This window comes from Agromyces sp. Y575, from assembly GCF_059445445.1.
In genome coordinates this window covers 738,292-795,725 of sequence record NZ_JCAIUI010000002.1, presented here as the reverse complement: position 1 = coordinate 795,725, position 57,434 = coordinate 738,292, and the positions used below count along the sequence as shown (strand labels likewise).

Here is a 57,434-nt window from a genome sequence, read left to right as displayed (position 1 = left end):
GGGCGCGCCACCGAGTGGTTGTGTGGTTGTAGTGCTCATTGCCATTCCATCCGGTAGCGCACCGCGGTGTGCGTGAAGCAGGCGGTTACTCGTTGCCGAGGACCTGGTCCTGCGCGTCGTTCCATCTGGTGTTGAGATCTGCGAAGAAGGAGTCCTTGTCGCCGTCGGCGGCACCACGCGCCACGTCGACGAGCTTCTGGCGGTAGATCTGCCCGGCGAGATCGATCTCGGAGGTCTTGATGATCTCGTCCTCGACGCCGGAGTTGCCCGTGGCCGGCGGGATCTCGAGCAGTTCGACGCCGGTGTCGGCGAAGTCCTGGATCGCCTGCGGCAGCTCGCTGTCGATGGGGGTCGGGATGGCGCCCTGGTCCTGCGCGAAGCCCGACTCGTTCACGAACCAATCGAGCCACGCGTTCGCGGTCGCCTTGTTGGAGGAGTTGATGCTGACGCCCGCCTTGTAGTCACCCTCCACGCGAGCGTGGAACGTGTCGTCGACCTGGTAGGGGAACGGCCAGAATGCGATGTCGTCGGGGTCGGCGCCGGCGTCTTCGGCCGCGGCCTTCATCTGCGGGGTCGCCCAGGAGCCGAGGAGCATGGACGCGACCTCGCCGGTGCCGAGCATGACCTTCGAGGCCTCCCAGTTCGTGGTCAGGGGATCCTCCTCGGAGAGGCCCTCGTGCACGATGTCGAACAACAGTCCGTCGGTGATGTACTGGAGCTTGCCCTCCTCCCACGGTGAGGGCTCGACCGGGAAGTCCTCGTTGATGGTGAGTTCGTTCAGGATGGCGCGCTGCTGGTTCCAGGTGCTGAGCGGCCAGCCGTCCTTGTAGTTCGTGTAGAACGGTGTCGCGCCTTCGGCCTTGACGGCCTTCAGCCCCTCGAGGAAGTCCTCGGGGGTCGCGGGCGGCTCGGTGATGCCGGCTTTCTCCCACACGCGCTGGTTGACGACGAATCCGTTGGCCACCCCGCCCAGCGATAGGCCGTAGACCTGGTCGTCGAAGGCCTTCTCGCCGACGAAGCGGTACGTCTCGCCGAGCTCGTCGACGGTGCCGAGCGGCTCGAAGAACTGCGACAACTGGTCGAGCTGCACGGTGTTCGGGATGAGCAGCACGTCGCCGTAGTCGCCGGAGCTGAGTCGCGTCGTGACGTCGCCCTCGTAGTCGGTGACGGCCTCGAACGCCACCTTGGTTCCGGGGTACTTCTTCTCGAACTCGGCCGCGTACTCGGGGAACACGTCCTGCGCGAGGTCGGTGCGGTTCGTGAGAACGGTGATCTCACCCGAGATCTCACCGTCCTCCGCGGCGTTGCCGGCTGAACATCCAGCCAGGAGGCCGACGACGGCCGTTGCCGCCAGAATGTGCTTCATTTCCATGGTGTGGATACTCCTCAGTGTCGTCTTCGACAGGTGCGGGGGATCGTCCGTCGATCCGCAGTGACCAGAGTGAACTGTGGCCACCGCCGATGTCAAGGCTTAGATTACTAATTTATGTAAATGAAACCAAGACATGATCGAGAATGGATCTCGGCGACGATCACCGCGTGACGAGCGGTCCGTGACCCGGTGCGAGCGAGCCTTGCAGCATCAGCGCCGCAGCCCCGACCGCTGCCGTGTCGCGGGGGTTGCTCGACAGGTCCACCGCGATCGGGTGTGCGGCGCGGGCGAACGCGCGCTCTTCGAGCGTCGATCGAATGGCCTTCGCGTAGATCGAGCCGGCGATCGCGAAACCCCAGCCGGCGAGCGTCACCCGATCGAAATCCAGCAGGTTCGCGAAGGTCAGAGTCGCCACCGCGACATGGCGAGCGGATGTCTCGATGAGCGCCTCGGCTGCTGGATGCCCCTGAACTGCCGCGCGGGCCAGCATGTCGAACGCCCGCTCGACGTCGTCGGTGTCGAGCCCGAGCGACTCGCTGAGCTCCCGATCGCGGCGCGCTTCGGCGACGACGGCCGGTGGCGCGGCGTACCGCTCGACGCAGCCGACGTTGCCGCAGAAGCACGGTCGGCCCGACGGATTGATCGAGATGTGACCGAGCTCCGCCGCATTCGAACTCGCTCCGCGGAACAGGGAGCCGTCGACGACCACGCCGGCGCCGATGCCGGCACCCATGTAGATGCAGGCGTACGTGGTCTCGCGTGAGATCTGCCGGCTCCAGAACTCGCCGAGTGCGGATGCCGCGGAGTCATTGTCGACCAGTACGGGCACGGCGACGAGCTCGGCGAGTGCGTCGCGGAGCGGGAACTGGCGCCACCGTTGAAGGTTCGGTGGCCCGAGCACGAGCCCTCGACCGACATCGATCGGGCCAGGGGCGACGATCGCGAGCCCGGCGACCCTGGCTTCGTCGAGCCCGAGCCCGATGAGGAATTCGTGGTAGTTGCGGGCGAGGCGCTGCACGACGCGCTCGGGCTCGTCGGAGCCCGCTCCGTCGAATCGTTGCCTGCCGAAGACGCCGCCGGTGGTGTCTGCGGCGATGAACACCGCGCTCTCGACGCTCAGCTGGATGCCGATTCCGAGCGCCGCCCGCGAGTTGATCACGAGCAGCGAACGCGGCTTTCCGCCGGTCGAGACGGTCGTGCCGGTCTCGCGCACGACCCCGTCTTCGATGAGCTTCCGGACGATGTTGGAGATCGCGGGCTGAGTCAGGCCGGTCGCCTCCGTCAGCTCGACGCGGCTGATCGGACCCGCCGAACGAACGAGGTCGACGACGAGGGATCGACTCCCGGGGCCGGCCGAGGATTCACGTCGTGCCATCGAACTCCACTCCGCTCTCACCTGCCGCTCCACGGCTGCGGGCGTGCAAGTAGGTTAGTTGACAACCGGTGGCGGACGACTGCATCGCGCGGCAGCAGGACAGGAGCAGTGATGGACGAAGTCGGCGTTGCGAACATCGAACGGCCGATCGGGCTCGTGCTTGCGAGACCGTCCCAGATCCTCGGCGACGAGCCGTACTTCCACGAGTTCGTGGCGGGTGCCGAACGGGTGCTGCGGCCGCTCGGCACCTCGGTGCTGCTCCATGTGCTGCCGACCCGTGCCGAGGAGATCGAGTGCTATCGACGCTGGGCTCGTGACGGGCACGTCGCCGCTGTTCTCCTGGTCGACCTGTCTCCCGATGATCCGCGAGCCGAGATCGTGCGTGAGCTCGGGCTCCCCGCGGTCGCGATCGGCGACCCCGAATCCGCCCAGGGTCTCAGTGCAGTCTGGACGCAGGACGACGTGGCGATGGCCGACGCGGTGCGATACCTCGCCAGGCTCGGGCACGAGCAGATCGCGCACGTGAGCGGTCCGAGCCGCATGGCGCACACGATCATTCGCAATACGACGTTCGACGAGACGTGCGCCGAGCTCGGCATCGCGCACTCGCGCATCGAGGCCGACTACACCGAGCAGGCCGGTCGCGCGTCACTCGAGCAACTGATGGGTTCGGATGCCGCGCCGACGGCGGTCGTCTTCGACAACGACCTGATGGCACTCGGCGCATTGCAGGCGGCGGCCGATCGCGGCATCGACGTGCCGGGTGACATGTCGCTGCTGGCGTGGGACGATTCCTCGCTCTGCCAGCTGTCCGCCCCAGAGCTCTCAGCGATGAGCCATGACGTGCAGTCGGTCGGCGAGATGGCAGCGAAGGCGGTGCTCGACGTGCTCACCCGTCGATCCCCGACCGTTCGCCGGGCGGCTCCCGCCGAGGTGGTGCAGCGTCAGACCACCGCCGCGCCACGAAAACATAAATTAATCATGTAAGTATTGACACCTGCGTCCGGCGAAGGCATTCTGTTCGGAGGAACAATCACTCTCCGAGCCCCGGCCGCGGCTGCATCGATGCAGCGCCATGAGCGGCGAGGCACTCGGCGGAGACCGTCTGGAGCCACTGCATGACCCTCATCGACCGCGCGAGCGCGCCCGCCACCGCCGTCCACATCGTCGACCTGAACGGCGAATGGTCGCTGCGCTGGCTGGACGGACCGGCTGACGCCCCCGCGGAGGTTCGCAATCGCGAGCTGCCCGCCATCGTGCCGGGCCAGGTGCACACCGACCTCATGCGTTCGGGCGGCCTCTCCGACCCCGACGTCGGGTTCGGAGAGCTGCGGCAGACGTGGATCGGCCGTTCGCGCTGGAGCTACACCCGCACGTTCGACTGGCAGCCCGCGACATCCCACGCCGTCGAGCTCGTCGCCGAAGGGCTCGACACAGTGGCCGAGGTCATCCTCAACGGCACCACCGTGGCCGAGACGCGCGACCAGCACCTCACCTACCGGTGGGATGTGCGCGAGCTGCTCGAAGTCGGCGCGAACACGCTCGAGGTGCGCTTCGACTCGGCATGGGATGCCGCCGCAGCGCGGGAACGCGAGTTCGGCCCGCTGCCGAGTCCGTACGACGAGCCCTACCCGTACCTGCGGAAATCGGCCTGCAACTTCGGCTGGGACTGGGGCCCCCACTACGTGACGGCGGGCATCTGGCAGCCGGTCCGCCTCGAGGCGTGGACGGCGCGCATCGATCACGTGCGCCCGCTCGTCGAGCTCAGCGACGACCACCGGCAGGCGGTCGTCGACGCGGTCGTGCGAGTGCAGCGCGTGCAGCCGGCGGCGACGACGGTGCACGCCCTCCTCTCCGGCCCCGACGGCACAGTCGTCGCCGACGCCGAGACGCTCGTGCACCAGTCGGGCGACTCGTCGCTGCGGCTCGCCGTCGCCGACCCGCAGTTGTGGTGGCCTGCCGGGTACGGCGAGCAGCCGCTCTACCGGCTCGACATCGTCATCACCGACGAATCGGGGGCTGAACTCGATCGCACCACCCGCAACGTCGGGCTCCGCACGGTCGCCATCGAGACGAGCCCCGACGAACTCGGCGAGCGGTGGGCGATCGCGATCAACGGTCGCCGTGTGCGCGTGCGCGGCTACAACTGGATCCCCGATGACCCGTTCATCGCCGAGGTGACCGACCGCCGTCTCTCCGACCGGCTCGACCAGGCGAAGGACGGCTCGGCGAACCTCATCAGGGTGTGGGGCGGCGGGTACTTCGTCACCGAGGAGTTCCTCGACGGCTGCGACCGCCGTGGGCTGCTCGTCTGGCACGACTTCCTCTTCGCGTGCGCGGGTTACGACGAGACGGGCGGCATGGAAGAGCTCGTGCGGGCAGAGGCCGAGCAGGCGGTCGCGCGGATGTCGAGTCATCCGTCGCTCGCCGTCTGGTGCGGTGGCAACGAGTGCGTCTGGGGCTTCCAGGAGTGGGACTGGCCCGACATCCTCGGCGGCCGCACCTGGGGAGAAGGCTTCTACACCGGGGTGTTGCCGGCCGTCGTCGCCGAACTCGATCCCACGCGTCCGTATGTGCCGAACAGCCCGTGGTCGACGATCCCGGGCGCGCTCACGAGCGACGCGGCCTCGGGCCCGACGCACCTCTGGGACGAGTGGAACGACCTCGACTACTCGCACTACCGCGACTCCGAGCCGGCGTTCGTGTCGGAGATGGGGTGGTGCGCCCCACCGGCAGCGACGACGCTCCGCCGGGTCGTCACCGAGGGCGACCTGCTGCCGCAGAACCCGGAAGTCGTGCACCACATGCGCGCGAGCGACGGCATGCACAAGCTCGCACGGGGCCTGCAACCGTACTTCCCCGCCGCCGAGCGTGAAGAGGACTGGATCTTCCACACCCAGCTCGTGCAGGCTCGCGCGCAGGCCGCGGGCACCGAGTGGCTCCGCAGCCGCGACCGTTGCGCGGGCGTCGTGGTCTGGCAGCTGAACGACTGCTGGCCGGTGCTCAGCTGGTCGGCCGTCGACGGCGACGGCATCGAGAAGCCGCTCTGGCACGCCCTGCAGCGTTCGTTCGCGCCCACCCTCGTCACGTTGCAGCCGCTCGAGCCCGGGGGAGCGCAGGATCCGACCGGAGGCGGCGGACTCGAGGTCGTCGCCATCAACGACGGCAACTCGACGTGGGCGACGGCTGTCACCGTACGACGGGTGAACTCCGCCGGCATCGAACTCGGCCGCGCCGAGATCGAGCTCGAGGCCGTTGCGGACTCGAACGCGCACGTCGCGCTCCCGACGGAGCTGACCTCGCCGACCGACCCAGCTGACGAGTTCCTCGTGGCCGACTGGGACGGCGGCCGGGCGACGTGGCACTTCCGGCCCGACCGTCGCCGGACGACGCCCCGTGCCGACTGGACCGTCGAGACCGCCGAGACCGCCGCGGGTGTCACCGTCACCGTCACGGCCCGATCCGTGCTCGTCGACCTGTGCCTCTTCCCCGATCGCATCGCGGATGCCGCGGGGTTGCCCGGCCGGGCGCTGCGCAGCGATTCGCAGCTCATCACCCTGCTGCCGGGCGAACGGCATTCCTTCCTCGTCAGCGACCGCGACGGCGGGGGGGCGCCGTCGATCGACGGCGACTGGTTCCCCGTGGGAGGCGCGATGCTGCGTGCGGCGAACGACCTGCCGGCGGCGGCCTCGTGATCGCGGGAGTCGAGACCGGCGGGACGAAGATCATCTGCGCGGTCGCCGACCCCGAGCGCCCGTTCGAGTTCGTCGAGTCGATCGAGTTCCCCACGACCACCCCCGTCGAGTCGGGCGAGCGCATCCGCCGGTTCCTCAGCAGTCGGGCTGATGCCGATGAGTTGGAGGCGGTGGGCGTCGCCTCGTTCGGTCCGCTCGACCTCGACCCGGAGTCATCCGACTTCGGCACCATCACGGCCACGCCCAAGCCCGGCTGGTCGCACACCGCGATCACGGAACTCATCGGGTCCGAACTCCCATACGACCTCGTGTCGGATGCCACGGGCTCGGCGATCGGCGAGGCCCGCATCGGCGCCGGGGTGGGATACCCGGACCTCGCCTATGCCACGGTCGGCACGGGCGTCGGCGTCGGTGCGATCATGCACGGCGAGCCGGTCGCCCGAACCGGGCATCCCGAGATGGGGCACCTGCCCATGCGGCGTCACCCCCGCGATCGGTACGCCGGCGGCTGCCCATTCCACGGCGACTGCCTCGAAGGCCTCGCATCGGGGCCGGCAATCGCCGCGCGGTGGGAGCGACCCACGCGCGACCTCGGCTCCTCGCACGGCGACGCGGTGCAGCTCGAGGCGTACTACCTCGGGCAGCTCCTCGCCACGACCGTCTACTCCCTCGTGCCGCAGCGGATCGTCATCGGCGGCGGCGTGCTGAAGATCCCCGGCATGCTCGACGCCGCCCGCGCGGCGCTCGTGCGCGAACTCGGCGGCGCGCTCGGCACCCGGCACCGCTCGAACGATCCCGTCGGATTCGTCGTGCGGCCCGAACTCGGCGATCACGCCGGCGTCACCGGTGCGCTCGCCCTTGCGCACGCACGAGTCACCGCACCCAGGATTCCCGAACCGGCCAGCTGACCGACCGCAACCATCCACGTCGAAGGAGACTTGAGATGACCTTCCGCCCAAGATCCCGCCGCGGGCTCACCGCCCTCGCCCTTGCTGCGAGCGTCGGCGTTGCCGCCGGCCTGCTGAGCGCCGCTCCGGCGGCAGCCGTACCCGCCGCCCCCGACCCCGAGTGGAGCAGTGTGAACACCGAATTCGTCACCCGCGACGGCGGCCGGCTGCTCCTCGAGGGGGATGCCTTCCGCTTCAACGGCGCCAACGCCTACTGGCTCGGCCTCGACGAGAACGTGGGGGGAATCGACTACCCGACGTTCTTCCGCATCAAGAACGCACTCGACACCGCCGATGAGCTCGGGGTCAGCGTCATCCGTTCGCACATGATGACCTCGACCTCCCAAGACGGGGCGAACCCGCTCGCGATCATGCCGCGCCTCGGCGAATACAACGAGGAGGCGTTCCGAACCATCGACTTCGCCATCGCATATGCGGGCAGCCTCGGCATTCGCCTGATCGTGCCGCTGACCGACGAGTGGGCGTACTACCACGGCGGTCATCGCGACTTCACCACCCCGCTCGGGCTGGAGCCGGGTGACTTCTACACGGATCCTGCGGCGATCGCCGCGTATGAGGAGTACGTCGATCACATCCTCTCCCGCACGAACGCGCTGACCGGCGTGCGGTACGTCGACGACCCGACGATCATGGCGTGGGAACTCGGCAACGAGCTCGAGGGCATGACCCTCGACTGGATCAACGACCGCGCCGCGTTCATCACGGCGCGCGCGCCCGAGCAGCTGCTCGCGGCCGGCCGCCGGTTCGACATCGACACCGACACCCTGAACGCACCGCTCGTCGACATCGTCGACGTGCACTACTACCCGCCGACCGCGTCGAAGGTCGCGGCCGATGCCGCGACGATCACGGCGGCGGGCAAGGTCTACATCGCCGGCGAGTACGGGTCGAACTCGGCGTCGGCGGAATTGCTCGATCCGCTCGTCGGCAACGACGACGTCACGGGCATGATGTTCTGGTCGCTGTTCGGGCACAACGACCGCGGCGGTTTCGTGCCCCATGACGACGGCTTCACCCTCCACCACCCCGGCACGACCGACAAGATGCGCGAGCAGACCGCGGCCATTCAGGCCTACGCCGAGGCGCTCGGCACGCCGGCCGGCTGTATCGCGCTCGACCAGCCGCTCATCACCGAGGTCGCGAAGTCCAGCGGGCTGAACACGATCGCGTGGCGTGGTGTCGCCGGTGCGGCCGACTACCTCGTCGAGCGTTCCGTGAGCGGCGGCGACTGGGGTGTCGTCGCGGAGGCGACCGCGGAGCAGTCCCCGATCCTCGACACCGAGGCGACCGGCGACGTGCGCTACCGGGTCACGGCGCGGAAGTCCGACGGCACGGCCGGGCCCGCCTCCGACGTCGTGCATGTCGATGCCGCATCCGGAGTGCTCGTCGACCCGCTCGAGAGCCTCCTGCTCGTCGAGGACGCCGCGAACGTCGCCATCGCCCCGGCCGTCGGCCATGCCGTCGCCGTCGCCGACGGAACTGACGGCGGCGATGCGACCCTCACCTGGTCGACGCCGGGAGCACGCGCGGCCGAGTTCTCGGTCGATACCGGCGACCCGCTCGACCTGCAGGTCTCGAGCAGCGCCGACGGAGAGACCTGGACGGATGCCGCCATCGAGATCGATGTCGCCGCGTCGCCGGCGCGCGTCGTCGCGACCGAGCTGGTAGGCGACCTCATGCGCATCGCCTGGACGGCCGACTCGGGGATCGCGGTCTCCCGCGCCTCGATCGACGGCGTCGCCGAGCGCGCCGCCCTCGTCGACCCGATGGTCGACCTCTCCCGAACGTCGAGCCACTCCGGTGCGTTGTCCGTCGATACGGGGAACCCTGCGCTCTTCGGCGGCGACGCCTCGCGGGTCAAACGCGATTCGGCCGATCCGGCTGAGCTGGTCTGGAGCTACGACGACATCAGCGGCCTCGACCTCACCGCGTGGTACTGGCCCGACCAGCCGGTCGTGCCGCTCGAGCTCTCGGGATCGTCCGACGGCATCACGTGGACGCCGATCGAGCCGGCCGTCGCCGGCAGCGGTGGGAACTGGCTGCGCTACGACTACCGGGTCCGCGGCCTCGTCGGTGTCGACTTCGTGAAGGTGGCGTGGAACGACGCCGCCGGCGAGCCGTGGACGCCGCAGCTCGGATCGCTCGCGCTGTACTCGCCGAACCTCCCGGCACCCACGATCCCCGGCGCGTTCGCGCTCACCAGCCCGGCCGACGGTGCCGTCGGCATGACGGCCGCGCCGCGATTGTCGTGGACCGCCGCGGCGGACGCCGCCTACTATCGCGTCACCCTTGCCCGCGATGCGTCGGTCGAGGACGTCGTCGAGACATCGGGAGCTCTGACGGCCACGAGCTATCAGGTGGCCGCCGAGCTGGTGCCGGGGGCGAGCTACGCATGGCGGGTTGAGGCGGTGAACGGCTCGGGCACCACTGTGGGCGACCCGGCCGTCGCGACCTTCACGACCGCCGAACTGCCCACCGAGGCGCTCATCATCGATGACTTCGAGGCCTACGCCGACGACGCGGCGCTCAACGCCGCCTACGTGCGCAACACCGGCGGGGGGCCGATCGAAGGATCGCTCGCCGAGAACCCGGCCGGCGCCACCCGGGCCGGAGCATTCGCATACGACCTCACCGGCCCCGGGTACGCGGGAGTGGTTCGCACCTTCGCCGACGCGCAGAACTGGTGGGGGTACGAGGGCCTCGAGTTCGACGCCGCCGGTACCCCCGGCGACACGCTCTCGGTGCAGTTCGTCGCGGCCGGGGCGTTCTGGGAGGCGAGCCTTCCGATCGACTCCGCGGAGTGGACCCACTACGAGATCGCATTCGACGACTTCGCTCCGCCCGCGTGGGCGGGAGAGGGCGTGCTCGACCTCAGCAGCGTCTCGCAGCTCGGCTTCTACCTCGGTGGTGACGGCGCCGGCACCCTCACGCTCGATGACGTCGGCACGATGCTCGCTGAGGCTCCGCCCGTCAAGTTCGACGCGAGCGTCGGCCTTCGGCTGTTCCCGATCGGCTTCTCGTCACGGGCGAGCACGGCGAACCTGCACGTCGACAGTGACGGCGAGGTCGAGGGGCAGGTCGTGGAGGTGCGTGTCGGCGGCAAGGTCGTCACCGGCGCAGTCGGGGCTTCAGGCAACGCCGCGCTCACCCTCCCGAAGCTCCGTCCGGGTATTCACGCCGTGACGGCGCATCTCCCCGGCGATGATCGAATCGCCGCTGCGACGAGTCGAACCCGATATCTCCTGGTGCTCTGGTGACGCGCCGGTTTCCAACCCGTTAGCCGAGTAGCGAGCGCCAGCGGGCGTATCGAGACTCGTTGCGAGGTCTCGATACGCGTCCTCCTTCGTCGGGCGCTACTCGACCGGCGGGTGGGCCGCAGGCGGCCTACTCGGCCAGCGGGTTGGCCTGGGTCAGCCGCGGGCGAGGAACGCCTCGATGCGGTCGAACGCGCCGATCCAGACCTGCGTCTGGAAGAAGTCGCGCACCTCGGGCGTCGGGAAGCCGGTCTGCTCGACGGTCACGAGCGTGCCGCCGTCGTTCGCCTCGAACGTCATGACGACGTGCGTCGTCATGGTGGTGCCGTCGGGCTCGCTACCGGTCGACTCGGTGACGAGCCGGTGCGGGCGGTCGATCTCGAGGAACGTCTGCACCTCGCGGAACAGTGTGTCGCGGTTGGGCCCCCAGACGGCGGTCTGCGTGCCGCCGACCCGCAGGTCGACGTCGATCTCGACGACGCCGGGCTCTTCATCGAGGATCGAGAACCAGACCTTCTGCTTCTCGGCGTCGGTGTAGGCGTCGAACACCTGCTCGGGTGTCGCCGGCAGCTGACGCTGGAGCCGGAGTCCGATCGTCTCGTTCATCGCGGTGTCGCTCATGATTCCGTTCCTTTCGTGAGGGTGAAGTAGGCGTCGAGGCCGTCGAGGCGTCGTGCCCAGAGTTGCTGGTAGAAGGTGATCCACGACATGGCGTCGTCCAATCGCTCGGTGCCGAGGCTGACCTGCCGCACGCGGCCGACCTTCTCGGTCGTGACGAGCCCGGCGGTCTCGAGTACGTCGACGTGCTTGCGGATGCCGGTGAGTGTCATGCCGCTCGGTTCGGCGAGCTCGGTGATCGTGGCGGAACCGCTGCCGAGCCTGGTCAGGATGCCGCGCCGGGTCTCGTCGGCGAGTGCCGCGAAGGCCCGGTCGAGCGTTGTCGGGTCGAGGACTTCTTGCTGAACCATGTGGTTCAGTGTATGACGCTGAACCGAAAAGTTCAATAACCGATTCTGTCGGTCGCGTAGCGAGCGCCAGCGAGCGTATCGAGACCCGGTGCGGCGTCTCGATACGCGTCCTTCTCCGTCGGGCGCTACTCGATCGGCGATTGGGGGTGCGGGGTCTCGATACGGCCACGGGCGGCCTACTCGACCGGCGGTGGGACTACATCGTGTCGAGGATCGCGAGCAGGTGCTCGAAGGTCGTGTTGGGGTTGACGATCGCGAAGCGGGTGTTCGTGCGGCCCGCGTGCGAACTCGGTGTCACGAAGGCGCGCTGCTCATCGAGCAGGCGCGCCGACCACGTGTCGTAGTCGGACTTCGACCAGCCGTCGCGCTCGAACACCACGACCGAGAGCTGGGGCGATCGCACGAGCGTGAGCCCGTCGCGCGACTCGATCTCCTCGGCGATGCGCGTCGCGAGCGCGATCGAACTCGAGATCGCCTCGCGGTACGCAGCGCCGCCGTAAGTCGCGAGCGAGAACCAGAGCGGCAGCCCGCGCGCTCGACGCGTGAGATGCGCGGCGTAGTCCGACGGACTCCAGTCGCCGCCCTCGGTGAGGGTGTCGAGGTACTCGGCGTGCTGCGTGTGCGCCCGCCGCCCTCTCTCGGGGTCGCGATAGATGAGCGCGCACGCGTCGAACGGCGCGAACAGCCACTTGTGCGGGTCGACGATCACCGAGTCGGCGTGCTCGACGCCCGCGAAGCGCTGCCGGGCGAGCGGGGAGAGCATGGCGGCGAGCCCATACGCGCCGTCGACGTGGAACCAGAAGTCGAACTCGCGCTTCAGTTCCGCGATCGAGGCGAGGTCGTCGACGATGCCGAAGTTGGTCGACCCGGCGGTGGCGACGACGGCGAAGACGGATGCCCCGTGCTCCTCGAGTGCCGCCCGAACGTCGGCGCCCCGCAGCATCCCATCGTCGGCAGGCCGCACCGGCACGACCTCGACGTCCATGACGCGAGCGGCCGAGGCGATCGAGGAGTGCGCCTCGGCGCTGCACACGATCTTCCAGCGACCACCGGGCGCGGCAGGCACCGCGGCATCCGACCCGTCGACGGCGAGCCGGTGGCGCGCGTGCTCGCGTGCGGCGACGAGCGCAGAGAGGTTGCCGAGCGTGCCGCCCTGCACGAACACGCCACCGGCGCCGGCTGGCAGCCCGAACTCGCGCCCGAGCCACGACAGCACTTCGTTCTCGGCGTAGACGACACCGGCGCCCTCGAGCCATGAACCGCCGTAGAGGGCGCTCGCCGAGACCACGAGGTCGAACGCCGTCGCCGCCTTCGTCGGCGCGGTCGGAATGAAGGAGAGGTACTGCGGGTGGTCGGTCGTGATGCACGCCGGCGCGAGCACGTGCTCGAAGAGTGCGAGGGCCCTGGCCGCACCGATGCCCTGCTCGTCGATCGTGCGGCCGGCGAGCCGCCGCAGCTCGGCCTCGGTCTCGGGCTTGTCGAGCGGGGTGTCGTCGCTGAGGATGCGCCGGCGCGAGTATGCAAGCACGAGGTCGACGAGGTGCGAGGTCTCGTCGGAGGTCGAGTGCATGCGCGTGGCCGGGTCGCGCGGCTCGTCTGCGTTGAGGTTGAAGTTGACGTCGGCCCCACGGGCGGGTTCGTTGCGCTGCATCCGGATGTCCCTTTCGGCTCGACCGCGCCGGAAGCCGGCGGGCCACGGGAGAGTTTCACATACGACGGCTGAACTGCGAAAATGCGTCAGAAATCCTGCGTCGCGCGCCGCTTTCATGTGCGAGGCGACGCGCGAACGCAGGGATGCCTACTGGTGACGCAACGCCGCCTGCAGTTGCTCCTCGGGGTCGACGAGGTGATTGTGGTCGTCGCCCCCGAGCGCGACCTCGGCCCACTCGAGCGTGCCGCTGAACGGGCCGCCCCAGACCTTGTAGCCCTCGTACGCTGGCATGCCCGTGTCGCACCCGGTGTCGAGGCCCTCGTCGAACGAGAAGTAGAGCGCGTGGGTGTACTCGACGCGGCCCGTGCCTGCCGCCTTGCCGTCGATGAAGAGCGACACGTCGCCGCCCTTGCCGATGCCGCCGCCGTCGTAGGCGAACTCGACCCGCAGCTGATGAGAGCCGGTGCCGATCGGGGCATCCGACAGGGTCGTCGATCGCTGCAGGCCGCAGTAGTTGTAGTGGAAGCCGAGCTTGCCGTCTTCGGTGAAGAACGACCAGCCGCCGGTGCGACCGCCCTGCGCGACGATCACGCCCTCGAGCGAACCGTCGTCGGGCGCGACCACTTCGGAGGTGACCGAGAACGAGCGGTTCTTCACATTGATCGCGACGTTCTCGCCGAGACGCACCATGCCGGGGTAGAGGCGCAGGCGGCCGCCCTTCACGAGGGTCGGGCGACCGGCGATCTCAGGGTTCATGCGCTCGGCTGCTCGATCGTCCATCGGGAACACGTTGTGACGCGCCGCTTCGATCAGGAAGAGTCGCTGCAGCTCGGCGAGCTTCTCGGGCTGCTCCGCGGCGAGGTTCTTCGCCTGCGTCCAGTCGGTCGTCGTGTCGTAGAGCTCCCACACCTCGAGCGAGAAGTCGGGTGCCTTCGAGACGACGTCCCACGGGGTGCGATGCTTCGTGACGGCGGTCCAGCCGCGGTGGTAGATGCCGCGGTTGCCCATGAGTTCGAAGTACTGCGTCGTGTGGCGTTCGTCGGCGGATGCGTCGTCGAAGCTGTAGGCCATCGAAACGCCGTGCATGGGCTCCTGCGTGACACCGTTCACGGTGTGCGGCTCAGCGAGCCCGGCGACGTCGAGCACGGTCGGCGCGAGGTCGATGACGTGGTGCCACTGCTCGCGCACCTCGCCCTTCGCGGCGATGCGGTTCGGCCAGTGCACGATCGTGCCGTTGCGAGTGCCGCCGTAGTGCGAGGCCACCTGCTTGGTCCACTGATAGGGGGTGCACATCGCGTGCGCCCACGCGACCGAGTAGTGGTTGTACGCCTCGGGTCCGCCGACCTTGTCGAGGTGCTCCTTCCAGAAGTCGACGGTCTCGAACTGGCCGCCGCCGTTGGAGGCGGTCGTCAGCATGTAGGCGCCGTTGATGCCGCCCTCGGCCGAGGCCCCGTTGTCGCCGATGATGTAGTAGATGAGCGTGTCTTCGAGGATGTCGAGCTCTTCGAGCGCTTCGATGAGGCGGCCGGTGTGGTGGTCGGCGTACTCGAGGAAGGCCGCGTAGACCTCCATCTGGCGGGCGAGCACCGGCTTCTGCTCGTCGGGCACGTCGTCCCACGCGGGCAGGCCATCGGGGCGTGCGGTCAGCTCGGAGTCGGCGGCGATGACGCCGAGCTCCTTCTGGCGGGCGAAGGTCTGCTCGCGCTGGGCGTCCCAGCCGTGGTCGAACTTGCCCTCGTACTTGGCGATCCAGTCCTTCGGCACGTGATGTGGGGCGTGCGTCGCCCCGGGCGCGAAGTACACGAAGAACGGCTTGTCGGGCGTCAGGCTCTGCTGCTGGCGTACGTAGTCGATCGCCTTGTCGGCGAGGTCGGGCATCAGGTGGTAGTCGGGGTCGTGCGGCGGTTCGATGATGGTGGTGCCGTCGATGAGCGCGGGCGTGTACTGGTTGGTCTCGCCGCCGATGAAGCCGTAGAAGCGTTCGAAGCCGCTCTGCGCCGGCCAGTGGTCGAACGGGCCGGTGGGGCCCGTCTCCCACACCGGCACCTCGTGACACTTGCCGAACTGTGCGGTGTTGTAGCCGCTCTGGCGGAGGATCTCGGGCAGCGGCACGGCCGTGTTCGGCCGCGTCGAACGGTAGCCCGGCGACGGCGTCGCCGTCTCGGTGATGTGCCCCATGCCGACGGCGTGGTGGTTGCGGCCCGAGAGCAGGGCGGCACGTGTCGGCGAGCAGAGCGCTGTCGTGTGGAATCGTGAGTAACGCAGGCCCTCGCCGGCGAGACGCTCAGCCGTCGGCGTGTGGATCGGCCCGCCGAACGCGCTCGAGGCACCGAACCCGACGTCATCGAGCAGGATCACGAGCACGTTCGGCGCTTGGGCCGGCGGCCGCGCGAGCTCGATGGGCGGGAACTTCTCGTCGAGTTCCTTCGCGTCGTACGGGACCGGACCCTGGTAGGCGCGGTCGGGTACGGGAAGCACGGTTCCCGGTCGGACGTCGTTCATGGATGATCCCCCTCAACCGAGCGACGACGCGTCGCTCCTCTCGATCATCGCAGTGGGCACTCGTGGGGCGTAGCGGCTCGAGGACCGCGGGCAGCCTCGAGTACCGGCCTGCGCCGAAGCTATGCCGCGAAAGCGCCGGGGGTCGTACCGAGGATTCGTCGGAAGTGCCGCGTGAGATGGGCCTGATCGTGAAAGCCGGCGTGCACCGCGGCTACGGCGGGTCGATGCCCTTCGAGCAGGAGCCGCCGGGCTCGGTCGACCCGACGGCCGGTCACGTACCGGTGCGGGGCGATGCCGTAGGTCTGGGAGAAGACGCGCACGAGGTGACTCGGATGCGCGCCGAGCAGCCGGGCGGCCTCGGCGATCGTGAACGTCTCGAAGAGGCGTTCATCGAGCAGTTCACGCAGGCGTCGCGCCAGTGGTGCATCTCGAACGGGCTGCATCGGGGAGCCGAGGTGGGCGAGCACCTGCTCCCGGAACACCAGCACCCAGTGCTCGGCGGCCATGACGTCTGCGGGGGAGTGGAGCGCCGCGTGGATGCGTCGAACGGCGGCGATCGAGTCGGGAGAGGCGAGCGTGGGGCGTGTCGCCGCGGCATCCGGTGCACTCGCAGGCAGCCACTCGGAATCGAGGTACGCCACGCGTTTGCGGAACCCCTCGCCGTCGATCGCCGAGCGCCCGTCGTGCGGCACGCCCGGAGGCAGGAGCGTGATCGATGCCGGCGTCGCGTGGTGTGCTGCACGGTCGAGGTCGTAGGCGACGGCGCCGTCGTCGATCAGGAGCACGGTCCAGTCGTCGTGCGTGTGCGCGGGATAGGCGTGGTGGTCGAACATCGCGTGCAGCACCTCCCGCACCGACGGCACCTCGGGGTGCCAGGCGTGCACCGAGTCGACCATGCAAGAAACGTACAAGACCCCGCTGTGCGCCACGCGGAGACTGGGAGCGTGCCAACCATTGCAGATACCTCACCTCTTGTGGATGCCTCACCTGAACTCGCCGCCCCGCCCCGCTTCGACACGAAGGTCGTCGTCGTGCTGCGCGACGACCTGGCACCGTGGCAGGAGCTGAACGTGACCGCGTTCCTGATGAGCGGAATCGCAACCAGCGGCCAGGATCTCACTGGGGAGCCGTATCGCGATCGCGACGGAACCGAGTACCTGCCGATGCTGCGGCAGCTCGTGTTCGTGATGACGGCGACGGCCGAACTGCTCCTGGCGGCCCGGTCGAAGGCCGCCGCTCGCGGAGTGTCGCTCGCGGTGTACACCCGGGAGCTCTTCTCGACCGGGCACGACGACGCCAACCGGGCTGCCGTCGCCGCGGTCGCCGCCGATGACCTCGATCTCGTCGGTATCGGCCTGCGCGGGCCGCGCAACGTCGTCGATCGCATCGTCAAGGGTGCTCGACTGCACGACTAGAAACCCATCACGAACCCGCTGCGTTCTGTGCGCGATCGTGCACTTCCGTTTCTGTGCGCGATCGGGCACACTTGGTGTTGTGCGCGAACGCGCACCAAGGAGGCCGCGATGCGAATCAGATCTGTACGTGAACTCGGTGGTGCTGTGCGAACCCGTCGTGAGGCGTTGGATTGGTCGCAACAAGCCCTCGCCGAGCGCGCTGGCGTCACCCGCGAGTGGGTGGTTCGTTTCGAAGGCGGCAAGCCGAGCGTTCGGTTGGATCGCGTCTTCGACGTGCTCGGCGTGCTCGAGCTTTCGGTCGACCTTCAAGAGAACGAACGATGAGCATGCGATCGTTGAACGTCTTCCTCGACGGCACGTACATCGGTGAACTGCAACAGACCACGGCAGGGGCCGTCACCTTCACCTATGACGAGTCGTACCGGGCTCGCCTCGACGCGACACCGCTGTCGATGTCGATGCCGGTTTCGCGCGCGACGCACCCGTCGCGCGCAGTACTTCCATTCCTCCAGGGACTGCTCCCCGACAGCCCGGGACGGCTCGATGAGCTGGCGCGCGAATTCCACACCTCGGCAGCAAATCCGTTCGGGCTACTGACGTACGTCGGCCGCGACGTCGCCGGTGCCGTGCAGATCCTTCCAGACGGCAGCGAGTCGACCGATGCATCCGGTCATCGAACGGCAATCGACCCACTCTCTGAAGACGAAGTCGCCGAGGTCATCGCCGACCTCGTCGCCCACGCCGACACATGGGGCTCTCGCGACACGACCGGGCGCTGGAGTCTGCCCGGTGCCCAACCGAAGACGGCACTCTTTCGATCTGCCGATGGAAGCTGGGGTGTGCCGGCCGATGCGACGCCGACGACCCATATCCTCAAGCCCGCGGTCGCACCGTTCATCGAACACGATGTGAACGAGTACGTCACGATGAGGGCGGCGGCGCAACTCGGTCTCGACGTCGCCGACGCCGAGCTCTACACGACAACCCGCGGCGATCGGGTCTTCGTGTCTGCACGCTATGACCGTGCGGTCGAGCGCGGCATCTGGGTCCGTCACCACCAAGAAGACTTCTGCCAGGCGCTCTCGGTGAGTCCGGCTCGCAAGTACCAAGCCGACGGTGGCCCGGGCTTCGTGCAGATGGCACAGCTCATCGACACCTTTCCCGACCTCGAGCAGCGACGTAACAGCCAGCGCCAGCTCTTCGACGCGATGGTGTTCAACGTCTCCGCTGCCAACACCGACGGGCATGCCAAGAACTACTCCATCCTGCTGCGGGCGGAGACCGCGACGCTCGCCCCGCTCTACGACCTCGGAACGCACCTCGCCTATCCGTCGTCTCGCCCGCTGGCTTCGGCAATGAAGGTCGGTGACGAATATCGTCTCGACGCGATCGGCATTCGCAATTTCGTGGGCATCGCACGCAAGCTCCGCATTCCGGCGGACGAGGCCGAGACGCGCGCCCGAGACATTCGCGCAGGACTCGCGGAGGCATACGCGACGGCGGCGTCGACGATCGGGTCCCCGAGCGAGCGCGCTGTCGGCGAGCGCATCGCCTCAGCCGTCGCTCGGCACACGGAAACCCGCGGGTGGATCAACTGAAGACGCGGGCGCATCGGCATCCGGCGTGAATAGACTTCGCCAATGGTGAGCGCATGGAATGAGCAGGCGGCCCGCTATCTGCTCGCCTCGACGATCTGTCCGCGGTGCGACGAAGAGATGCGAGACAGCCCGATCTGCCCGTCGTGCAAGGCCGACCTCCGCGGTGCCGAAGGGGCGCAGCTGTGGGCTGCTTCCCAACGCGCCGCCGATGCGGTGCTCGAGCGGCAGCGACTCATCGCGGCGTTGCCGACCGTCTCGCCGGCCACGGCTGCGGCGGTGCGGGCGGCTGCCAGGGCGGCCCGGTCGACGGTCGGCCTGCAACGATCTGCGCCGGTCGCCGGGCACGCAGGGGCCGCGGCATCCGATGCGCCGAACGCTTCCGGCGCGCCGGGCGTGACCGACGACCGTGAGCCCGCACTTCTGCGAACGGATGCCGCGGCGCCGGCCTCGACCTCGCAGCTGAGCGTGCAATCCGTGCTCGCCGTGGCCGGGGCCGGCCTCTTCGCGGTCGCCGCGATCGTCTTCACCTTCCTGAACCCCGACGTCGGATTCGCGATGCGCACCACGGTCATCGCCGTCGTGACCGCGCTGTTCCTCGCGGGAGCCTGGATGCTCCGCCGGCGGGGCGTGCAGTTCTCGGCCGAGGCGATCGGCGCGCTCGGCATGGTCTTCCTCGCTCTCGACGTGTGGGCGTTCTCAGAGCTCGCACCCGCCGCGATCAGCCCGTGGGCGTTCGCCGGGCTCGGCACCTTCATCGCTGCGACCGCGATGCTCGCGGTCGCGTGGCGCGCGCGCATCCGCAGTTGGTGGTGGACCGCACTCCTCGGTCTCGCGGTCGTTCCGGCCTTCCTCGGCTACGCCGTCGGCGGGTGGGGCACGGCTTGGGGGCACGTCGGCGTGGTCGCGGTGGCGCTGGGGTCGCAGTGGCTCGTGCAGCTCGCGGCACCCCGCTTCGTCAGCGCACTGCACGCCGACCGGGTGACCCTCACCGTCGTGCAACTGCTCGCGACCGTGATGGTGCTCGTGCAGTTCGTGCTCCTCCCCGCCGCGTCCCCGCAGTCGGGCGTCATCGGTCGCGTGGCGCTGCTCGCGGCGCTCGCGGTGCTCGCCGCCGTCGCGACACGGAACGGCATGCCGCGATTCTGGAGCTTCGCAGCGGGTGCACTCGGCACGGCCGCGCTCGTCATGCTGCCGCTCGCCCCGCAGAACCTGCAGCCGGTGTGGTTGACGACGCTCATGCCGCTCACGGGTGCACTCGCCGTCGCGGCATCCGGACTCGTCTGGCTCGTGATCCGCGGCGGCACGGTGCGAGCTCGCGCCCTGCAGGCCGGCACGTTGACCATCGGGCTCGGTGCCGCGCTGCCCGCCGGATCGGTGGCGCTGACCACGTTCGGGTCGGTCGCACTGGCGTTCGTCGGCACCGGCCTCGCGCCGCTCCGAGGAGCGAACAGCGAGCGCGGTGAGGCGGTCGTCGCCGACTTCGGGCTGCCAGCCGACGCCGTGCTCGCCGGCGTGCTCGGACTCCTCGTCGCCGCGCTCGGGGTCGCCGCGCTCGCCGCTGCGGCACGACGATCCGAGCCGCCGGAGTACCGCGCTGGATTCCCCGTCGGCATGCTCGTGCTCTCCCTGTGGATCGGTGCGGTCGGTACCGCGGCCTTCGTCGGATGGCCGGCATTCCCGCCGCTCGCGGGCGCCGGCGTCGGCATCGCGATCGCAGTGCTCGCGACCGCCGCAGTGCTTCTGCCCGTGTCGAGGTTCACCGGTGCGCGCCCGAGCGTGCGCGCCCCGTTCATCGCACTCGCCCACGTCGCCCTGATCGGCGCGGCGTTCATCAGCTGGATCGAGCCGGCCATCACCGTTCCGGTCGGCATCGTCATCGTGGCGGCGAGTCTCGTGATCGCCCGCCCGCTCGCACCCGGCGTGCGCGTGCTGCACGTGGCTGCAGCGTACGCGTACGCGCTCGTGATCTTCGCGACGGGCCTCGACCGCCTCGGTGTCATGACGATCGCCGTGCTCTGCCTCACGACGACGGCCGCCGCGCTCTGCGCCCTCGCCGCGACGCTCGTGCGCCGCGTCGACGCCCGCTCCTGGTACGCGATCCTCATCGTGACCGCTGTGCCCTTCCTCATCGGGGTCGCCACGGTGCTGCGGGAGCCGAACGGCTGGACGGCACTCTCGACGGGCGTGACGTTCCTGCTCGCGCTCTCGCTCGTGCTCACCCGGCGGCCCGGCCTCAACCGGTTCGTGCGCTCGGCCGCCGCGGCGATCCTCGTGCCCTCGCTCGCGGTGGTCGCAGTGTGCCTCGGCTCGGAGTTCCTCGAGGTGAGCGGCTCCCCGGTGGTGCTGCCGGTCATCGCGGCGATCGTCGCAGTCGTGCTGCCTGCGACGAAGACCATCGAGACGGCACTCGTGAGCCGTGGCCGAGACGCCGTCGCCGCGGCATCCGTGCGACTGTGGATCGAGATCTCCTCACTCGTCACCGCGGCGATCGCGGTGCTGCTCGCGCTCGTGCGCGACGCCGCCGGGCTCGGTACGGCGATGGCCGTGCTCGTCGTGCTCGGCCTCGGCTTCGCGGCGACGCGCATCGTCGCCGGTCGGCCCTATGGCTGGTGGCTCGCGTCGGCGAGCTGGACCGGCGCTCTCTGGTGCGTGTGGGCGATGCTCGGAGTCGAGCTGGTCGAGCCGTACACGCTGCCGCCGGCCCTCGCCGCCGTGATCGTGGGGGCGGTCCTCGTCGCTCGCGGGCGTGCAGGGGCGGCCCTGTTCACGAGCGGCCTCGCCTGCGCACTCGTGCCGTCGCTCGTGCTGCTCGGCGCGTGGGGTTCGGCCGACGGGGCGTTCGCGTGGCGCACGGCGGCGCTGCTCGCGGCATCCGTCGTGCTGCTCGTGGCGGGCTGGTTGCTGACTCGACCGGCCGGTGCGGCGAGTGCACGGATGCTTCGGGCCCCCGTGCTCGCGGGCGCGCTGCTTGCGGCGGCGGCCGCTCCGATCCAGGCGGTGCGGTGGGGTCTCGAACGCGACGTGCTGCCGCTCGCCGCCCCCGACCTCGTGATGCTGCCGGTGCTCGGGCTGACCCTCGCAGGTGTGGTGCTCGCGGTCGCGACGGTCTGGGTGCTGCACGACGGCGCAATGAATGCGGCGGCCTCGGCGACCATCGCGACTGCGACCGCGCCTGCGCCGGTGGGTACGAGACTCGACCTCTGGCTGCTCGGCACGAGGTGGCTTTTCGCGCCGGCCCTGGTCTTCCTCGTCGCGGGGCCGATCACGGCGATCCGGCGCGAGTGGTTCGCGATCTGGACGCTCTGGGTGCTCATGGCGCTTCTGTTGGCCCTCGCGCTCATCACGGTCGCGCTTGCGAGACGAGCGCGCCCGGTGCTGCCGCCGTTCTGGTTCACGTACGCGCTCGCGTGGGTCACCGGCGTCACGGGGTGGAGCGAACGTGATCTGCGCGTCGAGGTGTTCTCGCTGCCGCTCGGGCTCGCGGTGCTCGCGGCGGGCATCATCGCGATGCGGTCGGCGGCGGCGGGAGCGGCGGGGGCCGCGGCGGGGGCGGCGGCCGGGGTGGCCGCGGGGGCGGCGGCGCCGGTGTATCCGTCGCTCAATTCATGGCCGATCGGATTCCGCGGCAGCTGGCGCCTCCTCGCACCGGGCATCGTGCTCACCTTCTTGCCGTCGGTGCTCGCAACCGGCACCGACCCGCAGCTGTACCGGCCGATCCTCGTGATCGCGCTCGCGCTCGTCGCGATCCTCGTCGGCTCGTCGCGCAAGCTCGCGGCGCCGTTCCTGCTCGGGCTCGCGGTGCTGCCGATCGAGAACATCGTGGTGTTCTCGGCGCAGGTCGACCGTGCGGTCGGGGCGATGCCGTGGTGGATCACGCTCGCGACGGCCGGTGCGGTGCTGCTCGCGATCGCGGTCGGATCGGAGCGTCGAACCAACCAGGGCGGTGGCGTCGCTGCGCGGCTACGCGAACTCGAATAGGCCCGTGATCGGGGCCCGGCATTCCGACATTGCTCGGCACGTGCTGCCGCGACCCTTTGCGGCGTGACGGCGATTTGAAAGCGTCGCGTTGCGGCAAAGGGTCGCGGGAAAGGTCGCGACAAAGGGTCGCGGCAGAAGGTCGCGGCTCGGGCTGCGTTGTGACGGCACCAGTGCGTGACGACTGGCGAGGAACTGCGAGGCGGGTATTCTCGCGCCGGTCAGCCCGGAATCGTCGCGGTGCCCGCCGTTGTCGGTAGCGTCAGCACATGCTCTTCGTCGCTGCGGCCCTGATGACGGTGCTCGGCATCGCCCACTCGATCCTCGGCGAGGTGTACATCGTCGGCCCGCTGTACCGGCAGGCCGAGCTTCCGCAGCTTCGCGGTGTCGGGTTCCCGCTCGGCACGATCCGTTTCGCCTGGCACGTGACGTCGATGCTCGCACTCGGCATCGCCGTCGTGCTCCTGCTGTTCGCGATCGGCACGACGGCGTCCACCGTCGTCGCCGCGATCGGCTGGACCCTGCTCGCGTGCAGCCTGCTGCCGCTGGTCTACAGCCGCGGGCGGCATCCGTCGTGGATCGTCTTCATCGCCGCAGGGGCGCTCTGCCTGCTGTGGGCGGCGGGGCTCTTCACGTAGCTCAGCCGGCGCCTCGAGGCGGTGCCGATTGCCTCGAGGCCGACTGGCATCCCCGACGAGCTCGCGACCCGGCGGAGTTGTCACACACCAGTTCTCCGCCATCCTCGCGACCCTTCGCGTGCGCTGAGGGCTTCACGCCGCATCCTGTCGTCCGCTTGCGGCGGATGATCGTTGTCAGCACGATGGAACCGGGAACCCGGGGCCACAGCGCCGATCGTGAGGAACGCAGAATGCCTGATCTGTTCGACGTTGCGGTGGTTGGCGGCGGTCCGGCCGGGCTGAGCGCCGCACTCTCATTGACGCGGGCGCGCCGGCGCGTGATCGTGTTCGATGCGGGCGACCCGAGAAACGGCGTCGCCCAGCACATGCACGGCGTGCTCGGCCATGACGGGCTGCCGCCGACGCGGCTGCTCGAGCTGGGTCGCGGCGAGGTCGAGCAGTACGGGGGCGTTGTCGTCGATGGGCGAGTCGAGACCGCTCGCGCCGGCCGTGGCGGCATCGAGGTCGACGGCCCTTCAGAGGTCGTGACAGCACGGCGGCTGATCGTCGCCACCGGGCTCCGAGACGGGCTCCCTGACATTCCCGGCTTGCGCGAGCAGTGGGGTCGCGGTGTCGTCGTGTGCCCCTATTGCGACGGGTGGGAACGTCGCGACCACACGATCGGCGTCGTCGCAACCGGACCCAAGGGGATCGACCAGGCGCACCAGTTGCGCCAATGGTCGGACCGGATCGTCTACTTCCCGAACGACCTCGGAGAGCCCTCGGCAGAAGCGCGGCAGGCGCTCGAGCTGCGCGACATTCGGATCGAGCCCGGGTGGGTACAAGCTGTTCGCTCGAACGCCGGCCGGCTCGATGCCGTCGAGCTGCGCGACGGCAGGTCGGTGCCGGTCGACACGATCTTCACCGCAACCACGCTGCACCCGCGAGACCAGCTGCTGCGCAATTTGGGCGCGCGAAGTCGCGACGACGCCGACGGCTCCTGGGTCGTGGTCGACCCCGATGGCCGCACGAGTGTCGAGCATGTCTGGGCCGTGGGCAACGTGGTCGATCCACGCTCGAACGTCTCGGTGTCGCTCGGAGCGGGGTCGCTGATCGCCGGAGCCATCAACGCCGATCTCACTGCTGAGGACATCGCCGGCGGCTGAACGCGGCGAACCGGGCCGGCGAGCTCGTCACCGGGCGTTGACGAGCACCTGAGGTTCAGCAGGGCGCCCCGCTTCAGCGAGCCGGCCCTCTTCCGCGTGCTGTGCGTCGTAACGGTTGCGTGCCTCGGCGATCTCGCCCTGATTCAGTTCGGTCCAGTCCACCAGGAGCTTGATCGTGCCGTACAGCGTCGCGCCGAGTGGAGTCAGCTCGTAGTCGACACGAGGTGGCACCGTCGCCCACACGGTGCGTTTCACGATGCCGTCGCGCTCGAGGTGCCTGAGCGTCTGGGTGAGCATGCGCTGGCTCACCCCGTCGATCGCACGACGAAGCTCCATGAATCGCAGCGAACGTCGTTCGAGGAGCGCGATCGTCAGGAGCGACCATTTGTCGGCGACCCGATCGAGGATCTGCCGCACGTCGCAGTCTTCGCGGGTGTCCCACTGGTGCGCGTCATCGGGGTCGGTATCCCTGCAGTAACCGGATGAGTTAAAAGTGCCGTCTTCCACAGTTCCCAATAGTGACTCAAGATGGGCCTAGTTACAAGAAGTAACCATGAATCGTCTGGTGAAGGGAACCCCGAAGGATGTCTGTGAATGCACGCGCGGCGACACCGACCGACCCGCCGACGGGTCTCGGGGCCAAGGGCTGGGGTGCACTCCTCGTGCTCTGCGGCGCGATCTTCCTCGAGGGTGCTGACATCGGCATGCTGACTGTCGCGCTCCCGGCGATCCGTGCCGACCTGGGCCTCTCCACAGGCGAACTGCAATGGGTGATGAGCGCGTACGTGCTGGGTTACGGCGGGTTCATGCTGCTCGGCGGTCGCGTCGCGGACCTGTTCGGTCGGCGCCGGGTCTTCCTCATCGCTCTGGCGTTCTTCATCGTCTTCTCCGGACTCGGGGGAATCGCCGCCGACGGTTGGCTCCTGATCCTCGCTCGATTCGTCACCGGCGTGACGGCGGCGTTCATGACGCCGGCCGGCCTCTCGATCATCACGACGTCGTTCGAGGAAGGGCCCCTGCGCAACCGGGCCCTGCTCATCTACTCGGGCACGGCAGCGGGCGGGTTCTCGCTCGGGCTGGTGATCGGCGGGCTGCTCAGCGCGATCGACTGGCGCTGGGTGTTCTTCGTCCCCGTCATCCTCGCCACGCTCATCCTGGTTGGTTCGATCGTGTTCATTCCGAAGGCAGAACGACCCGTGTCGCGCGGCCGGCTCGACGTCTTCGGCGCTCTCACCGTCACGAGCGCGATCATGCTCCTCGTGTTCACGATCGAACGCGCTCCGCACGTCGGCCCGCCGTGGACGCTCGGCGGTGTGGCGCTCGTCATCGCGCTGTTCAGCGCATTCGTCGCCATCGAGCGTTGTGCGAAGAGCCCGCTCGTGCGGCTCGGCATCCTCCGGTCCGGTGCCCTGCTCCGCGCGAACACCTCCGCGCTCCTGTTCTCGGGCGCATACTCGGGGTTCCAGTTCGTGCTCGTGCTCTTCCTGCAGGAGATGCTCGGATGGACGCCGATCCAGACGAGCCTGCTGCTCATCGTGATCGCGATCGACACCGTGCTCTCGCCGACCCTCACCCCGAAACTCGTCAACCGGTTCGGCAACGATCGGGTGATCGTCGTGGGGCTGCTCCTCGCAGTGGTCGCCTACGCGCTGATCCTGCCGCTCGGGCCGGAGTGGACCTACCTGGCCATGTTCCCCGCGGTGTTCGTGCTCGGCCTCGCGTTCTCCCTCGTGTACGGACCGCTCACGATCGCCGCGACCGACGGGATCGCCGAGGAGGAGCAGGGGCTCGCGAGCGGATTGCTCTACACGATGTTCCAGTTCGGGTCGGCGCTCGGCCTCTCGATCGTCGCGAGCCTCATCACGCTCACCGCCCTCGACAGCGACCCGGTGAGCAAACTCGAGGCCTACCGTCTGGCGTTCCTCGTGCCACTCGGTGCCGTGCTGATCGCCACGGTGATCATGGCGTTCGGGTTGCGTCGGCGTGCGGCATCCGTCACGGCCACCGACGACGCGGGGGAGACGCCCGAGTCTGCCGAGGACGCCGCAGGTGTGAGCGTCCGGTGACGACGTCGCCGAGAAGGCGACTGAGCGGGCCGTCGACCGTGCGAATGCCCGCACGCGTCGACGGTCGCCGCGCTCGTGTCAGGCGCCCTCTTTCAGCTCGACGCTGATCTGCTCGGCGTCGAGATCTTCGAGTGCGGCGCTGAGCACGGCGGCACTGAACGTGCCATCGTCGCGTGCATCGAGCAGCGCTGTGCGCTCCGCCTCGATCATGCGCAATCGCATCACGCGCACGAGCTCGGGGTCGATACGGCGGTTGGATGCCCCGGGCGAGGCGTTCGCCGGTTCACTCGGCTCGCTCGTGGCATCCGCATCGCTCGTGGCATCCACGTCGATCGCGGCATCCGCCTCGCCCGTGGCATCCGTTTCGCTCGCGCCCTCGTCGTGCGACACCTGCCAGGCTGCGCGCATCCGCTCCGCGAGTGAGCGCAGCGCCGGGTCGTCCGCGTCGGCGATCTCGGCCATCGCGGCAGACCGCATCATCTGCTGCAGTTCGCGCCGCTCAGCGACGCTCTCGTCGGGATCTCGTGCCGGTATGAGCCGGCGCACGAGCCACGGCAGGGTACCGCCCTGCACGAGTAGCGAGCCGACGGCGACGAGGAACGCGATGAACACGAGCAGCGAGCGGCTCGGGGTCTCGGCTGGCAGCGTCTGCGCGGCGGCGAGCGTCACGACGCCGCGCATTCCGGCCCAGACCACGATCGTGCCCTCGCGCCAGCCGAGCGGCTGGGCGAGGAAGTAGTCGATGTCGGCGACGCGGCGCCGCCAGATCGTTCGGAAGCGCTCGACGGTCGCGGCCGAGGGCACGGGGCCGCGTCGTCGTTCCTCCGGTGAGGCCCGATGCTCCAGTTGCTTCGTCCCGATGGAGGCGCGGCCCCGCTCGCGGCTCCGATCTCCGCGGGCAGGGGCACCGCCGAAGGTCGCCGTTCCGCCGGCCGCTCGATCGGCGAGGACGTCCTTGATCGAGGCGCCCCTGCGCGCTCGGCGTTCGAGGCCGGCGAGCAGTGGCGCGACGTAGGCGACGCGGATCAGCACCGTGCACACCAGTGCGAGCGCCGCGAGACCGATCGCGGACCAGACGCCCGCGTGCGCCTCTTCGACGTCGGCGACGATCGCCGTGAGCTCGAGCCCCATCACGAGGAACACCGCGCCCTCGAGCACGAGCTCGATCGTGCGCCAGTTCTGGGCGTCAGACAGTCGATGCTGCGGACTGAGGTGGCGTGCCGCCCCGCGTCCGGTGATCAGCCCCGCGACCACGGCGGCGACGAGGCCCGATGCGCCGAGGTGCTCGGCCGGGATCGCCGCGAGGAACGGCATCGTGAACGAGATCACCGTGTTGACCGTCGGGTTCGGGATGCGCGCTCGCACCCGCAGATTGACCCAGCCGACGGCGACGCCGATGACCGCGGCGACGAGGATCGAGTACACGAACGACCCTGCGACGCTCCAGAGCGAGACGGATGCCGCAGCGCCCGCGATCGCGGCCCGCAGCAGCACGAGCGCGCTCGCGTCGTTGAGCAGGCTCTCCCCCTCGAGCATCGCCACGGCCCGTGGCGAGACTCCCAGTCGCTTCACGATCGACGTCGCGACCGTATCGGTGGGGCTGACGATCGCCCCGAGCGCGATGCCCCAGGCGATGCCGAGGCCGGGGATCAGCCACGCGAACAGCAGCCCAAGCAACACGGCCGTGACGACCACGAGCACGACCGAGAGTCCGCTGATCGCACCGAAGTCGCGCCGGAACTCCATCGCCGGCATCGAGACCGCCGCAGAGTAGAGGAGCGGGGGCAGCACACCCGCGATGATCCATTCGGGGTCGATCTCGATCGACGGCGCGCCCGGCAGCAGCCCCACGCCGAGCCCGACGAGCACGAGCAGCAGCGGCGCGGCCACGCCGAGCTTCGGTGCGATGGCCGTTGCCGCAGCGATGGCGAGCAGCGCGAGTACCCCCACGAGGAGCAGATCCATAGAAGCATTCTCTCGTCATCGGCGGCGGCCATCGCGCACGGTGCGTCAGGCGAGCGGATGCCGTCGGCTCACTCGTCGCCGCGCACGTACAGGGCGGCCGCCGTGACGTCGACGATCGAGGTGAACGCCCAGTTGAGGAAGTGACATCCGAGAGTGCCACGGATGCTACTCCGCCAACTCCGCCAAACTCCGCTCGACGGAAGCTGAATCGAATCGGCACAATACTGCCGATCTGCCCATGACCGCAGCACACGAGGATGCCTGCAAGAGATATCGGCAGAATGCTGCCGAACATGGGCGACGGGCCGAGATCCGTCGCGCGGCGGATTCGCGGGGCCGCGACATCCGTCAGTCTTGACGGGTGGACCTCGACCTTCTGAGCGGAGCCGCCCTCACCGGCCCCGCCCTCCTCGGCGCACTCGCGCTGCTGGCACTCGTCGATTCGACGAGCTTCGGCACCCTGCTCATCCCGACCTGGCTGCTGCTCGCGCCAGGCAAGCTGCGGCCGGGCCGCATCCTCCTGTACCTCGCGACGGTCGCCGGCTTCTACCTCGTGGTCGGTGTGGTGCTGCTCACCATCGCCGCGACGGTACTGCCGCAGCTCATGGAGCTCTCGGCGACCCCCGCGTTCCTCTGGGTGCAGCTCGTGCTCGGCGCCGCCATGCTCGTCGGCTCCTTCTTCATCGGCGGAAAACGCAAGCGGTCCGGCCCCGGCCGATTCGCACGGTGGCGTGAGCGCGCGGTCACGGATGTCGGCGATGAGGCCGGAAGCATGCTGCCGCTCATGGGGCTCGCCGTCGCGGCGGCCGCCGTCGAGGTCGCGTCGATGCTTCCGTATCTCGTCGGCATCGGTCTGTTGACGACATCGGAGTACGACGCCGGTGCTCGGCTGCTGCTGCTCGCCGGCTACTGCATCGTGATGGTGCTGCCGGCCATCGTGCTGCTCGTGCTGCGGCTCGTCGCCGCTCGGGCGATGGAGCGGCCCCTCGCGCGGTTCGGCGCGTGGATGGAGAAGAACGCCGCCGAGGCGACGGGCTGGATCGTCGGCATCATCGGGTTCCTCCTGTTCCGGGCGGCGGCGGTGGAGCTCGGGCTGTTCAACTCGATCTTCTAGCGCCGTGTCCGTCTCGCGCCGTGTCAGCGGGTCGTGGTCGACTCGGGGTATGGGTTTCGACGCGCGGTTCCTGGGTGTGGAAGCGGCTCTGCCGCGAGTCGGCGAAGCAGATGCCTCGGCGCCCGTCGATCCCGTCGCGGTCGTCGAGCTCGACTACCTGCACTTCACGGTCGTGCTCGACACCGCACGGCGTCTCGCCATGGTCACCGGCGTCAATGTCGACGGAGCTTCGCTCCTCGACCTCCCACGCGCTGACGACTGGCAGCTCGACGAGCGCATTCCCGCCGACTGGCAGGCCGGGCCCGAGATCTACGCCCGCAACGACTTCGATCGCGGGCACCTCGTGCGTCGGCGCGACCCGGTGTGGGGCTCACCAGAGGTCGCGGCACGCGCGAATGCCGAGACATTCCGCTACCCGAATGCGGCGCCGCAGGCTTCGGGTTTCAACCAGTCGAAAGAGCTCTGGCTCGGCCTCGAAGACCACGTGCTCGAGCACGCCGAGGCTCACGGCCTGAAGCTCAGCGTCTTCACCGCGCCGGTGCTCGCCGCGGGCGATCCGCCGTATCGCGGCATCCGAGTGCCCCTGCGGTTCTGGAAGGTCGTCGCGTGGAACTCGGGCGGCGAACTCGCGACGACGGCATTCGTCGTCGACCAGGGGCCGCTCGTCGGCGCGACTGAGGTCGCGGCGCTCGCACCGGGCGAGGCCCCACCGCTCGGCCCGTTCCGCACCTTCCAGGTGCCGGTGTCGGATGTCGCTGGGCTGACCGGTCTCGTCATGCCCGAGCTCATCGCCGCCGACGTGCTGCCGCGCACGATCGCTGCCGCAGGGTGGAGGCGGCTCGAGGCATCCGACGACATCTGGCTCTGACGGGAATCGTTCGTCGAGTAGTGAGCGGAGCGAGCGTATCGAGACCTTGCGCGGGAGGTCTCGATACGCGTCCTCCTTCGTCGGGCGCTACTCGACCAGCGGAGGGGGCGCGGGCGCTACTCGACCAGCGGCGCGGGTGCGCCCGCGTGTTTCGCCTTGCGTGCGGCCTTCGTCGCGGCATCCGTCTCGGCCATGGACTCCTTCGCCTCGTCGAGGTCGCCGAGCAGCGGGCGGATCCAGAAGGAATTCGGATTCGCGTCGACGAGCACCATGCGAACCAGCAACGTGAGCGGGATCGCGAGGATCGCTCCGATCGGCCCGATGATCACCGCCCAGAAGAGCACCGAGAAGAACGTGATCGTCTGGCTGAGCGCGACTGCATTGCCGACCACCTTCGGCTGGATGATCGACTGGATCACGGCGTTGACGAGGCCGTAGACGACGATCACGGCGATGACCATGGGCCAGCCGCCGACCAGTGCGCCGAAGATGATCGGCGGAATGATGGCGATGAAGTAGCCGATGTTCGGAATGAAGCTGCAGAGGAACGCGAGCAGGCCCCAGATGAACGCACCGGGCACCCCGATGATGATGAGGGCGAGCCAATTGACGAAGCCCTGGGCGAGGCCGAGCACGGTGGTGACGACCATATAGCGGCGCACGTTCGACCCATAGCTCGTGAGCGCGGTCACGAGCAGCGGGCGGTGTGGCTGCAGTTGTCGCAAGAGGGTCGGCAGGTAGCCGGCATCCGACGCCATGAGGATCAGCATCGTGAAGATGACGACGAGGCCCGACACCCAACCGGCGACACCGCCGACGACGCCGCCGAAGAAGGCGATGAGCGCCGACGGGTCGAAGCTGGCGAACAGGGCATCGACCCCCTCGGTGCCGATGCCGAGCGAGCCGAGCCACGCGGCGAGATCGGCTCCCCACGCCTTGATCTCGTCGGCGAACTGAGGCAGCAAGGTTGCGAACTGTCCGAAGGCGACGAGAATCGCGTATCCGAAGGCCACGAGCAGCACGGTGACGGCGGCGATGACCGAGCCCGTCGCGAGTCCGCGAGGCACCCCACGCTTCTCGAGCGTGACCCGCAGCGGGTGCACGCAGATCGTCAACACGAGTGCGAGGAACACAGGCGCGACGATGCCGGCGATGCCGGCGAGGCCGAACGCGGCGAGGGCGGCCCCGCCGAGACCCATCAGGATGAACTCGTTGCGGTGCTCACCGCCGCGCGCTTGCAGCGCGGCGACGGTCTCGTCCGGGCCGTTGCTCGACGCCGCCTCGGGCCCAGATCGTCTCTTGTTCCACCGCATGGGGACTCCGATCCGCGAGCCGCACGGCCGCGCCTGCCCCCACGATAGCGAGCGGGGCTCACGTTCGGGCGGATCTCTTCGAGAATCCGTCGCGCGCGTCTCAGCGGGGCGGCGTGGTCGCGACCGGCGAGAGCGAGGCGCTCCCGGGGTCGGCGAGGGTGAGCAGGGCCCGGCCGACATGCGGATGCCGCTCCAGCTCGTCTTCGATGCGGCGCAGTTCGACCGCGACATCCTCTTCGGCTCGATCGCCCGCCAGGTCGACGGCGGCGATGAGGAACACCATGCCCGGGCCGGTGTACTCGATGTGCAGGAACGTGACCCGATCGATCTCGGGCCGCGCGAGCAGCTCGGCCAGCACGGTGTCGCGGGTCTGGTCGTCGACCGCCTCGCCGAGCAGGAACGCGCGGTTGCGGGCGATGAGCACCACGGCGACGACACCGAGCAGCACACCGATGCAGATCGACCCGAGCGCGTCGTACACCGGCGAGCCGGTGACCTGGTTCAGCATGACGCCGAGGAACGCCAGCACGAGGCCGATGAGCGCCGAGGAGTCTTCGGCGAAGACCGCCCTGAGCGTCGGATTTGAGCTTCGCACGACGTGTTCGAGGGTGTTCAGGCTCCGGGTGCGCGCTGCGGTGCGCGCCTGCCGGAACGCGCGCAGGAAGGAGATGCCCTCGAGTACGAATGAGATGGCGAGCACCACGTACGCGATGCCGAAGTCCTTCGCCGGTTCCGGATCGAAGAGTTCGGTGATGCCGTGCTGGATCGAGACCACGGATCCCGCGGTGAACAGTCCGAATGCCGCGAACATCGACCAGATGTACGCGTCCTTGCCGTAGCCGAGCGGATGCCGCGCATCGGCGGGCTTTCCCGAGCGGCGCTCGGCGATGACGAGCAGCACCTCGTTGCCGGTGTCGGCCCAGGAGTGCGCTGCCTCGGCGACCATCGACGCAGAGCCCGTGATCACCGCGGCGAACGACTTCGCGGTCGCGATGAGCGCGTTCACGACGAGGGCGATGAGCACGGTGAAGAGGCTCTCGCCCGCTGCGTCGGTTTTCTTCCTTCTGCTCACGCGTTCCCCCTCCCCAGTTCGAGTCTGGCATTCGACGCGGCCGAGTGCGACAGTTGGAACATGGGTGAGGCCGCCGAGTCAGCCGTCGCTGAGGCATCCGCTGGGCGCCTCGACACCGATGTGCTCGTCGTCGGGGCCGGGCCGAGCGGGCTCATGCTCGCGGTGTGCCTCGCGAAGCTCGGCGTCGATACGGTCGTCGTCGATGGCAAGGTCGGCCCGACCCGCGAGTCCCGTGCGCTCGGAGTGCAGGCGCGATCGATGGAGCTGTACGACCAACTCGGCCTCGTCGACCGCGTGCTCGCAGAACGCTGTTCGGCGACCTTCGTCGTGCCGGGCGCCGGCAGGGGGCACCGGCCGTTCGGGCGGTTGCCGTTGCGAGCCTTCGGCGCCGGCGTCACGCCGTACCGCGAGATCACGGTGTTCGAGCAGAGCCGCAACGAACGGCTGCTCGTCGATGCGCTCGCCGATCTCGGGCGCGAGGTGCGCTGGGGCCACCGACTCGAACGGCTCGAGGTCTCCGGGGCGGGTCTCGATACGCTCGCTGCGCTCGCTACTCGACCAGCAGTACCCGAGCAACGCATCTCAGCGGCGGGTCTCGATACGCTCGCTNGGGCCACCGACTCGAACGGCTCGAGGTCTCCGGGGCGGGTCTCGATACGCTCGCTGCGCTCGCTACTCGACCAGCAGTACCCGAGCAACGCATCTCAGCGGCGGGTCTCGATACGCTCGCTGCGCTCGCTACTCGACCAGCAGTACCCGAGCAACGCATCTCAGCGGCGGGTCTCGATACGCTCGCAGCGGGGGTCACCGCGACGCTCGCCGGGCCGACGGGCGCGGTGACCGTGCGCGCCCGCTACTGCGTGGGCGCCGACGGGGCGCACTCGGTGGTGCGCGACACGCTCGGCATCCCCTTCGAGGGGGTGACGAACGAGCACACCTTCTACGTCGCGGATGCCTCAGGCGTCACCGGTCTCGTCGACGGGGGGATCAACGTGCGCATCACGGCCGAGCACTTCCTGCTCGGCTTCCCGATGGGGCCGGGCCGCGCCCGCCTGCTCGGGGTCGTGCGTGATCGCGATCGAGACGAGCACGGCGAACTGTCGGAGTCGCTCGTGCGGGCGCTGGTCGATCGGGAGTTCGGCGTGCGGTACGAGGCATCCGCATGGTTCACGACCTACCGGTTGCACCACCGACTCGCCGCGCGCTTCCGGGAGGGGCCGTGCTTCATCGTGGGCGATGCCGCGCACATCCACTCGCCGATCGGCGCACAGGGAATGAACACCGGGCTGCAGGAGGCGCACAATCTCGCGTGCGCGCTCGCCGACGTGGTGGTGGGCGGCATGCCCGACGCGCGGCTCGACCGGTACGAGGCCGAGCGGCGGCCCGTCGGCAAGGTGCTCGTCGCGACGACCGACCGGGCGTTCGGCGTGGTCACGTCGTCGACGCCGCTCGCGCAGTTCGTGCGCGGGCGCATCGTGCCGCTCATCGGACCGCTGGTCGTCCGGCTGCTGCCGCGCCTCATCGGTGGACGCCGGGTGTTCGGCTACGTCTCGCAGACCCGCATCCGCTACGCGGTGCCGGATGCCGCTGGCACGCGACGCGACGGCGTTGTCGGTGTGCGCTTGCCGTGGACCGGCGACAACTTCGCCGCGCTGCGCTCGATGCAATGGCAGGTGCATGGCTACGGCGTTCCCGAGCGTGCGGTGCGCCGCATCGCCGCCGAGCTCGGGGTCGAGGCGCACGTCTTCGCGCGCCACACGAGCGGGCCGCGTGACCGGCGGCTCCGCCGCGACCGCGTCTACCTCGTGCGCCGCGACGGGTTCGTCGTCGCAGAGGTACTCTCGCCGGGTACGGGCAGTGCGCTCGACGCCGCTCGGGCGCGCCTCGCCGGCGCGTGAGGGGCGCCGGTCAACGCGTATCTCGGAGGGTGACTGAGGAGACCTCGCCGACGCGACGTCCGATTCACGCCGGATCCGGCGCCGCCGACGCGCGATGCTCGAGTCAGACGATGACGAGAGCAGGACATGACCACCTTCACCGAGACCGACCCGCGCACCGCCGACGCCAGCCCAAGGGCCGGCCGACCAGGCGCCGACGCACCCGCCGGTGCCCACGCTGCGATCGACCCCGCGATCCTGTACTTCGGCACCCCGGTCGCGCTCCTCACCACGGTCGACGAGACCGGCCACGCGAACCTCGCGCCGATCTCATCCGTGTGGTGGCTCGGCCACACGGCGGTGCTCGGCATCGCGGCCCGATCGCAGACCGGGCGCAACCTCGTCGCAACACGGGAGGTCGTGATCAACCTGCCTTCCGTCGCCGAGGTCGACGTCGTCGACAGGCTCGCGCTCACGACCGGACGTGACCCGGTTTCTGAGCGCAAGGCGAGCGTCGGCTACCGGCATGTGCGCGACAAGTTCACCGAGGCCGGTGCGCACCAGATCGCCGCCGAGGTCGTCGCCCCGCCTCGTGTGCTCGAATGCCCGGTGCACCTCGAGGGGAGGGTCACCGCGGTGCATCCGCTGCTCGGCAGTTCCGACCTCGCGTCTGCCGCCCTGCTGGCCGTGGAAGTCGACATCGTGCGCGTGCACGTGCACGAGGGTGTTCGCGCACCGGGCCATGCCAACCGCATCGACCCCGAGCGCTGGCGACCGCTCATGATGAGCTTCCAGCGGTTCTTCGGATTCGGCGACGAGGTGCGGCCTTCGCGCCTCGCGACGATCGACGAGGAGTGGTACCGAGGCTGAAGTCAGCGCTTGGGGCCGGGCTCAGGCTCAGGGGCGGCGCTGTCAGCCTTTGCGTCGCCTGAGGCCGCCGATTCGGCCGCTGCCGCCTCGGCCTCCATCACTCGCAGCAACGCGCCGATGCCCCGGGTGAGTGCGCGGAGGTCTTCGACATCGAGTCGTTCGAGCGGCGGACGGCTGAGCTGGGGGCGGGCGGCGAGCAGCTCCTGCATGAGCTCGCGCCCCTTCGCGGTGGCGAGCACTCGACGTATCCGATGGTCACTGGGGTCGTCGACGCGAGTGGCCATGTCGTGACCGGTCAACCGGTCGACGATGCCCGACATGGTCGCAAGCGAGACGCCGAGGGCCTTCGAGAGGCCCTGCACGGTGCTGCCGTCGGGGTTCGTCATGATGATGCCGAGCACCTTGAGCTGCTGCATCGTGAGGCGGATGGAGAGCAACGGCTCGACGATATCGGGCACCACGGTGGTCTCCATGGCCGCCTGCATGCGGAGGAGTTCGTCAAGCAGCGCGCCGCGGTCGGCGGCATCGACATCGAAGCTCTCCACCCGACCACCGTACCGGCACGTTCCCAGCCGCGGCACAGGAACGGAAACGTAGCCTGACACGAAGCTTCGTGTCGCACGAAGCAGATGCGTTCCCGACTCCAGCTCACTCGACCCCCAGGACGGCCATGTTCAGACTCGCGCGTTTCAGCCTCGCCAATCGAGCGCTCGTCGCCCTCGTGACACTCGTGATCGCCGGTTTCGGCGTCTTCTCGATGACGCAGCTGAAGCAAGAGCTCATCCCGTCGACCGAGCTGCCGCAGACCGCGATCGTCACCGTACTGCCCGGCGCGAGCCCCGAGGTCATGGACGAACAGGTCAGTGTGCCGATCTCGAAGGCCCTGACGAACCTCGACGACGTTGAATCGGTCATCGCGACCTCCTCGAGCGGCATGTCCACGGTCTCGGTGGCCTATGCCTACGGCACCGACGCCAAGGAATTCACCGCATCGCTCACCGACGCGATCGACGGGCTCGGTGCAACGCTCCCTGAAGACGCGGCACCCGAGGTGCTCTCGGGCAGCACCTCATCCCTGCCCATCATGTTCCTGACCGCTGGGGCGACGGATGTCTCGCTGAGCGAGCTCTCCGCAACCCTCGACGACGTCGTGGTGCCGCGCCTCGAATCCGTCGACGGCGTGCGCGCCGCCACGGTCTCGGGTGCTGAGACCGAGCGTGTCGTGATCACCCCCGACCAGGCCGCGCTCGCAGAGCAGGGCATCTCGCCGATGGCGATCTCCGAGGCGCTCGAAGCCAACGGCATCACCCTGCCGCTCGGCAGCATCACCGAAGACGGTCAGCTGCTTCCCGTGCAGGGCGGCGAGCCGATCGACTCGCTCGACGTGTTGCGGGAGATCCCGCTCGCGAGCACGACAGCACCCGGCACCGTCGTCGAACTCGGCGACGTGGCATCCGTCGAGCTCGTGACCGAACCGCAGACCTCGATCACCCGCACCAACGGCGTCGAAGCCCTGTCGTTGTCGATCACGGCCACGCAGAATGCCGACGTGGTCGCCGTGTCGCACGGTGTCGATGACGCCCTCGCCGAGCTCGGCGACGAACTCGACGGCATCGAGCTGACCGTGCTGTTCAGCCAGGCGCCGTTCATCGAGGAGTCCATCCAGCACCTCGCGATCGAGGGCCTGCTCGGCCTCCTCTTCGCGATCGTCGTCATCCTGCTCTTCCTGCTGTCGGTGCGATCGACGCTCGTGACCGCGATCTCCATCCCGCTCTCGGTGCTCGTGACCTTCATCGGGCTGAACCTCGGCGGGTACTCGCTCAATATGCTCACCCTCGGTGCGCTCACGATCGCGATCGGGCGCGTCGTCGACGACTCGATCGTCGTGATCGAGAACATCAAGCGTCACCTCGCGTATGGCGAGCCGAAGGTGCAGGCGATCCTTGGCGCCGTGCGGGAGGTCGCCGGCGCGATCACGTCGTCGACCCTCACGACCGTCGCCGTATTCCTGCCGATCGCCCTCGTCGGCGGCATGGTCGGTGAGCTGTTCGCGCCGTTCGCCCTCACCGTCACGATCGCGATGCTCTCTTCGCTCCTCGTGGCCCTGACAATCGTGCCGGTGCTCTCGTACTGGTTCCTCCGCCAGCCGAAGAACCTCGTCGATGTCGAGGCGACCCGCCTCGCCGCCGAAGAGAAGGAGCGCAAGGGCTGGCTGCAGCGCGGTTACGCGCCGGTGCTGCGCGGCACTCAGAAGCACCCCGTGATCACGCTCGTCTCCTCGGTGCTGCTGCTCGTCATCACCTTCGCGATGGTGCCGCTCCTGAAGGTCGACTTCCTCGGCTCGACCGGTCAGAACATGATCATGGTCACGCAGGAGTTCCCGGCCGGGAGCGACCTCGAGACCGTGTCGGCGGGCGCCGAACAGGTCGAAGACGTGCTGCTCGACATCGACGGCGTCGACGACGTCATGCTCACGGCGGGCTCGGGCGGCGGCATGATGTCAATGCTCGGCGGTTCGGGCGGCACCGCCACGTACATTGTGAACACGTCGAAAGACGTCGACCAGACCGCGCTGCAAGACGAGGTGCGTGAGCGTCTGGCCGAGATCGAGGATGCCGGTGAGATCGCCCTCGCCGATTCGGCCGCGATGGGCGGCTTCGGCGGCAGCGTCGACGTGATCGTGCAGGCCGCCAACGAGAGCGACCTCGCCGAGGCATCCGATGCCGTATTCGCTGCCCTCGAAGACACGCCGAACGCGGCCGAGGTCGCGAGCGACCGTGCGCCCGCGCAGCCGATCGTGCAGGTGACGGTCGACCGCGCCACCGCGCTCGAGCAGGGTCTCACCGAGATGCAGGTGCTCGGCATCGTGGCGGGCACGCTCTCGCCGCAGGCGATCGGCTCGATCGGGCTCGACGACGAGGAGTACCGCATCTTCCTCGACGGCGCACCGGCGCCCGAGAGCATCGCCGAACTTGAACAGGTCATGCTGCCGAGTGCTGCGAACCCCGCCGGCTTCGTGCCGCTGTCGGAGGTCGCGACCGTCGAAGAGGTCACCGTGCCGACGTCGATCGCCCGTGATGCCGGCGAGCTCGTCGCGACCATCTCGATCACGCCCGAAGAGGGCGAGCTCGGCGCCGTGACGACTTCGGTGCAGGAGAGCCTCACCGAACTCGAGCTGCCGCAGGGCGTCACCGCCGAGATCGGCGGCCTCGCCTCGACCCAGACGGAGTCGTTCGAGCAGCTCGGCCTCGCGATGCTCGTCGCGATCGCGATCGTCTTCATGCTTCTCGTGGCGACGTTCCGTTCGCTGCGGCAGCCGCTGATCCTCCTCGTGTCGATCCCGTTCGCGGCGACGGGTGCCATCGCCCTGCTGCTCGCGACCGGCCGCCCCCTCGGCATCTCGGCACTCATCGGCATGCTCATGCTGATCGGCATCGTGGTGACGAACGCGATCGTGCTCATCGACCTCGTGAACCAGTACCGTGCGCAAGGTCAGAAGGTGGCCGACGCCGTGTTCAACGGTGCTCGCCAGCGACTGCGCCCGATCCTGATGACCGCGCTCGCGACGATCTTCGCCCTGCTGCCGATGGCGTTCGGCGTCACCGGGTCGAGCGGGTTCATCTCGCAGGACCTCGCGATCGTCGTCATCGGCGGCCTCATCTCCTCGACCCTGCTGACCCTCGTGCTCGTGCCCGTGCTGTACCTCCTCATCGAGGGCCGCCGCGAGCGACGCGAGGCGAAGCGTGATGCGAAGCACGAGACGAAGCACGAGACGAAGCACGAGACGAAGCACGAGACGAAGCACGAGGCGGAGCGACCGGATGCCGCCGTGCCCGAGGCGTCCGACCAACTCTGACGCTGTGCCCGGCGTGACCTGAGCCCGAATTCAGGCAAACGGCCCCGAATCAGGACGATTCTCGCGAGATCGTCCTGATTCGGGGCCTTTCTCCTGATTCGTGCCGTGCGCGTGCGACGGGGTGCGCACGCCAGTGCGCAGGGCTGCCCGTGCGACAGCGGTGGCCGCGCGGGTGCGCCCGACGTATCGTGGATGCGAGGTGGAACCGGTCGGTTTCCGCCCGCGCGTGCTTCGCGTCGACGACGTCGGGAGGGACCATGGCCACCATCGCGTGGATCGGTCTGGGCAACATGGGCGGCCCGATGGCGGGCAATCTCGTCTCGGCGGGGCACGTCGTGCGGGGCGTCGATCCGGTGCCGGCCGCGCGTACCGCCGCCTCCGAGCGCGGCGTGCGCGTGGTGGCGACCATCGCCGAGGCGGTCGAAGGTGCAGACGCAGTGTTCACGTCGCTGCCGCGCAGCGAGCACGTGCGCGAGGTCTTCGGCGGTGATGACGGGGTGTGGGCGACGGCGCCGACCACGGCCCTGCTGCTCGATACCTCGACGGTCGATGTGGCGACGTCGCGGTTCTGCCACGAGGCATCCGTCGGCCGTGGCTTCCGCTTCGTCGACTCACCGGTGTCGGGCGGAATCGCGGGCGCCGAGGCGGCCACGCTCACCTTCATGCTCGGCGGTGAGCCGGCGGATGTCGCGGAGGCCACCGGGCTCGTCGAACCACTCGCCGGGCACGTCTTCGACGTCGGTGGCCCGACGATGGGCATCGCCGCGAAGCTCGCGAACAATCTGATGCTCTTCGTTTCGCTGCTCGGTGTCGCCGAGGGTTCGCAACTCGCCGCGGAGCTCGGACTCGACCCGGCGAAGTTCTACGAAGTGGCATCCGTGTCGTCAGGGGAGTCGTGGTCGCTGCGCACCTGGTACCCGGTACCCGGCGTCGTGCCGACGAGTCCAGCGAACCGCGGCTTCGACGCGACGTTCACGACCGTGCTCGCCGAGAAGGACCTCTCGTTCGCCGTCGCGGCCGGCGGGGAGGCCGGGTTGCACCTGCCGGCGGCGCGTCTCGCACTCGAGCAGTTCGAGCGGCTCATCGGCGAGGGGCTCGGCGGCATGGATGCGAGCCTGATCGTGAAGTACGCCTCGGCCGACGGGCGGGTTGCGGGGTACGAGCCTGGGCGCTGACCTCGCCGGCATCCGTCTGGCTGTCCTGCCAGTGCTCCTGGTCTGCTCTCGCCTGCCGCTCCTGGTGGTTCGCTCTCGCCTGTCGCTCCTGGTTTGTAGGTCGTTCGCGTCTTTGTAGGACGCGTGCGCGTGAAAACGTCCTACAAAGACGCGGGTGTCCTACATGCCAACGCCGACGCGGATGCGGATGCCGACGCAGACGCGGATCGGGGCTCACCGATGAGCACCAGCGCTTGCGGACGCCCGTCAGCCGCGCTGCACGGCGGCGATCACCTCGGTGAGGCGGTCGCGAAGGATCCCGAGCTCGTCGAGGCTCATGCCGAGCCGGTCGACGACCTGCGGCGGAATCGCGAGCGCCTGCTCGCGCAGCTCGCGGCCCGCATCGGTCAGCGCGACGTCGAGCGCCCGTTCGTCGCGCTCGTTGCGCTCTCGTGTGAGGTAGCCCTGCGCTTCGAGTCGCTTGAGCAGCGGGGAGAGGGTGGCCGGCTCGAGTTGCAGCGCCTCGCCGAGGTCGCGCACCGTGCGCGGATTGCGCTGCCAGAGGGCGAGCATGACGAGGTACTGCGGGTGCGTGAGGCCGAGTGGTTCGAGGATCGGCCGGTAGACGCCGATCACGCCGCGCGCGGCGACTGCGAGGGCGAAACACACCTGGTTCTCGAGGGCGAGCAGATCGTCGGCGCCGTGCTGAGCTTGTCGAAGGGATGCCGCGGGGGCGTCGAGGATGTCCTCGTGGGGTGCGCTGCGGGCGTTCATGGGCCTCCAGTATGACGTGGGCGACGAATGATTAGTACACTAATCATTGTGACACGAAGAAAGAGGGAGACTCCAGCGGGGGCCCAACGCGGCTACGCGGGCTTCATCGACCGGCTGAACGCCAAGCTGCTGCCCTACATCGGCCCGCCGCCCCTCGGCCCGTACGACGAGGAGCCGGCTCCTGCCGTTCCACCCGCGTGCCCGCTCTGCGGCGCTCCGATGTCGCGCCACGTCATCGATCGATCGGGCGAGCGCACCCAGCTGCATTGCCCCTGATCCCCGGCGCCGTGCTTGACTGAGACGCATGGCGTCCCGACTCGTGCAGCCTCCGAAAGCCCGACCCGGTGACCGCATCGCCGTGGTCTCACCATCGTTCGCGGCGCCAGGCCCCTTTCCCGAGGTGCACGAGCAGGCGATGCGCCGACTCGTCGAGGTCACGGGACTCGTGCCGGTCGAGTACCCGACGACACGCCTACTCGACGCCAGTCCAGAGGCTCGAGCCGCCGACCTCAATGCGGCATTCGCAGACCCGTCGATCCGGGCGATCCTCCCGGTGATCGGTGGGGAGGACCAGATCGCGGTCATCCCCTACCTCGATGCCGAGCTCGCCCGGCTCGACCCGAAGCCCGTGCTCGGCACGAGCGACAACACGAACCTGCACAACTGGCTGTGGGGCAACGGGATTGCGAGCTTCTACGGCGGCTCATCGCAACTTCACCTCGGCGCTGGCCCCTTCGTCGATGATGTGCACGCACGATCGCTGCGCGCTGCCCTGCTCACGGGGGAGACCCTTGAGATCGAGAACCCGGGAGAGTCAGAGGACGTCGGGTTGGACTGGCGCGATCCGCGCGCCCTCAGCGAAAACGGCGAACGTGAACCGACCGAACCGTGGAGCTGGTTCGGACCGGAGCGCACCGTCACCGGCTCCTCGTGGGGTGGGTGCCTCGAGGTGATGGAGGAGTTCCTCGCCGCGGGACGGTTTCCCTCCGACGCGGCTGTGCTCGACGGAGGGATCCTGCTCCTCGAGACGTCAGAAGAGCTGCTTCCAGCACGCAACGTGGGGTGGATCGTACGCGCACTGGGGGAGCGCGGCATTCTCGATGCCGTGGATGCGGTGCTCCTCGCCCGCCCGCCCGTCTCGGACTTCGAGCGGCGGCCCGACCCGGCGGAGCGCGCCCGCCTGCGCGACGAACAGCGCGATGTCGTCACCGGGATCGTGCAGCGGTACAACCCCGAAGCCGTGATCTGCGTGGGAATTCCGTTCGGGCACACCCGACCGCAGTGGATCCTGCCGCACGGCGGCCTGATCACGGTCGACGCCCGCGCGCGCCGCGTCTTCGCCGACTACGCCTGAGCGCCATCGGCCGCGCGCGCGTCACGTAGCCGCTACAGTGACGCCGTGAGCGACTACGAGGTGTTGGAGATGGGCGGGCTCGACGACTGGCGGGAGCACTTCGGTGGCTTCCGCCCGGAGAGTTCGCGTGACGGTCGACGGGTCGTCGATCACGACCTGACGATGCAGTACATCGGCATGACGGCGAACGCGTTCGAGCCGAGTGAAGAGGCCGGCTACTGGCACGCGCACTCGCGCGTCGAGGAGGTCTACGTGTTCCTCGCGGGGCGCGGGCAGATGGGCCTGAACGACGAGATCGTCGATGTCGGCCCCGGCACGGTCGTGCGCGTGGGTCAGGGCGTCTGGCGCACGTGGCGCTGCGTCCCCGACAGCCCCGAGCAGCTGCGGTGGCTGTGCATTCGCGCGGGCGGCTCAGAGCTGCCGCACCTCCCCGACGACAGCCAGCGCGACAACGACCGCCCGTCGCCCTGGTAGTCGGTGGCTGAAGCCCGTCTCGTAGGGTGGCAGACGTGACGAGTACCGAGGTGCGGGACGCCTACACCCGCCGAGCGGATGAGTACATCTCCCTGATGGGCACGATCGCCCAGATGCACCTATTCGACCAGCAACTCATCTCGCGATGGGGCGCGAGCGTGTCCGGTCCGGTGATCGATGCCGGGTGCGGACCAGGTCATTGGGCCGACTTCCTGCGGCGGCTGAGCTGCGACGTCGAGGGCGTCGATCTCGTTCCCGCGTTCATCGCTCGAGCGAAGGAACGGTTCCCCGGCGTTCCGTTCCGCGTCGGCTCGCTTCACGACCTCGGCGTCTCCGACGCCCACGCCGGGGGAGTCCTCGCGTGGTTCTCGATGATCCACTCCGAGCCGGCGGATGTCCCGTCGATCCTGAGCGAGTTCGCGCGCTGCATCGCACCGGGCGGGAGCCTGCTGCTCGGCTTCTTCGACGGCGCGAGCGTCGAGCCGTTCCCGCATAAGGTCACGACCGCCTACTTCTGGCCGCCCGATGAGATGTCGGAACAGCTCAACTCTGCGGGCTTCACGGTCGAGGAGGTCCACACTCGCAGTGATGACGGGCGCCGACCGCACGCGGCGATCATGGCCCGTCGCTCTGCTTCCGCGACCTCACCGGTCAACGCCCGGTAGGCGGGCGGGCACGGGACACGAGTCGGGTGGGAGGCACCCTACCCCTGAGCCGCGAGCCGGCGGCTCACCCAGCGGTCGTACTGAGCCCACGGGTCGGCGACACCGAGGTTCAGCTCGGCGATGTGCGCGAGCAGTTCGTCGTGCACCGCGAACCACTCGGTGCCCGCGAATCTGTGCGCCGTGAACTGCGCATGCCGACGTTGCTCGACGACTCGGTCGCCGAGCTCGAACGCGAGCACTTCGTCGTGCGGCAGGCTCGCAACTCGCGTGCGCGGGTTGCCGGAGGTGCCGATCTTGATCTGCTGTCTGTACCGGATGTAGTAGACGACGTCGACACGTGGGTCGGCAACGGCGAGGTCGGGCACGTCGCCGACCCGCCACTCGCAGACCGCGCAGATGCGGCCCGACGGGTAGTCGACGCCGACCCACGACCCGCAGACGAGGCACGGGCCGGGCAGCAGGTCGGTCACGCCGACCCCTCGAGCGACCCAGTCGTAGGCTTCGAGCAGGTGGGAAGTGCAGAGGTCGAGCGGTGCGCCGGGCTCGGTCGGCGCCGGGCACGGAGCACCGTCGACGGTGATGCTGCACGCCCGCACCGCGGCATCCGCTCGGCTCATACCGGCAGGCTAGCGGCCGCCACCGACGTGACCGCCGGCGCGTCAGACGGCCGCGGTAGGCTCGATTCCGATCCGCCGCACGGCGGCGGACACCGACGTTCGAGAGGTTGACGGGAATGACCTTCTGGCACGGCAAGCGCGCGCGGCGGTTCAAGCCGTTCGATCGCAATGCCCTGCCCGAGGCGCCGACCCCGACATTCGACGAGATGCTCGCCGAGGGTGTGCTCGTCACCGAGTTCGCCGGGCGCATGGCGCTGAGGAACCGGCTGATCGTCGAGGCGCTCCGCGGTGAAGAGCCGTTCGATCCCGAACGGGCTGCGGCCGCCGCACGCGAAGTGCTCTACGAGCTCGTGCAACAGGCCGACGAGGTCGCCGAACGCACGGGCGAGACCCGCTCGGCCGCCGCGAGCCGCGAGGGCAGGTCGTCGCACGAACACGACTACCGGCGAGTGGATGCCGCGAACCTCCGTCGCCGCGAACAGGTCTACGCCGCCGTGGCGAAAGAGCTGTGGGTGCGTCGCAACGACCCCGAGTACCTCAGCGCCTTCGCCGAACGGGCCCGCGAAGAGGCGTGGGAGCAAGTGTCGGGCGCGATCGAGATACGCCTCGAACGCGAGTGGGGCGAATGGCCTCAGATCGAGGTCGACGAAACCTACGAAGCAGAGCGCGATGGTCGAGTGCACGACCTGCTGCTCGACCTCGACCGGGGGGTGCGGGCCGCCGGCCGCGAACGCGAGCGACGCGCGGAGGAGAACGATCCCTTCCGCGGGTTCGTCGGCTGATCGGCGGGAGTCGACCGGTGCCGAGCTCGGCGTTCGGTCCGGCCTTGAGTCGGCCCTGCCCGAGGTCGGTCATTCCGCTTGGCGGCGGGCCTCGTTCGCCTCGCGGACGACCGCCCAGGCGTCGGCAACGGTACCCAGGTGCCCGAGCTTGTCGGGGTTGATCACCGCACGAATGGTCTGGATCCGCCCGTCGACGATGTCGAGCGCCAGGGTGTTGACGACCTTGCCGTCGCGGTCGCGGAAGATCGCGCCCGGCTGGCCGTTCACCTCATGCCGTTCCACAACGCCGCCGATCCGGACGAACGGTTGCATCGCAGTCAAAACGCGGGTCACGTTCTCGGCGCCGAACATGCCCTTGCCCCAGAGCGGGGCCTTGCCACCGCTGTCTCCGACCATCTGAACGTCGGCGGTGAGGAGTTCGCGCAGCCCGCTGATCTCCCCCCTTCTGAAGGCGTCGAAGAATCGCTCGGCGAGTTCTTCCCGCTCCAGGCGATCCGCCGCGAATCGAGTGCGTCCGGCGTCCATGTGTCGGCGCGCCCGCACCGCGAGCTGGCGGCACGACGCTTCCGACCGCCCCACCGCTGACGCCACTTCGGGAAAGCTGAACCCGAACACCTCCCGCAGCACGAAAACCGCCCGCTCCAGCGGGCTCAGGCGCTCGAGCAGCAACAGGGCAGCCATCGACACTGAGTCGGCCAGCTCCGCCGACCGCTCGGGGTCCTCATAAGGGTCGGTCAGCAGCGGTTCGGGGAACCATGAACCGACGTACTCCTCCCGGCGGGCGCGGGCGGATCGCAGCACATCGATCGAGAGCCGGGTCACCACGGCCGAGAGGTATGCCTTGGTCGAGACCGGTTCTGTCGGGCTGGCCTCGTAGCGCAGCCAGGTCTCCTGGACCGCGTCCTCGGCCTCGCTCACACTGCCCAGGATTCGGTAGGCGATCGAGAAGAGCAGCGGCCGCAGCTCCTGGAACTCCTCGGCATCGTTCACTCCAACCCCTCCTTCCAGACCAGAATCTGCCTTCGAACTCTGAGACGAGATAGCCCGACCGTCTGTGACATACGGATGGGAACTGAGCTCCCGCGGTCTGGGTGCGCCGCCGCAACGGCCTTCGTCGGTCCCTCCTCCGTCAGCGTGTCACAGACGGTCGGGCTATCTCGTCTCAGGTTTCGAAGACAGGTTCTCGAAGAACTCCATCCCAAAGCAAGGAGTGCGACATGGGCGAGCCCACCACCCACCACAAGATTGCGCTGATCACCGGCGCGAACAAGGGGATCGGCCGCGCGGCTGCTGAGCAACTCGCTGCGCTGGGCATGACGATCCTGATCGGTGCCAGAGACCCCCGGCGTGGCGAGGAGACTGCTGCAGCGCTGCGTGCCGCGGGCGGCGACGTGCACGCTGTCGCCCTGGATGTCACCGACGAGGCTTCGGCCCGGGCGGCCGCGGCGCAGGTCGAGGAACGCTTCGGCCACCTCGACGTGCTGATCAACAATGCCGGCATCACGGGCTCCGGGCAGGTGTCGCCTGGAGACGCCCACGATCAGGTCCCCAGCTCCGTCGACCTCGACATGGTCCGGGCGGTATTCGAGACCAACGTCTTCGGGGTGATCGCCGTGACCAACGCCATGCTGCCGCTGCTTCGGCGGTCACCGGCGCCGCGCATCGTGAACGTCAGCAGTCATGCTGCATCGCTGACGATCAACAGCGTCCCGGACGGCCCGCTGGCGGGTCTGCCGACGTCAGCCGCGTACACGCCCTCCAAGACCGCGCTGACCTCACTGACCGTCCAGTACGCAAATGAGTTGCGGAAGGATGGAATCCTCATCAACGCCGTCGCCCCGGGCTACGTCGACACGGAGAGCAACAACCACAGCGGCCATCTCACGCCCGCGCAGGGCGCCGCTCCCTTGGTACGCCTGGCCACGCTCGGCGCGGATGGGCCGACCGGTGGCTTCTTCAGCGCAGACGGCTCGGTGCCCTGGTGATCGGCCCGTTCCGCGGGTTCGTCGGCTGAGCGGCGGGAGTCGAACCCGGCGGCGAGCAGGTTCATCGAGGGTTCACGCGGTGGGCCACGGGGCATCCGCTCGCCGCGCTACCGTGTGATGGATGAACCGCACCGATCGCACCGACGGGGCCGAAGCGCTGCCGATCGCGGTCGCCCGGCCGAGGCTGCGGCTCGCGGCACTTTCGATCGGGCAGGTCGTCAGCTGGGGCATCCTCTACTACGCGATGATCGTCGCGGCTCCCGAAGTCGCCCGCGAGACGGGGTGGCCGCTCGTTGCGATCACTGCCGCATTCTCGGGGGGTCTCGTGGTGTCGGCGATCGTCGGCGTCATCGTCGGTCGGATGCTCGACGAGCGCGGCCCGCGCCGGGTGATGAGCGCGGGGTCGGCGGTCGGCGCGATCGGCCTCGTGGGCGTTGCCGTGGCACCCGACCTCATCGTGTTCGCCGCCGCGTGGCTGGTGTGCGGCATCGCGCAGGCCGCCGTGCTCTACCAGGCGGCCTTCACGGTGATCACCCGGCGCTACGGCGACCGACGGCAGGTGCCGATGACGATCCTCACGCTCGCCGGCGGGCTCGCGTCGACGATCTTCGCTCCCATCGTCGCCGGCCTGCTCTCGGTGCTCGATTGGCGGGCGACGTTCCTCGTGCTCGCCGCGGTGCTCGCGCTCGTGACGGTGCCGTTGCACCTGATCTCGCTCGAGCGCACGTGGCCGCATCGAGCTGCCGAGCGCCACGAGACCGAGCACACGGTCTCGTCGGTGCTGCGCACCCGACGTTTCTGGATGCTCGAGATCACGATGATCGCGCTCGCCGTGGCCTTGCTCAGCGCGACCCTCGCCGCTGTGCCGCTTTACATGGAGAAGGGCCTGACGTTCGAGTTCGCGGCCCTCGCCCTCGGCCTCATCGGCGCCGGCCAGGTGATCGGGCGGCTGCTCTTCCTCGTGCTGCCGCGCGGGGTGCGACCCTGGGTTCCGGTCGCCGTGGTGTGTGCGCTCGCCGCGGTGTCACTCGCGGCGCTCGCGCTCGTGCCCGGCCCGATCTGGCTGCTCATCGCGATCGGCATCGTCGCAGGAGCGGTGCGGGGCGCGCAGACTCTCGTGCAGGCATCCGCCGTCGCCGACCGTTGGGGCACTCGCAACTACGGTGCAATCAACGGCGCTTTCGCTGCGCCGATCACGATCGCAGCGGCGCTGACTCCGGCGATCGGCCCGGCGGTCGCGGCGGGAACGGGGTCGTACGCGGCGATGACGATGATCATGGCGGGCCTTGCGCTCGCCGCAGCGTTCACCGCACGCGCGACCTAGACCGCAAGGACGACCGGGGCGTGCCGCCGAACCTCTCGAGCCGTCACCAGCTTCGGCGCACGGTGGCCTTGGCACCGGTCACGAGGGTCGCCGCCGGCACGTCGTCGGCCACGATCGCCCCGGCGGCGATCACGGCGTCGCGGCCGATGCTGACGCCGGGCAGGATCGTCGCCCCCGCGCCGATCCACACGTTCTCCGCCACGTCGATGGGTGCGCCGGTGAGGTACAGCTTGCGCTCGGCCGGGTCGACCGGATGGCCGCTGGTGATGAACGTGGCCTTCGGACCCACCATGACGCCCTCGCCGAGACGGATTCCCGCGTAGTCCATGAACGTGCAGCCCTGGTTGACGAACACGCGCTCGGCGAGGTCGAGGTTGAGGCCGTGCTCCGTGTAGAAGGGCGGGTAGATCGTGACCTTGGTGGGGAGGGGGCGACCCAGGATCTGCTCGAACAGCGCGGCCTTGCCCGCTTCGTCATCGAAGGGCAAGACGTTCAGACGCGAGGTGAGTTCGGTGACCCGCAGCACCCGCGCAGCCATGGCCTGAAACTCGGGGCTGTCGATGCGCATGAGACGGTCGCTGGGCACTCCACGATCCTCTCGCGTGCGAGATGCACCGGTCGGGAGGCACGCCCGAGCTGCGCGGGTCGGGCCGGGCCGGGCCTTGTCGGGCCCGGCCCGAATCATGCGGCGGGCTCTTCGGGTGTCTCCAGGATGATTGCGGCCTGCTCTTCGACGGGGTCTGCGAGCCCGTGCGCCGCCAGGAAGTGCTCGGCGTCGAGCGCTGCCGCGCATCCGGTGCCGGCGGCGGTGATGGCCTGACGGTACCGTTTGTCGACGAGGTCGCCGCACGCGAAGACGCCATCGAGGTTCGTCTGGGTCGACGGATGCTGCACGCGCACGTACCCGTCGTCGTCGAGTTCGATCTGGCCGGCGACGAGCTCGCTGCGCGGGTCGTGTCCGATCGCGATGAAGAGGCCGGTCGCGTCGAGAGCAGCATCTTCACCCGTCATGGTGTCTCGCAGCCGGAGGCGCTCGAGCCCGTCGTCGCCCTCTGCCGCGATCACCTCGGCGTTCCAGTACGGGCGGATCTTGGGGTTCGAGAGCACCCGTTCCTGCATGATCCGCGAGGCGCGCAGCGAGTCGCGCCGGTGCACGAGGGTGACCGAGTCGGCGAAGCGCGTGAGGAACATCGCCTCCTCGAGTGCCGAGTCGCCGCCGCCGACGACCGCCGTTCTCGATGTCGCTCATGACGCTGCCGCTCCCGGTCCCGCTGCCGGTGCGAGCTCGGCGATGAGCGCCTCGACGCGCCCGCGGATGTCGTCGCGCACGCGGCGGACGGTCTCGAGCTCCTTGCCCGCGGGGTCTTCGAGCTCCCAGTCTTCGTAGCGCTTGCCGGGGAAGATCGGGCAGGCGTCGCCGCAGCCCATGGTGATCACGACATCGGATTCGCGCACGGCGTCGACCGTGAGGATCTTCGGAGTGTTGCCGGTGATGTCGATGCCTTCTTCGGCCATGGCCTCGATGGCGATCGGGTTGATCTGGTCTTTCGGTTCGGAGCCCGCGGAGCGCACGTCGACACGGTCGCCCGCGAGTGCCTGCAGGTAGCCGGCGGCGATCTGCGAACGGCCTGCGTTGTGCACGCAGACGAACAGGACGGTGGGCTTCTCGGTCATGGTCTCGCTCCTTCGGTCACCACCAAGCATAGATCGCCATCTATTGATTTCGCGACTCCGCGAAGCGGATGCTTCGTCAGCTCACTTGGAGCGTCACGACGACGTCACCCGAGCTCATCGATCAGCCCGCGGACGCGGATTTCGATGTCATCTCGGATGCCTCGCACCTGCGCCAGCGGCAGACCGGCCGGGTCGTCGAGCTCCCAGTCGAGATAACGGCGCCCCGGGTAGACCGGGCACGCATCGCCGCAGCCCATCGTGATGACGACGTCGGCGGCTCGCACGACCTCGTCGGTGAGCGGCTTCGGGAACTCCCCGCCGATCGGCACTCCGATCTCATCGAGTGCCGCGACGATCGTCGACTTCACCGCGCTCGCCGGCTCCGAGCCCGCAGTTCGGACCCGCACCCGGTCGCCCGCGAGATGCTTCAGGATCGCGGCGGCGATCTGCGAGCGCCCCGCGTTCTGCACGCACACGAAGAGCACCTCGGGCGGTCCATCGGTGCCGGCGCCACGCTGCGCAGCGAGCGCTCCGAGGCGTTCGGCGGCGAACCGCGCGGTGTACGAGGGGAGGTAGCGGGTGATCTTCGAACGCTCGGCCAGCAGGTCGTGGCTCTCACGCACGTACCGTTCCACCGTCTCGGGCGAGAAGACCCCGGCGAAGCGGCCAGTAAGGTCGGATGCCACGCGCGTGAGCACCTCGTCGGACGCGCGGCTCGCGGCATCCGTCTGCAGCAGCTCGTCGACGCGGTCGACCGCGGCTGGCGCAATCGAGTACCAGACCCGCCGGCCATCGGGCGTGCGCTCGAGCACTCCCTCGTCGAGGAGTGCCTTCACATGGTGGCTCACCGTGGGCTGGGTGAGGCCGAGTTCGTCGGCGAGGCGGCCGACGAGCGCCCGCCCCTCCGTGCCCTCGCGGATGAGTCCCAGCATGCGCAGTCGCGTCGGGTCGGTGAGCAGGCGGAAGCTGCGCGCCGTGTCCGTTGCATCCATAGATCAGAGTCTATGCACCACGCGCACGCAGGCGCGGGCGCCCGGGTTGGACATGAGCGGGCGTCGAGAGGACACGCGTCGTCGCTCTCGCACCGGGAATCCGACCACATGGGTCATCTCGACGGCCCCGCGGCGGTCGCCCACGCGATCAGCTGCAGCAGTTGCCGCCGCTCGCCGTCGCAGCAGGCGAGCCGCTCGAGCAGACCCCGGTCGCCGGCAGCACGAGCTCGACGTTGCGAGCGGCCGCCGCATCGCCGGCCAGCCAGGCCGACACCGAGCGCACCTGCTCGTAGCCGGTCGCGAGCAGGAAGGTCGGTGCCCGGCCGTAGCTCTTCATGCCGACGATGAAGAAGTCGCGCTCGGGCTGGGTGAGCTCGGCGAAGCCGTGCGGCTCGACCGTACCGCAGGAGTGCACGTTGGGGTCGATGAGAGGCGCGAGCCGCCGGGGAGCTTCGACGATCTCGTCGAGCTCGAGACGGATCTCGCGCAGCAAGTCGAGGTTCGGCCGGAAGCCGGTGGCATTCACGATGCGGTCGGCCGAGATCGTCTCGAGTCCGTCGCCGCGACGGCCGGTGATGCGAGCGACGGATGCCTCGTGGTCTCTGTTGGTCGAGGAGTGCCCGACGGAGGAGGACACGTCTCGAGACTCGCGGGCGAGGCGCACGATCTCGAAGCGGTCGACGAGTTCGATGCGACCCGCCTCGACGAGTGCGTCGACGCGAGCACCGATCGAGGCGCGTGCCGCCAGTTCGTCGTCGGGTGCGGTCGTGACCCGTGCGGCGGTTGCGTTGCGAATGACCCAGGTGATGCGGGTGCCGGGCTCCTGTTCGGCAAGCGTCGCGAGCTTCAGCAGGGTGTTGGCGGCGGAGTGCCCCGCGCCGACGACGACCGTGTGACGGCCGGCGAACGCGGCACGTTCGTGGCCGAGCACGTCGGGCAGCGCGTGGCTCACGAGGTCGGCGACCTCGAGCAGCCCGAGCGGGTCGAGGCCCGAGGATCCGAGGCTGTTGGGAGTGCGGTAGGTGCCGGAGGCGTCGATGATGGCGCGGGCGGTGAGCTCTTCGACACCCTCGGCGGTGCGCACGCGGAGCAGGAACGGCGCCTGTGCGCGCCCGGTGGTGCGCGTGCGGTCCATGCCCTCGCGGGTGACATCGGTGACGTCGACGCCGAGGCGGGTGCGGCCGGCGATGGCGGGCAGCGCGGCGAGCGGGGCGAGGAAGTGCTCGACGAGTTCGGCGCCGGTGGGGAGCGAGTCCCCGGCGGGCGCCACCCAGTCGGTCTCGGCCAGGAGACGCGTGGCTGCCGGGTCGATGAGGTGCTTCCATGGCGAGAAGAGCCGGGTGTGCCCCCACTGCGTCACGCTTGCGCCGATGCGGTCGCCCGCCTCGAGCAGCACGAAGTCGATGCCGCGTTCGACGAGGTTCGCGGCGGCCGCGAGGCCGATCGGGCCTGCGCCGATGATCGCGACGGGCAGCCCCTGCATCCGTGAGGGGGCGGTCGTCGGTGCCATGAGGTCGATGAGAGTCATCCGTGTTCTCGCATTCATTGAAGGTTGTCGATATAGCGAGTGTGGCGGCTATATCGATGAATGTCAATATACGGGTAGACTGGTCTTGTGACCATCATCGACCTGCCCCTCGTGACGCGTGACGTCGCCGTGTCGGCCGCTGCGCCCGTCGCATGCTGCGCGCCCCTCACCCGCGAGACGATCACCGCCGATGACGCCGAGGTGTTCGCGCGGAAGCTCAAGGCGATCGCCGACCCGGTGCGGCTGCGGCTCGTCTCGATCGTCGCGGCATCCGAAGATCAGGAGGCCTGCGTCTGCGACCTCACCGAGCCGGTCGGCCTGAGCCAGCCCACGGTCTCGCATCACCTGAAGATCCTCACCGAGGCCGGCTTCCTCTCGCGCTCGAAGCGCGGCACCTGGGCGTACTTCCGGCTGGTACCCGGTGCGCTCGAAGCGGTCGCGGCGCCGCTCCTCACCGTCTGACGCTCAACTTTCGGCGAACAGCGCGAACGAACTCAGGTGCTGTTGTAAGTATGTCCGAACTTAGTTACCCTTGACCGCGGAGACGCGAAGCGGCGTCCTCCACGGTTTGAGAGGACTACGCGGTGATCCGAACTGCGAACGCGCCGGTCAGCTACGGCGTCTTCGAACTATCCCGACCCGACGTCGTTCCACTGCCCGATGGCGAGCAGCTGGCGACGTGGGTGGCCGAGGCCGGCTACGAAGGCATCGACCTCGGCCCGATCGGTTTGTTCGGCGATCGAATCGGGTTGCCGCGGCTCCTCGAACGTCACGGCCTCGCGCTCGCCGGCGGCTGGGTCGACCTGCCCTTCGCGGGCACCGACGAGGCGTTCGAACGTGCGTTCGCCGAGCTCGCTCCGACGCTCGAACTGTTCGCCGCAGCCGCCGCCGTCGCTCCCGATCGTGCCCCGAAGCCGACGCTCGCCGACTCGGGGTCGCCCGAGCGCAAGGCACGCCCCGGCGGCGCGCCCGAGCTCGAGCTCGACGATGCGCGCTGGGCGACCTTCGCCGCACGAGTGCAACGGGCGGCCGACCTCACGCGGGCGGCGGGCCTCGAGCCGACCTTCCACCACCACGCGAGCACCTACGTCGAGACGCCGCGCGAGATCGATCGCTTCCTCGCCGAGACCGACGTCGACCTCACCTTCGACACCGGGCACCTGCTCGTCGGCGGCGGCGACCCCGTCACCGACTTCCCGCGCTGGGCCGACCGCATCAACCACGTGCACCTGAAAGACGCAGACCGGTCGGTGCTCGCCGCGGCCCGCGACTCAGCCGACCCGATGCGCGACATCTGGGCGCGACGCGTGTTCGTCGCCCTCGGCGACGGCGACCTCGAGGTCGACCGCATCGTCGACACGATCGTCGACTCGGGCTACGACGGCTGGATCGTCGTCGAGCAAGACGTCATTCTGCAGGACGCCGCCGACGTCGATCGTGCCCGTGCCGACCAAGTCGCCAACCGCGAGCGCCTGCGGCGGTGGTTCGCATGACCGGCTTCGACGCCCAGCCCCTGCCAGCCAACGCCAGCGGCAACGCCAACGACGCCGGGCGCCGCGGCGAACGCGTGCGCATCGCCGTCATCGGCCTCGGCGCGATCAGCCAGAGCGTGCACCTGCCGCTCATCCGGCGCAACGCCGATCTCGTCGAGCTCGTCGCGGTGGTCGACCTCTCCGCATCGCGGGCACGTGAGATCGCCGAGGCATCCGGCACCGGTGTCGCGCCGTTCGACTCGGTCGATGCGCTCATCGAGGCCATCGCCGCCGGCACCATTCGCATCGACGGTGCGATCCTCGCGACCGCAGGTTCCCACGCGCCGGATGTCGCGCGGCTCGTCGACGCCGGCATCCGCGTGCTCGCCGAGAAGCCGCTCGCCTTCTCGCTCGTCGAGATCGATGCGCTTCGCGAGGTCGCGGCGCGGCGCGGCATCGAGCTCGCCGATTGGGTGCGCATCGGCTACATGAAGGAGCACGACCCCGCATCGACCGCCGCGAAGGCGCTGCTCGCCGAGGTCGACGTGCGGGCCGTGACCGTCGAGGTGCTGCACCCCGCCGACGGCGCGCAGCTGGCCTTCGCGAACCTCGCCCCAGCACCATCCGATGTGCCGCCCGAGCTGCTGGCGAGCCTCGTCGCGGCGACCGACGCGACGGTCGTGACCGCCATCGGCTCGGCCGCCGACCCGCTCCCGAAGCTCTACACGAACGTCGTGCTCGGCTCGATCGTGCACGACATCGGGCTGCTTCGCCACCTCGTCGGCGGCATCGGCACCGTCGACCGCGCTCGCCACACCGGCCCCGAATTCCCCGGATCGCTGAGCCTCGGCGGCTTCCTCGCCGAGCGCACCGAGGCGACGTGGTCGATCGACTGGCACTTCATCCCGCGCTACCCCGAGTACCGCGAGACCGTGACCCTCCACCACGAGACGGGCTCGATCGCCCTCACCTTCGCGGTGCCCTACGTGCTCAACGCGCCGACCGTGCTCACCGTCGTCGAGAACGCCGAACCCCTCGGGTCGCGGCGTTCGGAGACGCGGTGGATGCAGGAGGAGGCGTTCGAGCAGGAGCTCCGGTCGTTCGCGGCACTCGCCGCGGGACATCCGGAGCCCGGCCCTTCGGTCGACGAGGGCGCCGCCGACATCGTCGTCGGGCAGCGGATGCTCCGCAAACTCGCCGACGCGATCGGCTCACCGATCGGCGCATCGACGGAGGCGGGAGCCCCCTGAGACCACCCGGTCTTGTTCCACCGCACCACGATCACACAGAGCTGGACCCCGCCGGCAAACGTCGGGCGGGTGAATCGAGAGAGAGGTCGAAGATGATCAACCACAGCAAGCGCAGGGTGGTGGCGGCGCTCGCCGTCGCGACCGCCGGCGCGCTCGTCTTCGCCGGTTGCTCCGGCGAAGCCCCTGAGGAGACCGACGACTCGGGTCCCGTCACCCTCACCATCACGGCCAACGCCATCGTCGGCGGCAAGAACGCCGCCGAGGCCGACTGGATCGCGGACTGGGTCATCCCCGAGTTCGAAGCGGCCATGGAGGAGGACGGCAAGGACGTCACCGTCGAGTTCGAGCCGCAGGGCGTCGACGACGAGAACTACAAGACGAAGATCGCGCTCGACCTGCAGTCGGGCGAGGGGGCCGACATCATCGGCATGGACGGCATCTGGGTCGGCGAGTTCGCCGAGGCCGGCTACATCAAGCCGCTCTCCGAGGTCGGCGGCGACGCCGTCGCCGACTGGGAGGGCTGGGAGCAGATCCCCGAGGCCGTGCAGTCCGCTGTGTCGTTCGACGACGAGCGCTACGGCGTGCCCCAGGGCGCCGACGGCCGCGTGCTCTACTTCAACAAGGACCTCTTCGAGCAGGCGGGGCTTCCCGCCGACTGGCAGCCCGAGAGCTGGGACGACGTGCTCGACGCCGCGCGCGAGCTGAAGAAGCTCGACGGCGTCACGCCGATCCAGCTCAACGCGGGCACCGCGATGGGCGAGGCGACCACGATGCAGGGCCTGCTGCCGCTGCTCGTCGGCACGGGTGAGCAGGTCTACGAAGACGGCAAGTGGGTGGGCGACACCGACGGACTGAACGACGTGCTCGACCTCTACAAGACGATCTACATCGACGAAGGCCTCGGCGACGCCGTGCTCCAGCAGGAGGCCGCCGGCCGCGACACCTCGTTCCAGCTGTTCGCGTCGAACCAGATCGGCATCCTCCTCGAGGGCGACTACTTCTGGCGCAGCGTCATCAACCCCGAAGAGGGCGTCGGCACCGCGCCGATCGCGAACCGCGACGAGGTCGTCGGCTACACGAAGATCCCCGCGATGAAGCCGGGCTCCGGCATCGACGGCCAGGACTTCGTCTCGATGTCGGGTGGCACCGGTCGGGTACTGAACCCGAACAGCGATCACCCCGAACTCGCGTGGGAGCTGCTCGCCTTCATGAACTCGGCCGACGCGTACGAGGCCCGGAACGCCGGCACCCTCGCGATCACGCCGCGCACCGACGTGAACGACGAGATGCTCGCCGACGACCAGATGCTCACCTACGTGAGCGAAGAAGTGCTGCCGATCACCGCCTACCGCCCGCCGCTCGCCGCCTACCCCCAGGTGTCGACCGCGCTGCAGCAGGCGACGCTCGACGTGGTCTCGGGCACGAGCGTGGGCGACGCCGCGACGACCTACGCCGACTCCGTGAAGGACATCGTCGGAGACGACGCGGTCTCGGGTGGCTAAGTCATGACCACCAGCACCACGACGCCGGCGGGGAGCGCGATCGCTCCTCGCCGGCGGCGGGCTGATGACGTCGCCGGACTCGGTACCGCCCGGGCCGGCATCTTCGTCGCTCCCGCACTGATCATCATCGGGCTGTTCCTCCTGTTCCCCGCGGTCTGGACGATCTGGCTCGGCATGACCGACTACCGGCTGACCGGCCTGCAGGCCGCGTCACCCGCGTTCGTCGGCTTCGACAACTACGCCGAAGCCCTCACCGACCCGTCGTTCTGGAACTCGCTCTGGCTGACGCTCATCTTCGTGCTGTTCTCGGGCATCATCGGCCAGACGCTC

Annotated in this window: 50 protein-coding genes and 1 pseudogene (2 of these 51 only partly in view); 30 read left to right on the top strand and 21 right to left on the bottom strand. The window is 69.2% G+C overall.

What is annotated here, in order from left to right; all coding sequences use genetic code 11:
• The 3 genes from AC1C2U_RS09750 to AC1C2U_RS09740 form a co-directional block, all read right to left on the bottom strand.
• Positions 1-45 carry the beginning of a carbohydrate ABC transporter permease gene (locus AC1C2U_RS09750; RefSeq protein ID WP_495361550.1) on the bottom strand. The gene continues 930 nt to the left of window position 1, outside the view, so only the first 45 of its 975 coding nucleotides appear in the window; it begins with the start codon at positions 43-45; its stop codon lies off the left edge, out of view.
• A gap of 40 nt (positions 46-85) precedes the next feature.
• A complete protein-coding gene (locus tag AC1C2U_RS09745) occupies positions 86-1,366 on the bottom strand; it encodes an ABC transporter substrate-binding protein (protein ID WP_495361549.1) in 1,281 nt (426 codons plus the stop codon).
• A 166-nt stretch (positions 1,367-1,532) separates the two neighbouring features.
• Positions 1,533-2,747, bottom strand: a complete 1,215-nt coding sequence (locus AC1C2U_RS09740) for an ROK family transcriptional regulator (RefSeq protein WP_495361548.1) — start codon at positions 2,745-2,747, stop codon at positions 1,533-1,535.
• A 111-nt stretch (positions 2,748-2,858) separates the two neighbouring features.
• On the opposite strand from AC1C2U_RS09740, the gene AC1C2U_RS09735 reads away from it, so the two are divergent.
• The 4 genes from AC1C2U_RS09735 (at position 2,859) to AC1C2U_RS09720 (ending at position 10,667) form a co-directional block, all read left to right on the top strand.
• The gene (locus tag AC1C2U_RS09735; RefSeq protein ID WP_495361547.1) at positions 2,859-3,734 is read left to right on the top strand and encodes a LacI family DNA-binding transcriptional regulator; all 876 of its coding nucleotides are present in this window, start codon (positions 2,859-2,861) and stop codon (positions 3,732-3,734) included.
• A 131-nt stretch (positions 3,735-3,865) separates the two neighbouring features.
• Positions 3,866-6,442, top strand: a complete 2,577-nt coding sequence (locus AC1C2U_RS09730; protein WP_495361546.1) for a glycoside hydrolase family 2 protein — start codon at positions 3,866-3,868, stop codon at positions 6,440-6,442.
• A complete protein-coding gene (locus tag AC1C2U_RS09725) occupies positions 6,439-7,350 on the top strand; it encodes an ROK family protein (protein WP_495361545.1) in 912 nt (303 codons plus the stop codon). Before AC1C2U_RS09730 ends, AC1C2U_RS09725 begins: the two co-directional genes overlap by 4 nt.
• Before the next feature lie 35 nt (positions 7,351-7,385).
• Positions 7,386-10,667 carry a carbohydrate binding domain-containing protein gene (locus tag AC1C2U_RS09720; protein WP_495361544.1) on the top strand — a complete coding sequence of 1,094 codons (3,282 nt, stop codon included), beginning with the start codon at positions 7,386-7,388 and terminating at the stop codon, positions 10,665-10,667.
• A gap of 153 nt (positions 10,668-10,820) precedes the next feature.
• Here AC1C2U_RS09720 and AC1C2U_RS09715 read toward each other — a convergent pair whose 3' ends face one another.
• The 5 genes from AC1C2U_RS09715 to AC1C2U_RS09695 all read right to left on the bottom strand — a co-directional run bounded on the left by AC1C2U_RS09715 (position 10,821) and on the right by AC1C2U_RS09695 (position 16,681).
• On the bottom strand, positions 10,821-11,285 hold the full coding sequence (locus tag AC1C2U_RS09715; protein ID WP_495361543.1) for an SRPBCC family protein: 465 nt from the start codon (positions 11,283-11,285) through the stop codon (positions 10,821-10,823).
• Positions 11,282-11,632, bottom strand: a complete 351-nt coding sequence (locus AC1C2U_RS09710; protein WP_495361542.1) for an ArsR/SmtB family transcription factor — start codon at positions 11,630-11,632, stop codon at positions 11,282-11,284. The genes AC1C2U_RS09715 and AC1C2U_RS09710 overlap by 4 nt, the downstream gene beginning before the upstream one ends.
• Before the next feature lie 196 nt (positions 11,633-11,828).
• Positions 11,829-13,202 (bottom strand): pyridoxal phosphate-dependent decarboxylase family protein, encoded by a 1,374-nt coding sequence (locus AC1C2U_RS09705; RefSeq protein ID WP_495361975.1) that lies wholly within the window; start codon positions 13,200-13,202, stop codon positions 11,829-11,831.
• A gap of 228 nt (positions 13,203-13,430) precedes the next feature.
• Positions 13,431-15,785 carry an arylsulfatase gene (locus AC1C2U_RS09700; protein ID WP_495361541.1) on the bottom strand — a complete coding sequence of 785 codons (2,355 nt, stop codon included), beginning with the start codon at positions 15,783-15,785 and terminating at the stop codon, positions 13,431-13,433.
• A gap of 119 nt (positions 15,786-15,904) precedes the next feature.
• Positions 15,905-16,681, bottom strand: a complete 777-nt coding sequence (locus AC1C2U_RS09695; RefSeq protein ID WP_495361540.1) for a helix-turn-helix transcriptional regulator — start codon at positions 16,679-16,681, stop codon at positions 15,905-15,907.
• A gap of 57 nt (positions 16,682-16,738) precedes the next feature.
• On the opposite strand from AC1C2U_RS09695, the gene AC1C2U_RS09690 reads away from it, so the two are divergent.
• The 6 genes from AC1C2U_RS09690 (at position 16,739) to AC1C2U_RS09665 (ending at position 24,556) form a co-directional block, all read left to right on the top strand.
• Complete coding sequence (locus AC1C2U_RS09690; protein ID WP_495361974.1) at positions 16,739-17,200, top strand: DUF2000 family protein; 462 nt, start codon at positions 16,739-16,741, stop codon at positions 17,198-17,200.
• Between the two features lie 108 nt (positions 17,201-17,308).
• Positions 17,309-17,524 carry a helix-turn-helix domain-containing protein gene (locus AC1C2U_RS09685; RefSeq protein WP_495351966.1) on the top strand — a complete coding sequence of 72 codons (216 nt, stop codon included), beginning with the start codon at positions 17,309-17,311 and terminating at the stop codon, positions 17,522-17,524.
• Positions 17,521-18,798, top strand: coding sequence for a type II toxin-antitoxin system HipA family toxin (locus AC1C2U_RS09680; RefSeq protein WP_495361539.1), 1,278 nt, complete (start codon positions 17,521-17,523; stop codon positions 18,796-18,798). Before AC1C2U_RS09685 ends, AC1C2U_RS09680 begins: the two co-directional genes overlap by 4 nt.
• 42 nt (positions 18,799-18,840) lie before the next feature.
• A complete protein-coding gene (locus tag AC1C2U_RS09675; RefSeq protein ID WP_495361538.1) occupies positions 18,841-22,776 on the top strand; it encodes an SCO7613 C-terminal domain-containing membrane protein in 3,936 nt (1,311 codons plus the stop codon).
• Between the two features lie 266 nt (positions 22,777-23,042).
• Positions 23,043-23,411: a hypothetical protein gene (locus AC1C2U_RS09670; protein WP_495361537.1), complete on the top strand. Its 369-nt coding sequence runs from the start codon at positions 23,043-23,045 to the stop codon at positions 23,409-23,411.
• A 230-nt stretch (positions 23,412-23,641) separates the two neighbouring features.
• Positions 23,642-24,556, top strand: coding sequence for an NAD(P)/FAD-dependent oxidoreductase (locus AC1C2U_RS09665; RefSeq protein WP_495361536.1), 915 nt, complete (start codon positions 23,642-23,644; stop codon positions 24,554-24,556).
• A 27-nt stretch (positions 24,557-24,583) separates the two neighbouring features.
• On the opposite strand, the gene AC1C2U_RS09660 is transcribed toward AC1C2U_RS09665, so the two are convergent.
• Positions 24,584-25,063 (bottom strand): winged helix-turn-helix transcriptional regulator, encoded by a 480-nt coding sequence (locus AC1C2U_RS09660; protein WP_495361973.1) that lies wholly within the window; start codon positions 25,061-25,063, stop codon positions 24,584-24,586.
• 83 nt (positions 25,064-25,146) lie between these two features.
• Here AC1C2U_RS09660 and AC1C2U_RS09655 point away from each other — a divergent pair, with 83 nt between their 5' ends.
• Positions 25,147-26,622, top strand: a complete 1,476-nt coding sequence (locus AC1C2U_RS09655) for an MFS transporter (protein WP_495361535.1) — start codon at positions 25,147-25,149, stop codon at positions 26,620-26,622.
• Between the two features lie 78 nt (positions 26,623-26,700).
• Here AC1C2U_RS09655 and AC1C2U_RS09650 read toward each other — a convergent pair whose 3' ends face one another.
• Entirely contained in the window at positions 26,701-28,587 is a 1,887-nt protein-coding gene (locus AC1C2U_RS09650) for a cation:proton antiporter (RefSeq protein WP_495361534.1), read from the bottom strand.
• A 361-nt stretch (positions 28,588-28,948) separates the two neighbouring features.
• Between AC1C2U_RS09650 and AC1C2U_RS09645 the strand changes: the two genes are divergently transcribed.
• Positions 28,949-29,701, top strand: coding sequence for a GAP family protein (locus AC1C2U_RS09645; protein WP_495361533.1), 753 nt, complete (start codon positions 28,949-28,951; stop codon positions 29,699-29,701).
• 49 nt (positions 29,702-29,750) lie between these two features.
• Positions 29,751-30,569, top strand: coding sequence for a DNA/RNA non-specific endonuclease (locus AC1C2U_RS09640; RefSeq protein WP_495361532.1), 819 nt, complete (start codon positions 29,751-29,753; stop codon positions 30,567-30,569).
• Between the two features lie 116 nt (positions 30,570-30,685).
• Here the strand turns inward: AC1C2U_RS09640 and AC1C2U_RS09635 are convergent, their stop codons facing one another.
• Positions 30,686-31,882 (bottom strand): AI-2E family transporter, encoded by a 1,197-nt coding sequence (locus AC1C2U_RS09635; RefSeq protein ID WP_495361531.1) that lies wholly within the window; start codon positions 31,880-31,882, stop codon positions 30,686-30,688.
• Between the two features lie 100 nt (positions 31,883-31,982).
• Positions 31,983-32,954, bottom strand: coding sequence for a cation diffusion facilitator family transporter (locus AC1C2U_RS09630; protein ID WP_495361530.1), 972 nt, complete (start codon positions 32,952-32,954; stop codon positions 31,983-31,985).
• Between the two features lie 60 nt (positions 32,955-33,014).
• On the opposite strand from AC1C2U_RS09630, the gene AC1C2U_RS09625 reads away from it, so the two are divergent.
• The 3 genes from AC1C2U_RS09625 (at position 33,015) to AC1C2U_RS09615 (ending at position 35,701) form a co-directional block, all read left to right on the top strand.
• On the top strand, positions 33,015-33,794 hold the full coding sequence (locus AC1C2U_RS09625) for an FAD-dependent monooxygenase (protein ID WP_495361529.1): 780 nt from the start codon (positions 33,015-33,017) through the stop codon (positions 33,792-33,794).
• Positions 33,791-34,852, top strand: a complete 1,062-nt coding sequence (locus tag AC1C2U_RS09620) for an FAD-dependent monooxygenase (RefSeq protein ID WP_495361528.1) — start codon at positions 33,791-33,793, stop codon at positions 34,850-34,852. Before AC1C2U_RS09625 ends, AC1C2U_RS09620 begins: the two co-directional genes overlap by 4 nt.
• A gap of 126 nt (positions 34,853-34,978) precedes the next feature.
• Positions 34,979-35,701: a flavin reductase family protein gene (locus tag AC1C2U_RS09615; RefSeq protein ID WP_495361527.1), complete on the top strand. Its 723-nt coding sequence runs from the start codon at positions 34,979-34,981 to the stop codon at positions 35,699-35,701.
• A gap of 2 nt (positions 35,702-35,703) precedes the next feature.
• On the opposite strand, the gene AC1C2U_RS09610 is transcribed toward AC1C2U_RS09615, so the two are convergent.
• Positions 35,704-36,246 carry a MarR family winged helix-turn-helix transcriptional regulator gene (locus AC1C2U_RS09610; RefSeq protein WP_495361526.1) on the bottom strand — a complete coding sequence of 181 codons (543 nt, stop codon included), beginning with the start codon at positions 36,244-36,246 and terminating at the stop codon, positions 35,704-35,706.
• A gap of 125 nt (positions 36,247-36,371) precedes the next feature.
• Between AC1C2U_RS09610 and AC1C2U_RS09605 the strand changes: the two genes are divergently transcribed.
• Together AC1C2U_RS09605 and AC1C2U_RS09600 are read left to right on the top strand one after the other, a co-directional pair.
• Positions 36,372-39,557, top strand: coding sequence for an efflux RND transporter permease subunit (locus AC1C2U_RS09605; RefSeq protein WP_495361525.1), 3,186 nt, complete (start codon positions 36,372-36,374; stop codon positions 39,555-39,557).
• A gap of 257 nt (positions 39,558-39,814) precedes the next feature.
• Complete coding sequence (locus AC1C2U_RS09600; protein WP_495361524.1) at positions 39,815-40,732, top strand: NAD(P)-dependent oxidoreductase; 918 nt, start codon at positions 39,815-39,817, stop codon at positions 40,730-40,732.
• Between the two features lie 246 nt (positions 40,733-40,978).
• On the opposite strand, the gene AC1C2U_RS09595 is transcribed toward AC1C2U_RS09600, so the two are convergent.
• The gene (locus AC1C2U_RS09595; protein WP_495361523.1) at positions 40,979-41,485 is read right to left on the bottom strand and encodes a MarR family winged helix-turn-helix transcriptional regulator; all 507 of its coding nucleotides are present in this window, start codon (positions 41,483-41,485) and stop codon (positions 40,979-40,981) included.
• Positions 41,486-41,533: 48 nt separating this feature from the next.
• Here AC1C2U_RS09595 and AC1C2U_RS09590 point away from each other — a divergent pair, with 48 nt between their 5' ends.
• From AC1C2U_RS09590 to AC1C2U_RS09575, 4 genes are read left to right on the top strand one after another with little or no spacing between them, the layout of a single operon-like run.
• Positions 41,534-41,761 carry a hypothetical protein gene (locus AC1C2U_RS09590; protein ID WP_495361522.1) on the top strand — a complete coding sequence of 76 codons (228 nt, stop codon included), beginning with the start codon at positions 41,534-41,536 and terminating at the stop codon, positions 41,759-41,761.
• A 28-nt stretch (positions 41,762-41,789) separates the two neighbouring features.
• The gene (locus AC1C2U_RS09585) at positions 41,790-42,839 is read left to right on the top strand and encodes a S66 family peptidase (RefSeq protein ID WP_495361521.1); all 1,050 of its coding nucleotides are present in this window, start codon (positions 41,790-41,792) and stop codon (positions 42,837-42,839) included.
• A gap of 45 nt (positions 42,840-42,884) precedes the next feature.
• Positions 42,885-43,313, top strand: a complete 429-nt coding sequence (locus AC1C2U_RS09580) for a cupin domain-containing protein (RefSeq protein ID WP_495361520.1) — start codon at positions 42,885-42,887, stop codon at positions 43,311-43,313.
• A gap of 35 nt (positions 43,314-43,348) precedes the next feature.
• Positions 43,349-43,978 (top strand): class I SAM-dependent DNA methyltransferase, encoded by a 630-nt coding sequence (locus tag AC1C2U_RS09575; RefSeq protein ID WP_495361519.1) that lies wholly within the window; start codon positions 43,349-43,351, stop codon positions 43,976-43,978.
• Positions 43,979-44,016: 38 nt separating this feature from the next.
• Here AC1C2U_RS09575 and AC1C2U_RS09570 read toward each other — a convergent pair whose 3' ends face one another.
• Entirely contained in the window at positions 44,017-44,595 is a 579-nt protein-coding gene (locus AC1C2U_RS09570; protein ID WP_495361518.1) for a GIY-YIG nuclease family protein, read from the bottom strand.
• Positions 44,596-44,711: 116 nt separating this feature from the next.
• Here AC1C2U_RS09570 and AC1C2U_RS09565 point away from each other — a divergent pair, with 116 nt between their 5' ends.
• Entirely contained in the window at positions 44,712-45,377 is a 666-nt protein-coding gene (locus tag AC1C2U_RS09565; RefSeq protein ID WP_495361517.1) for a hypothetical protein, read from the top strand.
• A 69-nt stretch (positions 45,378-45,446) separates the two neighbouring features.
• Here the strand turns inward: AC1C2U_RS09565 and AC1C2U_RS09560 are convergent, their stop codons facing one another.
• On the bottom strand, positions 45,447-46,367 hold the full coding sequence (locus tag AC1C2U_RS09560) for an RNA polymerase sigma-70 factor (protein WP_495361516.1): 921 nt from the start codon (positions 46,365-46,367) through the stop codon (positions 45,447-45,449).
• 227 nt (positions 46,368-46,594) lie between these two features.
• Here AC1C2U_RS09560 and AC1C2U_RS09555 point away from each other — a divergent pair, with 227 nt between their 5' ends.
• Entirely contained in the window at positions 46,595-47,362 is a 768-nt protein-coding gene (locus AC1C2U_RS09555) for an SDR family oxidoreductase (RefSeq protein ID WP_495361515.1), read from the top strand.
• A gap of 121 nt (positions 47,363-47,483) precedes the next feature.
• Positions 47,484-48,686, top strand: a complete 1,203-nt coding sequence (locus AC1C2U_RS09550; protein WP_495361514.1) for an MFS transporter — start codon at positions 47,484-47,486, stop codon at positions 48,684-48,686.
• A gap of 43 nt (positions 48,687-48,729) precedes the next feature.
• On the opposite strand, the gene AC1C2U_RS09545 is transcribed toward AC1C2U_RS09550, so the two are convergent.
• The 5 genes and pseudogenes from AC1C2U_RS09545 to AC1C2U_RS09525 form a co-directional block, all read right to left on the bottom strand.
• A complete protein-coding gene (locus AC1C2U_RS09545) occupies positions 48,730-49,272 on the bottom strand; it encodes a DapH/DapD/GlmU-related protein (protein ID WP_495361513.1) in 543 nt (180 codons plus the stop codon).
• Positions 49,273-49,367: 95 nt separating this feature from the next.
• A pseudogene (locus AC1C2U_RS09540) lies at positions 49,368-49,913 on the bottom strand (NAD(P)/FAD-dependent oxidoreductase); the annotation flags it as partial.
• A gap of 18 nt (positions 49,914-49,931) precedes the next feature.
• Positions 49,932-50,360, bottom strand: a complete 429-nt coding sequence (locus AC1C2U_RS09535) for an arsenate reductase ArsC (protein WP_495361512.1) — start codon at positions 50,358-50,360, stop codon at positions 49,932-49,934.
• Positions 50,361-50,464: 104 nt separating this feature from the next.
• Positions 50,465-51,352 (bottom strand): metalloregulator ArsR/SmtB family transcription factor, encoded by an 888-nt coding sequence (locus tag AC1C2U_RS09530; protein ID WP_495361511.1) that lies wholly within the window; start codon positions 51,350-51,352, stop codon positions 50,465-50,467.
• A 148-nt stretch (positions 51,353-51,500) separates the two neighbouring features.
• Positions 51,501-52,880, bottom strand: a complete 1,380-nt coding sequence (locus AC1C2U_RS09525) for an FAD-dependent oxidoreductase (RefSeq protein WP_495361510.1) — start codon at positions 52,878-52,880, stop codon at positions 51,501-51,503.
• A 93-nt stretch (positions 52,881-52,973) separates the two neighbouring features.
• Here AC1C2U_RS09525 and AC1C2U_RS09520 point away from each other — a divergent pair, with 93 nt between their 5' ends.
• The 5 genes from AC1C2U_RS09520 to AC1C2U_RS09500 form a co-directional block, all read left to right on the top strand.
• Positions 52,974-53,342: an ArsR/SmtB family transcription factor gene (locus AC1C2U_RS09520; RefSeq protein ID WP_495361972.1), complete on the top strand. Its 369-nt coding sequence runs from the start codon at positions 52,974-52,976 to the stop codon at positions 53,340-53,342.
• A 122-nt stretch (positions 53,343-53,464) separates the two neighbouring features.
• Positions 53,465-54,373 (top strand): TIM barrel protein, encoded by a 909-nt coding sequence (locus AC1C2U_RS09515; RefSeq protein WP_495361509.1) that lies wholly within the window; start codon positions 53,465-53,467, stop codon positions 54,371-54,373.
• The gene (locus tag AC1C2U_RS09510; RefSeq protein WP_495361508.1) at positions 54,370-55,602 is read left to right on the top strand and encodes a Gfo/Idh/MocA family protein; all 1,233 of its coding nucleotides are present in this window, start codon (positions 54,370-54,372) and stop codon (positions 55,600-55,602) included. Before AC1C2U_RS09515 ends, AC1C2U_RS09510 begins: the two co-directional genes overlap by 4 nt.
• A 92-nt stretch (positions 55,603-55,694) precedes the next feature.
• Positions 55,695-57,104 (top strand): extracellular solute-binding protein, encoded by a 1,410-nt coding sequence (locus AC1C2U_RS09505; protein ID WP_495361507.1) that lies wholly within the window; start codon positions 55,695-55,697, stop codon positions 57,102-57,104.
• A 3-nt stretch (positions 57,105-57,107) separates the two neighbouring features.
• Positions 57,108-57,434, top strand: the start of a protein-coding gene (locus AC1C2U_RS09500; RefSeq protein WP_495361506.1) for a carbohydrate ABC transporter permease. 606 nt of this gene lie beyond the right edge of the window; the window shows 327 of its 933 coding nt (coding positions 1-327); it begins with the start codon at positions 57,108-57,110; the stop codon falls past the right edge of the window.

Bases quoted from the DNA above. Each gene is read 5' to 3' on its own strand.
- AC1C2U_RS09550 (WP_495361514.1), top strand. From the start codon at position 47,484: ATGAACCGCACCGATCGCACCGACGGGGCCGAAGCGCTGCCGATCGCG.
- AC1C2U_RS09570 (WP_495361518.1), bottom strand. From the start codon at position 44,595: ATGAGCCGAGCGGATGCCGCGGTGCGGGCGTGCAGCATCACCGTCGAC.
- AC1C2U_RS09675 (WP_495361538.1), top strand. From the start codon at position 18,841: ATGGTGAGCGCATGGAATGAGCAGGCGGCCCGCTATCTGCTCGCCTCG.
- AC1C2U_RS09585 (WP_495361521.1), top strand. From the start codon at position 41,790: ATGGCGTCCCGACTCGTGCAGCCTCCGAAAGCCCGACCCGGTGACCGC.
- AC1C2U_RS09745 (WP_495361549.1), bottom strand. From the start codon at position 1,366: ATGAAGCACATTCTGGCGGCAACGGCCGTCGTCGGCCTCCTGGCTGGA.
- AC1C2U_RS09685 (WP_495351966.1), top strand. From the start codon at position 17,309: ATGCGAATCAGATCTGTACGTGAACTCGGTGGTGCTGTGCGAACCCGT.
- AC1C2U_RS09705 (WP_495361975.1), bottom strand. From the start codon at position 13,202: ATGCACTCGACCTCCGACGAGACCTCGCACCTCGTCGACCTCGTGCTT.
- AC1C2U_RS09605 (WP_495361525.1), top strand. From the start codon at position 36,372: ATGTTCAGACTCGCGCGTTTCAGCCTCGCCAATCGAGCGCTCGTCGCC.
- AC1C2U_RS09735 (WP_495361547.1), top strand. From the start codon at position 2,859: ATGGACGAAGTCGGCGTTGCGAACATCGAACGGCCGATCGGGCTCGTG.
- AC1C2U_RS09680 (WP_495361539.1), top strand. From the start codon at position 17,521: ATGAGCATGCGATCGTTGAACGTCTTCCTCGACGGCACGTACATCGGT.
- AC1C2U_RS09640 (WP_495361532.1), top strand. From the start codon at position 29,751: ATGGGTTTCGACGCGCGGTTCCTGGGTGTGGAAGCGGCTCTGCCGCGA.
- AC1C2U_RS09525 (WP_495361510.1), bottom strand. From the start codon at position 52,880: ATGACTCTCATCGACCTCATGGCACCGACGACCGCCCCCTCACGGATG.
- AC1C2U_RS09505 (WP_495361507.1), top strand. From the start codon at position 55,695: ATGATCAACCACAGCAAGCGCAGGGTGGTGGCGGCGCTCGCCGTCGCG.
- AC1C2U_RS09565 (WP_495361517.1), top strand. From the start codon at position 44,712: ATGACCTTCTGGCACGGCAAGCGCGCGCGGCGGTTCAAGCCGTTCGAT.
- AC1C2U_RS09730 (WP_495361546.1), top strand. From the start codon at position 3,866: ATGACCCTCATCGACCGCGCGAGCGCGCCCGCCACCGCCGTCCACATC.
- AC1C2U_RS09720 (WP_495361544.1), top strand. From the start codon at position 7,386: ATGACCTTCCGCCCAAGATCCCGCCGCGGGCTCACCGCCCTCGCCCTT.
- AC1C2U_RS09740 (WP_495361548.1), bottom strand. From the start codon at position 2,747: ATGGCACGACGTGAATCCTCGGCCGGCCCCGGGAGTCGATCCCTCGTC.
- AC1C2U_RS09535 (WP_495361512.1), bottom strand. From the start codon at position 50,360: ATGACCGAGAAGCCCACCGTCCTGTTCGTCTGCGTGCACAACGCAGGC.
- AC1C2U_RS09650 (WP_495361534.1), bottom strand. From the start codon at position 28,587: ATGGATCTGCTCCTCGTGGGGGTACTCGCGCTGCTCGCCATCGCTGCG.
- AC1C2U_RS09600 (WP_495361524.1), top strand. From the start codon at position 39,815: ATGGCCACCATCGCGTGGATCGGTCTGGGCAACATGGGCGGCCCGATG.
- AC1C2U_RS09670 (WP_495361537.1), top strand. From the start codon at position 23,043: ATGCTCTTCGTCGCTGCGGCCCTGATGACGGTGCTCGGCATCGCCCAC.
- AC1C2U_RS09700 (WP_495361541.1), bottom strand. From the start codon at position 15,785: ATGAACGACGTCCGACCGGGAACCGTGCTTCCCGTACCCGACCGCGCC.
- AC1C2U_RS09715 (WP_495361543.1), bottom strand. From the start codon at position 11,285: ATGAGCGACACCGCGATGAACGAGACGATCGGACTCCGGCTCCAGCGT.
- AC1C2U_RS09555 (WP_495361515.1), top strand. From the start codon at position 46,595: ATGGGCGAGCCCACCACCCACCACAAGATTGCGCTGATCACCGGCGCG.
- AC1C2U_RS09595 (WP_495361523.1), bottom strand. From the start codon at position 41,485: ATGAACGCCCGCAGCGCACCCCACGAGGACATCCTCGACGCCCCCGCG.
- AC1C2U_RS09615 (WP_495361527.1), top strand. From the start codon at position 34,979: ATGACCACCTTCACCGAGACCGACCCGCGCACCGCCGACGCCAGCCCA.
- AC1C2U_RS09710 (WP_495361542.1), bottom strand. From the start codon at position 11,632: ATGGTTCAGCAAGAAGTCCTCGACCCGACAACGCTCGACCGGGCCTTC.
- AC1C2U_RS09510 (WP_495361508.1), top strand. From the start codon at position 54,370: ATGACCGGCTTCGACGCCCAGCCCCTGCCAGCCAACGCCAGCGGCAAC.
- AC1C2U_RS09635 (WP_495361531.1), bottom strand. From the start codon at position 31,882: ATGCGGTGGAACAAGAGACGATCTGGGCCCGAGGCGGCGTCGAGCAAC.
- AC1C2U_RS09695 (WP_495361540.1), bottom strand. From the start codon at position 16,681: ATGGTCGACTCGGTGCACGCCTGGCACCCCGAGGTGCCGTCGGTGCGG.
- AC1C2U_RS09530 (WP_495361511.1), bottom strand. From the start codon at position 51,352: ATGGATGCAACGGACACGGCGCGCAGCTTCCGCCTGCTCACCGACCCG.
- AC1C2U_RS09665 (WP_495361536.1), top strand. From the start codon at position 23,642: ATGCCTGATCTGTTCGACGTTGCGGTGGTTGGCGGCGGTCCGGCCGGG.